General features: G+C 59.0%; 54 protein-coding genes and 1 tRNA gene (1 of these 55 cut by a window edge). 34 read left to right on the top strand and 21 right to left on the bottom strand.

The features are described 5' to 3' along the window. The 5 genes from dgt to G5533_RS17575 form a co-directional block, all read left to right on the top strand. Positions 1-189: the end of a dGTPase gene (gene dgt / locus G5533_RS17595; RefSeq protein WP_216952917.1), read on the top strand. The gene continues 1176 nt to the left of window position 1, outside the view; 189 of the gene's 1365 nt are visible here — the last part of the coding sequence; the start codon falls outside the window, past its left edge; it ends in the stop codon at positions 187-189. Positions 190-508: 319 nt separating this feature from the next. Continuing rightward, the gene (locus G5533_RS17590; RefSeq protein WP_441255148.1) at positions 509-712 is read left to right on the top strand and encodes a hypothetical protein; all 204 of its coding nucleotides are present in this window, start codon (positions 509-511) and stop codon (positions 710-712) included. Positions 713-933: 221 nt separating this feature from the next. Continuing rightward, positions 934-5184, top strand: coding sequence for an ATP-binding protein (locus tag G5533_RS17585; protein WP_227341981.1), 4251 nt, complete (start codon positions 934-936; stop codon positions 5182-5184). Further along, entirely contained in the window at positions 5165-6376 is a 1212-nt protein-coding gene (locus G5533_RS17580; protein ID WP_227341982.1) for an EAL domain-containing response regulator, read from the top strand. Before G5533_RS17585 ends, G5533_RS17580 begins: the two co-directional genes overlap by 20 nt. A 39-nt stretch (positions 6377-6415) precedes the next feature. After that, on the top strand, positions 6416-8392 hold the full coding sequence (locus G5533_RS17575; protein WP_421249903.1) for a HAMP domain-containing methyl-accepting chemotaxis protein: 1977 nt from the start codon (positions 6416-6418) through the stop codon (positions 8390-8392). Positions 8393-8451: 59 nt separating this feature from the next. Here G5533_RS17575 and rfaH read toward each other — a convergent pair whose 3' ends face one another. The 4 genes from rfaH to metN form a co-directional block, all read right to left on the bottom strand. Further along, positions 8452-8952, bottom strand: a complete 501-nt coding sequence (rfaH, locus tag G5533_RS17570; RefSeq protein ID WP_058057235.1) for a transcription/translation regulatory transformer protein RfaH — start codon at positions 8950-8952, stop codon at positions 8452-8454. Between the two features lie 96 nt (positions 8953-9048). Next, complete coding sequence (metQ, locus tag G5533_RS17565) at positions 9049-9849, bottom strand: methionine ABC transporter substrate-binding lipoprotein MetQ (protein ID WP_115521668.1); 801 nt, start codon at positions 9847-9849, stop codon at positions 9049-9051. 25 nt (positions 9850-9874) lie between these two features. After that, the gene (locus tag G5533_RS17560; RefSeq protein WP_005339070.1) at positions 9875-10528 is read right to left on the bottom strand and encodes a methionine ABC transporter permease; all 654 of its coding nucleotides are present in this window, start codon (positions 10526-10528) and stop codon (positions 9875-9877) included. Further along, complete coding sequence (metN, locus tag G5533_RS17555; RefSeq protein ID WP_005341087.1) at positions 10509-11552, bottom strand: methionine ABC transporter ATP-binding protein MetN; 1044 nt, start codon at positions 11550-11552, stop codon at positions 10509-10511. Before metN ends, G5533_RS17560 begins: the two co-directional genes overlap by 20 nt. Positions 11553-12057: 505 nt before the next feature. Between metN and G5533_RS17550 the strand changes: the two genes are divergently transcribed. Further along, positions 12058-12513: a hypothetical protein gene (locus tag G5533_RS17550; RefSeq protein ID WP_441255147.1), complete on the top strand. Its 456-nt coding sequence runs from the start codon at positions 12058-12060 to the stop codon at positions 12511-12513. 100 nt (positions 12514-12613) lie between these two features. Here G5533_RS17550 and ppgK read toward each other — a convergent pair whose 3' ends face one another. Together ppgK and queG are read right to left on the bottom strand one after the other, a co-directional pair. Next, positions 12614-13357, bottom strand: coding sequence for a polyphosphate--glucose phosphotransferase (gene ppgK, locus G5533_RS17545; protein WP_421251363.1), 744 nt, complete (start codon positions 13355-13357; stop codon positions 12614-12616). Between the two features lie 109 nt (positions 13358-13466). Then, positions 13467-14621 carry a tRNA epoxyqueuosine(34) reductase QueG gene (gene queG / locus G5533_RS17540; RefSeq protein ID WP_421212543.1) on the bottom strand — a complete coding sequence of 385 codons (1155 nt, stop codon included), beginning with the start codon at positions 14619-14621 and terminating at the stop codon, positions 13467-13469. A gap of 60 nt (positions 14622-14681) precedes the next feature. Here queG and G5533_RS17535 point away from each other — a divergent pair, with 60 nt between their 5' ends. The 11 genes from G5533_RS17535 (at position 14682) to G5533_RS17485 (ending at position 25528) form a co-directional block, all read left to right on the top strand. Next, positions 14682-16193, top strand: coding sequence for an NAD(P)H-hydrate dehydratase (locus G5533_RS17535; protein ID WP_421255698.1), 1512 nt, complete (start codon positions 14682-14684; stop codon positions 16191-16193). Between the two features lie 10 nt (positions 16194-16203). Next, positions 16204-16677, top strand: coding sequence for a tRNA (adenosine(37)-N6)-threonylcarbamoyltransferase complex ATPase subunit type 1 TsaE (gene tsaE, locus G5533_RS17530; protein WP_005339056.1), 474 nt, complete (start codon positions 16204-16206; stop codon positions 16675-16677). A gap of 23 nt (positions 16678-16700) precedes the next feature. Beyond that, positions 16701-18392 carry an N-acetylmuramoyl-L-alanine amidase gene (locus tag G5533_RS17525; RefSeq protein WP_421255720.1) on the top strand — a complete coding sequence of 564 codons (1692 nt, stop codon included), beginning with the start codon at positions 16701-16703 and terminating at the stop codon, positions 18390-18392. Positions 18393-18405: 13 nt separating this feature from the next. Then, on the top strand, positions 18406-18567 hold the full coding sequence (locus G5533_RS17520; RefSeq protein ID WP_323913175.1) for a hypothetical protein: 162 nt from the start codon (positions 18406-18408) through the stop codon (positions 18565-18567). A 108-nt stretch (positions 18568-18675) separates the two neighbouring features. Next, complete coding sequence (gene mutL, locus G5533_RS17515; protein WP_421255697.1) at positions 18676-20544, top strand: DNA mismatch repair endonuclease MutL; 1869 nt, start codon at positions 18676-18678, stop codon at positions 20542-20544. Beyond that, positions 20534-21463, top strand: coding sequence for a tRNA (adenosine(37)-N6)-dimethylallyltransferase MiaA (miaA, locus tag G5533_RS17510; RefSeq protein ID WP_421206022.1), 930 nt, complete (start codon positions 20534-20536; stop codon positions 21461-21463). The genes mutL and miaA overlap by 11 nt, the downstream gene beginning before the upstream one ends. 72 nt (positions 21464-21535) lie before the next feature. Then, positions 21536-21799: an RNA chaperone Hfq gene (gene hfq, locus G5533_RS17505; RefSeq protein ID WP_005339045.1), complete on the top strand. Its 264-nt coding sequence runs from the start codon at positions 21536-21538 to the stop codon at positions 21797-21799. Between the two features lie 63 nt (positions 21800-21862). Beyond that, positions 21863-23149, top strand: a complete 1287-nt coding sequence (gene hflX, locus G5533_RS17500; protein WP_421172861.1) for a ribosome rescue GTPase HflX — start codon at positions 21863-21865, stop codon at positions 23147-23149. A 48-nt stretch (positions 23150-23197) separates the two neighbouring features. Beyond that, on the top strand, positions 23198-24346 hold the full coding sequence (hflK, locus tag G5533_RS17495; RefSeq protein ID WP_319919773.1) for an FtsH protease activity modulator HflK: 1149 nt from the start codon (positions 23198-23200) through the stop codon (positions 24344-24346). 3 nt (positions 24347-24349) lie between these two features. After that, positions 24350-25234 (top strand): protease modulator HflC, encoded by an 885-nt coding sequence (gene hflC / locus G5533_RS17490; protein WP_319919774.1) that lies wholly within the window; start codon positions 24350-24352, stop codon positions 25232-25234. Between the two features lie 105 nt (positions 25235-25339). Continuing rightward, a complete protein-coding gene (locus G5533_RS17485; protein ID WP_005339036.1) occupies positions 25340-25528 on the top strand; it encodes a DUF2065 domain-containing protein in 189 nt (62 codons plus the stop codon). 80 nt (positions 25529-25608) lie between these two features. On the opposite strand, the gene ispB is transcribed toward G5533_RS17485, so the two are convergent. After that, entirely contained in the window at positions 25609-26580 is a 972-nt protein-coding gene (gene ispB, locus G5533_RS17480; protein WP_319919775.1) for an octaprenyl diphosphate synthase, read from the bottom strand. A 242-nt stretch (positions 26581-26822) separates the two neighbouring features. Here ispB and rplU point away from each other — a divergent pair, with 242 nt between their 5' ends. The 4 genes from rplU to G5533_RS17460 all read left to right on the top strand — a co-directional run bounded on the left by rplU (position 26823) and on the right by G5533_RS17460 (position 30545). Beyond that, on the top strand, positions 26823-27134 hold the full coding sequence (gene rplU / locus G5533_RS17475; protein ID WP_005304210.1) for a 50S ribosomal protein L21: 312 nt from the start codon (positions 26823-26825) through the stop codon (positions 27132-27134). 17 nt (positions 27135-27151) lie between these two features. After that, positions 27152-27409, top strand: coding sequence for a 50S ribosomal protein L27 (gene rpmA / locus G5533_RS17470; RefSeq protein ID WP_005304202.1), 258 nt, complete (start codon positions 27152-27154; stop codon positions 27407-27409). 190 nt (positions 27410-27599) lie between these two features. Further along, entirely contained in the window at positions 27600-28802 is a 1203-nt protein-coding gene (gene cgtA / locus G5533_RS17465; protein WP_441255145.1) for an Obg family GTPase CgtA, read from the top strand. Between the two features lie 372 nt (positions 28803-29174). Next, on the top strand, positions 29175-30545 hold the full coding sequence (locus tag G5533_RS17460; RefSeq protein ID WP_441255144.1) for a YjiH family protein: 1371 nt from the start codon (positions 29175-29177) through the stop codon (positions 30543-30545). A gap of 84 nt (positions 30546-30629) precedes the next feature. Here G5533_RS17460 and G5533_RS17455 read toward each other — a convergent pair whose 3' ends face one another. Both G5533_RS17455 and G5533_RS17450 read right to left on the bottom strand, forming a co-directional pair. Then, positions 30630-30968 (bottom strand): hypothetical protein, encoded by a 339-nt coding sequence (locus tag G5533_RS17455; RefSeq protein WP_206900447.1) that lies wholly within the window; start codon positions 30966-30968, stop codon positions 30630-30632. Positions 30969-31099: 131 nt separating this feature from the next. Further along, a complete protein-coding gene (locus G5533_RS17450) occupies positions 31100-33991 on the bottom strand; it encodes an HD domain-containing phosphohydrolase (RefSeq protein ID WP_441255143.1) in 2892 nt (963 codons plus the stop codon). A 210-nt stretch (positions 33992-34201) separates the two neighbouring features. Between G5533_RS17450 and G5533_RS17445 the strand changes: the two genes are divergently transcribed. From G5533_RS17445 to G5533_RS17435, 3 genes are all read left to right on the top strand, one after another. After that, the gene (locus G5533_RS17445; protein WP_421206018.1) at positions 34202-35191 is read left to right on the top strand and encodes a luciferase-like monooxygenase; all 990 of its coding nucleotides are present in this window, start codon (positions 34202-34204) and stop codon (positions 35189-35191) included. A gap of 3 nt (positions 35192-35194) precedes the next feature. After that, the gene (locus G5533_RS17440; RefSeq protein WP_335844178.1) at positions 35195-35641 is read left to right on the top strand and encodes a bleomycin resistance protein; all 447 of its coding nucleotides are present in this window, start codon (positions 35195-35197) and stop codon (positions 35639-35641) included. 123 nt (positions 35642-35764) lie between these two features. Beyond that, positions 35765-36265, top strand: coding sequence for a 2TM domain-containing protein (locus tag G5533_RS17435; protein WP_421251597.1), 501 nt, complete (start codon positions 35765-35767; stop codon positions 36263-36265). 119 nt (positions 36266-36384) lie between these two features. Here the strand turns inward: G5533_RS17435 and G5533_RS17430 are convergent, their stop codons facing one another. Genes G5533_RS17430 through lptD form a run of 6 tightly spaced genes read right to left on the bottom strand, consistent with a single transcriptional unit; the run spans position 36385 to position 43167 of the window. Next, the gene (locus G5533_RS17430; RefSeq protein WP_201987516.1) at positions 36385-37206 is read right to left on the bottom strand and encodes a symmetrical bis(5'-nucleosyl)-tetraphosphatase; all 822 of its coding nucleotides are present in this window, start codon (positions 37204-37206) and stop codon (positions 36385-36387) included. 6 nt (positions 37207-37212) lie between these two features. Next, positions 37213-37575, bottom strand: a complete 363-nt coding sequence (apaG, locus tag G5533_RS17425; protein ID WP_201987518.1) for a Co2+/Mg2+ efflux protein ApaG — start codon at positions 37573-37575, stop codon at positions 37213-37215. A 4-nt stretch (positions 37576-37579) separates the two neighbouring features. After that, complete coding sequence (gene rsmA, locus G5533_RS17420; RefSeq protein WP_005339016.1) at positions 37580-38392, bottom strand: 16S rRNA (adenine(1518)-N(6)/adenine(1519)-N(6))-dimethyltransferase RsmA; 813 nt, start codon at positions 38390-38392, stop codon at positions 37580-37582. Next, a complete protein-coding gene (pdxA, locus tag G5533_RS17415; protein WP_227341997.1) occupies positions 38382-39377 on the bottom strand; it encodes a 4-hydroxythreonine-4-phosphate dehydrogenase PdxA in 996 nt (331 codons plus the stop codon). Before pdxA ends, rsmA begins: the two co-directional genes overlap by 11 nt. Beyond that, complete coding sequence (gene surA, locus G5533_RS17410) at positions 39377-40675, bottom strand: peptidylprolyl isomerase SurA (protein WP_266135378.1); 1299 nt, start codon at positions 40673-40675, stop codon at positions 39377-39379. The genes pdxA and surA overlap by 1 nt, the downstream gene beginning before the upstream one ends. A 26-nt stretch (positions 40676-40701) precedes the next feature. After that, positions 40702-43167, bottom strand: a complete 2466-nt coding sequence (gene lptD, locus G5533_RS17405) for an LPS assembly protein LptD (protein WP_227341998.1) — start codon at positions 43165-43167, stop codon at positions 40702-40704. 174 nt (positions 43168-43341) lie between these two features. Here lptD and G5533_RS17400 point away from each other — a divergent pair, with 174 nt between their 5' ends. From G5533_RS17400 to djlA, 3 genes are read left to right on the top strand one after another with little or no spacing between them, the layout of a single operon-like run. After that, on the top strand, positions 43342-44352 hold the full coding sequence (locus tag G5533_RS17400) for an aminoglycoside phosphotransferase family protein (protein ID WP_441255141.1): 1011 nt from the start codon (positions 43342-43344) through the stop codon (positions 44350-44352). After that, entirely contained in the window at positions 44349-45017 is a 669-nt protein-coding gene (murU, locus tag G5533_RS17395) for an N-acetylmuramate alpha-1-phosphate uridylyltransferase MurU (RefSeq protein ID WP_441255140.1), read from the top strand. The genes G5533_RS17400 and murU overlap by 4 nt, the downstream gene beginning before the upstream one ends. A gap of 19 nt (positions 45018-45036) precedes the next feature. Then, entirely contained in the window at positions 45037-45870 is an 834-nt protein-coding gene (djlA, locus tag G5533_RS17390; RefSeq protein ID WP_120414852.1) for a co-chaperone DjlA, read from the top strand. Between the two features lie 81 nt (positions 45871-45951). Here the strand turns inward: djlA and G5533_RS17385 are convergent, their stop codons facing one another. Then, positions 45952-47403, bottom strand: coding sequence for an aminoacyl-histidine dipeptidase (locus tag G5533_RS17385; protein ID WP_124930147.1), 1452 nt, complete (start codon positions 47401-47403; stop codon positions 45952-45954). A gap of 947 nt (positions 47404-48350) precedes the next feature. On the opposite strand from G5533_RS17385, the gene gpt reads away from it, so the two are divergent. From gpt to G5533_RS17360, 5 genes are all read left to right on the top strand, one after another. Continuing rightward, the gene (gene gpt, locus G5533_RS17380) at positions 48351-48818 is read left to right on the top strand and encodes a xanthine phosphoribosyltransferase (protein WP_005339007.1); all 468 of its coding nucleotides are present in this window, start codon (positions 48351-48353) and stop codon (positions 48816-48818) included. 172 nt (positions 48819-48990) lie between these two features. Beyond that, the gene (gene frsA / locus G5533_RS17375; protein ID WP_216952943.1) at positions 48991-50259 is read left to right on the top strand and encodes an esterase FrsA; all 1269 of its coding nucleotides are present in this window, start codon (positions 48991-48993) and stop codon (positions 50257-50259) included. Positions 50260-50318: 59 nt separating this feature from the next. Continuing rightward, positions 50319-50711, top strand: coding sequence for a sigma factor-binding protein Crl (gene crl, locus G5533_RS17370; protein WP_441255139.1), 393 nt, complete (start codon positions 50319-50321; stop codon positions 50709-50711). 144 nt (positions 50712-50855) lie between these two features. Continuing rightward, positions 50856-51959, top strand: coding sequence for a glutamate 5-kinase (gene proB, locus G5533_RS17365; RefSeq protein WP_005358365.1), 1104 nt, complete (start codon positions 50856-50858; stop codon positions 51957-51959). Continuing rightward, a complete protein-coding gene (locus tag G5533_RS17360; protein ID WP_441255164.1) occupies positions 51959-53248 on the top strand; it encodes a glutamate-5-semialdehyde dehydrogenase in 1290 nt (429 codons plus the stop codon). Before proB ends, G5533_RS17360 begins: the two co-directional genes overlap by 1 nt. A gap of 86 nt (positions 53249-53334) precedes the next feature. Here G5533_RS17360 and G5533_RS17355 read toward each other — a convergent pair whose 3' ends face one another. From G5533_RS17355 to rsgA, 5 genes are read right to left on the bottom strand one after another with little or no spacing between them, the layout of a single operon-like run. Then, complete coding sequence (locus tag G5533_RS17355; RefSeq protein WP_441255138.1) at positions 53335-53724, bottom strand: hypothetical protein; 390 nt, start codon at positions 53722-53724, stop codon at positions 53335-53337. A 2-nt stretch (positions 53725-53726) separates the two neighbouring features. Next, positions 53727-53990 carry a DUF2960 domain-containing protein gene (locus G5533_RS17350; RefSeq protein ID WP_441255137.1) on the bottom strand — a complete coding sequence of 88 codons (264 nt, stop codon included), beginning with the start codon at positions 53988-53990 and terminating at the stop codon, positions 53727-53729. Further along, the gene (locus G5533_RS17345) at positions 53980-54249 is read right to left on the bottom strand and encodes a VF530 family DNA-binding protein (RefSeq protein WP_374884553.1); all 270 of its coding nucleotides are present in this window, start codon (positions 54247-54249) and stop codon (positions 53980-53982) included. Before G5533_RS17345 ends, G5533_RS17350 begins: the two co-directional genes overlap by 11 nt. Next, a complete protein-coding gene (gene asd / locus G5533_RS17340; protein WP_043822943.1) occupies positions 54246-55118 on the bottom strand; it encodes an archaetidylserine decarboxylase in 873 nt (290 codons plus the stop codon). Before asd ends, G5533_RS17345 begins: the two co-directional genes overlap by 4 nt. A 28-nt stretch (positions 55119-55146) precedes the next feature. Next, complete coding sequence (rsgA, locus tag G5533_RS17335; RefSeq protein ID WP_041202348.1) at positions 55147-56181, bottom strand: small ribosomal subunit biogenesis GTPase RsgA; 1035 nt, start codon at positions 56179-56181, stop codon at positions 55147-55149. 91 nt (positions 56182-56272) lie between these two features. Here rsgA and orn point away from each other — a divergent pair, with 91 nt between their 5' ends. Both orn and G5533_RS17325 read left to right on the top strand, forming a co-directional pair. After that, complete coding sequence (orn, locus tag G5533_RS17330; protein ID WP_101531078.1) at positions 56273-56818, top strand: oligoribonuclease; 546 nt, start codon at positions 56273-56275, stop codon at positions 56816-56818. A 178-nt stretch (positions 56819-56996) separates the two neighbouring features. Next, positions 56997-57069 (top strand) — tRNA-Gly (locus tag G5533_RS17325). The last annotated feature ends 1 nt before the right edge of the window (position 57070 follow it).

Here is a 57070-nt window from a genome sequence, read left to right as displayed (position 1 = left end):
CGTCTCTATCACCGCCTCTCGGCCCGCCATCTCAAGGCCTATCGATTGGCGATCGCCACCCCGGATCAGCGTTTTGCCTGCCAGAACGAGCAGGAGTGGTATTACCGGGTGCGGTTGCTGCTCGATTATGTCAGCGGCATGACGGATACCTATGTACTGGAAGAGTACCGGCTACTCTCGGGGATCTGATGTGCTGGCATCGTTGCCAGACGGACAGCATAAAATGCCGTAAAAACGTTTAAAAAGGAGCCGCAAGAGGCTTGTTTTAAATTCGGATATTTTTTAGACTTCTGCAACCTGTTCAACTTTTACTCGGTAAGGAGATGAAAATGCAACATCTGATGCTCAATTTTGCATTCTCTCGCGGCACTGCGTGCGGCGTGAAATCTCGTGCTCTTTTACCGCGTGGCGTAAACAGGTAACCCCTGTCTTTTTATCACCCGCGGTTCGTCCCGCAGGGTGATATCCACTTTCTCCGGGAGAACCGCATGTTCAACTGGAGAATGTCATGTCTATCGAACTGATTTTACTGCGTGGTGTCGAGTCTTTGGTTCAAAAACGGATCGCCTGGGTTGAGCGTCGCCTCGCCGTGGTCAGTCTGTCACCTGCCCTGCTGAAAGATATTGGTCTGGAAGGGTTTGAGGGACAGATCGCCCATATCCGCGAAAGCGAGTATCAAACCGGCTTTCGGCTCGGGAATCGAATAACCTGATCCATAGGGGAGGGTAAACGCTCTCCCCGTGGTGATGTGGCAGGCGTAATGCCTGCCATTTTTGTGTTTGCAGGTTGATTTTTTATTCACTTTTCTGTGCCCCGGCACTATCCTCTCTGCCCCGTTTGTGACAGATGCGTATGTTTTCTCGCCTTGTTCCGCCAGGATCGGCAAGATTAGATATGGTGGCCTATCTGTTTTACTCATCAGGACAAGACTTCATGTCACTCTTTCGTCAGCTTTTTCTCCCCCTGTTGCTGCTGTTTTCCGGCCTGCCTGCTGTTGCTGTTCCCCAGTTGGAAAAGGCAGTGGCGGACCACCAGAGTGCGGCTGATGAAGAGTTGGTGGTCGGGGTGCCCCGTGGTGGTTATCCTCCGTTCCTCTATGAACTGCCCAATCAGCGCTATGCCGGTCCGCTCAAGGAGCTGGCCTCGCGTATTGCGGCAGAAATGGGGGTCTCCCTGCGCTATGTCTCCTACAACTCCTATGTGGATGCCCGTGGTGCGCTGAACAGACGCCAAGTTGATGCCTTGATCGGGGTCGAGCTCGATGCGCTCGAGCTGGAGGGGATGAATCATATTGGCTATCTGGGCTCCTACGCCCGCGCCATCTTGATGCGCCATCCGGATCAACGTTTGACCCTGGAACAGGCGCGCAAGCTTCGCTGGGTCTGTATTCGCGGTTTTGGCAGTTGCAATGAGCTAGCGCGACTGGGGATGCCTCATGTGACCGAGCTGGAGAGCCGTGACGAGGCGACCTATATGGTCAAACTGGGGGCGGCCGATGCTTATCTGGCTCTGGGGCCGATCATTGCCATGGAGATGGAGCGGTTGCCTGAGTCGATGGGGATTGTGATCCCGGACTGGATCCCCGGTAGTGCATTGACCATTGCAACCAGTACCCATGACCCGGCGCTGACGGATCGCATCTGGCAGGCCTACCAGCGGATCCCGGTGGCTGATGCCCGGTTGCGGCTGAATCAGGAAGACAGCCGTTTCAAGGCGGGTTTGTTGCTGGAACCAGACGAGGTAGCCTGGTTAAAGAAGAAGAGCAAGGTGGTCAGGTTTGCCGTTGCGCCGTCGTTTGCCGGTATCAGCGAGATTGATGACGAAGGGGTGTTGCACGGCTATGCGGCAGATTTGATGAAGTTGTTGAGTCTGCGCTCGGGGATCCGCTTTGAACTTGAGCCGACCAGCACCTGGCAAGAGTCTCTGGCTCTGCTGAAACAGCACAAGGTGGATCTGATCCCCCTGATGACACCGCTCAGGGATCGCGAGGCATTTGCCTCCTTCAGCTCCTCCTACCTTAAATTCGACAGCTATGTGGTATCCCGGCGCGGCGCACGCCCGTTGAAGTCGCTGGCGGAGCTGAAAGGGCGCCTGATTGGTGGCGTGACCGGTTCTTATGAGGCTTCTCTTATCAGCGCCCATGGTGGCAACGTCATTGAAGTGGGCAAGGATACCGAGCTGCTTACCCTGCTTGATACGGGGAAAGCCGAGTATGTGCTGTTGACCATGACCAATCTGGGGCAGCAGGCCATGAAGGGCTTCAACGAAAAGTATCAGGTGGTGCTGAGCTCCCCCGAGTTTTCCGTGCCCATCAGCATGGCCGTTGATATCAGGCAGCCCGAGCTGCTGCGGATCATGGACAAGCTGTTGCTGACCATCACGGATGAGGAGTGGCAACTGCTGGAGCGGCGCTGGCTCAATGTTTCGGTAAATGTCGAATCCGATTACAGCCAGTTCTACAAGTGGCTGGCGCTGGGCGGAGTGGCCTTGTTGACCTGCGGTCTGCTGGTGATGTTCTGGGCCCGCAGCCTGCGTCGCCAGATTGCGCAGCGGAAAATCGCAGAGAGCAAACTCAACGAACAGTTGCTGTTTGTACAGACCCTGCTCAACTCATTGCCGACCATGGTGGCATTGCGCGACAGCGAGCAGCGTATAACCCTCTGCAACCGGGCTTATCGCGATGCCTTTCTCGTTGATGTCAATGGCGAGGCGCTTGACGACCTGCAAAGCATCCCCGAGCCCCTGCGTGCGAGCGTGCTGGAAGAGGAGCGCAGGATATGGCAAAGCGGCCAGGAGCTGGAGGGGGCCGGCAATAGCTTGCGTGCCGATGGCACCCCTTTTCATGTTATCTATGCCAAGCGCCCTTACCGGGACCCCGATGGCAACATGCGGGGTGTGCTGACAGTGCTGACCGATGTCAGCCGTATCAAGGAAGCCGAGGAGCGTGCTCGTCAGGCTGAAACTCGCCTGACCCAGATCACCGACAGCATGCCCGGCGTAGTCTACCAGTATCTGTGGCTGGGGCCGGGCAAGGGACGCTTTCTTTATGCCTCTCAGGGGGCCAACGAGATCCTGGGGGTATCTCATCAGGATTTATTTAACGCTGAATCGGGTGGTGAGGTATTTGGCTTTACCGAACAGGCCCTGCAGGAGTTTGTCAGCAAGGTGGCCAACCATGCCGAGACCCTGGCCCCCCTCGATCTGGAGGTCAAGGTGGAGCGCCCTGACGGGGATCGCTATCTGCAGGTACGCGGCAATTTTGTCCGTCAGGAGCAGCAGGCGCTGATACTCAACGGGGTGATTCAGGACATCACGGCCCTCAAGCAGCAGGAGCATGAGCTGCGCGAGGCACGTGCTTATGCCGAGCAGGCGATGCAGGCGCGCAGCCGCTTTCTGGCCACCATGAGCCACGAGTTACGCACCCCCATCTCCGGCATGCACGGCATGCTCGAGTTGTTGCAAATGAGCGAGCTCAACGACGATCAACGTTACATGGTGCGTAATGTGGTCACCTCGACCAACAACCTGCTCTATCTGGTCAACGACATACTCGATTTCTCCAAGATCGAGGCGGGTCAGTTGCAACTGCATTGTCAGGTCAGCCGGTTGCAGACGGTGATCTGCGATGCGATCCGTGGCCACGCTACCCTGGCCCATAGCAAGGGGCTCAACGTGACGCTGGAGTGGGGCCAGCATGTACCTGATTGGGCCGATATCGACGGGGTACGGGTCGGTCAGGTGATCTCCAATCTGCTCAACAATGCGGTAAAGTTCACCGAACAGGGGGAGGTCTCCATCCGGGTCAGCTACCTGCGCGATCAGCTTGCTATCAGTATCCGCGATACCGGTATCGGGATTGCCGAGGAGAAACAGGCATTGTTGTTCACTCCGTTTGAGCAGGTGGAGTCCGACATCAATCGCCGCTTTGGTGGTACCGGGCTGGGGCTGGCAATCTGTGATCAGCTGGTGCGCAAAATGGGGGGCGAACTCACCCTGACCAGCAAGGCGGGAGAGGGATCCCGTTTCCGCTTTACCGTGCCGCTGACCAACCCTCAATGGGATGCGCCCCCGCTGGCTGGCACCGAATGGTGGTTTTTCAGCGCCGATGCCAGCCTCGAGGCGGCCATGCGGCGGTTGGGCGCCAAGCTAAGGCATCTGGATGCCAGCCAGCTCAACCGCTCACTGGAAGGGTTGCTGCTGGCTGATCAGCTGTGGTTGGAGCAGGCCCTCGGCGGTGAGTGGCAGGGATGGTTGCAGCATGTCTCATTGAGAGGGATCATAGCGTCACCGAACGAGGCCCTTCGCGGCCGGATCGGCGGTCAGTTGTGGTGGCGATTGGGGCTCTCTCCTCTCTACCCGGATCTGCTGCTGGAGAGTTGTCTCGAACTGCTGCAGGAACGGGTCGCCCCGGTTCTGCCTGCGCTGGCCGACAAGCTGGGAGGACGGGTGCTGGTGGCCGATGATCATCCGGTCAATCGCGCCCTGCTGGCACGACAACTGGCTATCCTCGGAATTGAATCCCAGGTAGTGGAAGATGGCGAGAAGGCGTTGCGGGCCTGGCAGGGGCAGCCATTCTCCCTGTTGCTGACCGATTGCCACATGCCGGTGATGGACGGCTATGCCCTGACCAAGGCGCTGCGGGCTGCGGGCGTGACGGCGCCCATTATTGGGGTGACAGCGGATACCTCGGAAGAGGCCCATGCCCGTATGGTGGAAGCGGGAATGAGTGACATGCTGTTCAAGCCCTACCCGCTGGATACCCTGCGCCAGCTGCTGGCACACTGGCTCGCTGAGTCGGTACCGGCGGGCGGTACAGCGGTGACGGCGGTCGATGATGTGCTGGCCGTTCAGGCTGAACGCTGGTTGACCCTGTTTGGCGATGAGCCGACGGCGCGGGCGATGGCGGCGGAATATCTCGACTCCAATCGTCAGGATGGGGCTCATATGATGGCTGCGCTGGCTTGCCATGATTTCAACGTACTGGTAGAAACTGCCCACCGGATCAAGGGGGCAGCCCGCATGGTCGGGCTGCAGGAGCTGGCCACACAGGCTGCCAGGCTGGAGTCGGCTGCCAGATTGAAGCAGCTTGAGGAACTGGATGAGCTGACCGGCAAGGTGCAGCTATTGATGACGGCGATCGCCCACGACATTGGATTATGGCTCGATGAAAAAAGCACAACATGAGTTGGTCATTATGGTCGTGGAAGACCATGGATTTCAGCGCAAGGCGCTGCTGCACCAGGTCCGCAGCCTGGGTTACCAGAATCTGCTGGAGGCGGCCGATGGTGCCGAGGCGCTGGTGCTGAGCCAGCAACACGCCGTCGATATCCTGTTTTGCGACCTGCGGATGCCGGGCATGGATGGCATGGCGCTGCTGCGCCGCCTGTCATTGGGCGGTTTTCGCGGGGGGATTATCCTCTCCAGCGCCCTTGAAGACGATGTGGTGGAGGCCGTGTTGCGGATGAGTGCCGCCTATGGCTTGCAGGTGCTCGGCCGCATAGAGAAACCCTCTACCCAGCAGCAGCTCAAGCTGCTGATCGATGCCTGGTCACCCCGGGAGGAGCCTGCAAGGGAGGAGGAGGGGCACAGGATCGGCCTGGATGAGTTGTGCAGTGCACTCGAGCAGGATCAGTTGCTGCCCTGGTATCAGCCCAAGGTGAGCTTTGCCTCCGGCGAGTGGGTCGGGATGGAGGCGCTGGCCCGCTGGCAGCACCCGGAGTACGGCCTGATCTCTCCGGGGCGTTTTATTCCACTGGCGGAGCGCAACGGACTGATCGATCAGTTGACTGAAGTGATCATCGGCAAATCCCTGAGTGATGGTCACTTGTGGGAAGAGACCGGACTCTCGCTCAATCTGTCGATGAACCTCTCCACTACCTCGCTGATCGAGGGCGATCTGTGCAACTCCCTGATCAATCAGTGTCAACGCTGGAGCATCAACCCCGAGCTTATCACCCTGGAGGTGACCGAGAGCGCCTTTGTACAGGATCTGGGCAAGTCGCTGGAGGTGCTGACCCGGCTGCGGATGCACGGCTTTGGCCTCGCCATTGATGACTTCGGTACCGGCTACTCCTCCATGCAGCAACTGGCGCTGCTGCCCTTTACCGAACTGAAGCTGGATCGCTCCTTTGTCGACCGCTGTTTTGAAGACCCATCCCGTCTGGCCATTATCGAGTCCAGTATCGAGCTGGCGCGCAAGTTGGGCCTCAAGTCGGTGGCTGAAGGGGTAGAGGATGAGCAGACCTGGCGGTTGCTGGCAAAGTTGGGCTGCGATGTTTGTCAGGGGTTCTTCTCTGCCAGACCGATGCCACGCAGCGAGTTGCAAGAGTGGCACCGGGCTTGGCAAGATAGATTGCCTACACTGATATCTATCTGATTCTGTTGGCTGGATCCCTCCGTTTGAACAAGGATGTTCATGAAAATCTCAAGCAAGTTGCTGCTCAGCTTCGGTTTTATCAACCTGCTGATCCTGCTCTCCTCCGCGCTGGTCTATTACCGGCTGACCCAGATCAATCAGGCCCAACACACTCTGTTGGAGCAGGCGCTGCCCGCTCTGCAGCGGGATGAGGCGAGCCAGAAAGCACTGGTGGCCACCGTTTCTGCCCTGCGTGGCTATCTGATCCTCGGCAAGGATCCGGCTCAGGCTTCCCGCCTCAAGCTGGAGTGGGAGTCGGCCTGGCAGGCCATCGCCCATCAGGCCTTCAGCCCGGCGCTCGCCAAGTCTCTCGAGACCTTCAAAAGCCATCAGGAGAAGGTGTGGACCATAGCCCAGAGTGAAGAGAATCTGCCCGCTCACACCCTGATGCTGCAGGAGGCGGGGCCGGTGGCGGAGGCTGCGCTCGATCAGCTGCAATCCTTTGCCAATGAGGAGGTGGCGACCTCGCAGGATCAGCTCGCGGGCGATCGCCGCATGCTGCTCAAGCAGGTGGGAGATGCCTACAACAGCCTCGCCAATTCCCTCTCTGCCCTGAGGGATTTTCTCATCTCAGGCGATCCCGAATACCGCAGCAAGTATCAGGATTACTACCAGTTTCACCAGCAGCGGGTGGCTGAGGTGAAGCAGCAAGCCGCGCTCTTTACCGATACCCAGCAGAGCCTCTGGCAGCTGTTTGAAGAGATGGCGACCCCCTTCTCCGAGCTGGTGGGGCAGGTGATCGAGAAGCGCCAGGCGCCGGATTGGGATCAGGCCAACTACCTGATGGCCACCGACATCGAGCCGATGCAGTCCAGCCTCAGCGAGCAGTTGGTCCAGCAGGTGAATAAAACCCGCGCCGAGGTGGATCAGATTTCGGCGCAGATGACCGGAGCCGGGAGGGCCATCAACCAGACACTACTGTTGGCTACCTGCAGCGCCATCGTGCTTGGCATGCTGGTCGCCTGGCTCTTTAGCCGTCGTCTGACCCGTGACATTGCCTGTTTGGTGACCCGGGCGGGGCAGGTTGCGGATGGCCGGCTGGCGGCCGAGCCCTTGCCAATCACAGGGCAGGATGAGTTGGGAGAATTGACTGGTTCCATCAACCGGATGTCTGCCCAGTTACATCATCTGGTCGGGGAGTTGCAGGGCGCAGTGGGGCAGGTCGAAGAGGCCTGTCTCGATGTGGGCAGCACTACCAGAGCCATAGTGGCGGATCTGACGGAGCAGGATCAGCGGGTCGATGCGGTGGCGGCGGCTATCGATCAGATGTCGGTGAGTGCCCGTGATGTGGCTGGCAACATTGCCGGTGTGGCGGATAGTGCCCAGCAGGTGCAGCAGCAGACCCGTCAGGGAGAGGCTGCGCTGGCGCGAATGAGCGATACCATGCAGCAGATTGCCGCCATGATTGGGCAGGCCAACGAGGCCATGGGGCTGCTGGAGCATCAGAGTGAACAGGTGGGGCAGATCACCGAGGTGATCGCCACCATTGCGGAGCAGACCAATCTGCTGGCACTCAATGCGGCGATAGAAGCGGCACGGGCAGGCGAGCAGGGGCGCGGTTTTGCGGTGGTTGCCGATGAGGTACGTCAGCTGGCGACCCGCACCCATCAATCAACCGCCGAGATCAGCCAGACTATTGCGGCCATCTCCCAGCAGACTCGCCAGACGGTGAGTACCGTCAGCAGCGGTACCCGGTTGGTGGAGCAGGGGCGGGATGCTGTTGGATTGGTGACCGATACCCTGAGTGCCATGAACCAGCTGGTTCAGTCGCTGTCGGGCCAGCTGGAGGCCATTTCGGTGGCAACCGAGCAGCAGTCGCGGGTGGCCGCCGAGGTATCCGGGACGGTCGACGACATTGCCGCGCTCAGTCGGCAATCCTGTCAGCGTAGCCAGCAGGGGGAGGAGATCGTAGCCAGACTGGCTGGCGATACCGGCAAGCTGAAGGCGGTCATCGCCCGCTTTGATCTTGATGCATGAGATGGCGGGAGCATCCCGCCATTGCTATTGCCATTCACCGGGCCGTCTGGCCCGTGGGTTTAGTCCAGACGCCTGAAGGTGTGGTTGTCGAAGCTGCTGGTGGTCTCCCGGTTGAGCAGGCTGACCAGCAAAATCGCCCGTTTCTCTCCATCCGGCTCCATATAGATGGCTTCGAAGCCGGCAAGCGGCCCCTCTTCAATCAGCACCTTGTCGCCCGAGCAGGGCAGGTTAGCGTAGCTGGCTCTCGCCTCATCGCTGTCATCGCGACTCATCAGCTGATAGACCAGCTTGCTGCTGATGGGGGTCCATTCACTGCCAAAGTGGATGATCCGGCTGATGCCGCGGGTCGATTTCAGGGTGACCGGTGTCACCTCTTCCAGATCGACAAAGATAAACAGGTAGTTGGGGAACATGGGTTCCCGTACCGGAACTCGCTTGCCCCGGCGCAGCTTCTCGATCTCCACCATGGGGTAATAGGATTCGATACCCTGGGCATCGAGGTGGGCGCGGGCGCGGGCCTCTTCTTTTGGCTTGCAGTAGGCCAGATACCATTTTTTCATGTTATGAGTATGTTCGTGTTGCCGTGCTCGCGGATATGATAGCGGCGCCAATAAAAAAGGCCACGCATTGCGTGGCCTTTTTTGCCGAGTGAGCAATTACCAACCTTTTACCAGGCCACCTTTGAACAGCTCGAGACCTTTCTTGTAAACATCATCGGTCTGGAAAGCTTGTACGAACTGTTTGACCTTCTCGTCATCCTTGTTGTTGTCGCGGGCGACGATCAGGTTGACGTACGGGGACTCTTTGTCTTCAACAAACAGGCCGTTTTCAGTCGGGGTCAAACCAATCTGACCGGCGAAGGTGTTGTTGATGATAGCGAGATCCACATCTTCCAGCGAACGGGGCAGCTGTGCAGCTTCCAGTTCCACAATCTTGAAGTTGCGCGGGTTGCTGGCGATATCCAGTACGGTGGCTTCCAGACCGGCACCATCTTTCAGGGTGATCAGACCCTGCTTGGCCAGCAGGATCAGGGAGCGACCCAGGTTGGTCGGATCGTTCGGTACCGCGATCTGGGCGCCATCTTGCAGCTCGCTCAGCGCCTTGACCTTCTTGGAGTAACCGGCGATCGGGTAGACGAAGGTGTTGCCAACCGGCACCAGCTTGAAGCCGCGATCACGCACCTGCGCATCCAGATAGGGTTTGTGCTGGAAGGCGTTGACGTCGATGCTGCCATCGTTCAGCGCCACGTTCGGGGTGACGTAGTCGGAGAAGTTGACGATCTGAACGTCCAGACCGTATTTCTCTTTGGCCACCTTGGCAGCCACTTCAACCAGTTCGGTCTCGGGGCCGGCAATAGCGCCCACTTTCAGAACCTTGCTCTCTTCTTTTTGACCGCAACCGGCCAGAACCAGACCAGCCAGCAGGGCAGCCGCAACGGATTTGATGCCAAATTTCATAAAACCTCCTGTCAGAAATCGACGATTAACGATGATCACATTTGTTGACCAGGCGCTCACCCGCGCTCTGGATAAGTTGAACCAGTACTACCAGGATAACTACGGTCACCAGCATGACGGTCGGGTCAAAGCGCTGATAACCATAACGAATACCCACATCCCCCAGACCACCGCCACCGATAGCTCCGGCCATGGCCGAGTAGTTCACCAGCGTGACGAGGGTAATGGTGACACTGTTGAGGATGCCGGGCAGAGCCTCGGGCAGCAGCACCTTGGTGATAATTTGCAACGGCTTGGCGCCCATCGCCTTGGCCGCTTCCAGCAGGCCGTCCGGCACCTCCATCAGGGCCCCTTCCACCAGACGGGCAATGAAAGGGATGCAACCGACGGTCAGCGGCACGATGGCGGCGATGGTGCCGATACTGGTGCCGACAATCAGCCGGGTCAGCGGAATGATGGCGACCAGCAGGATGATAAAGGGCACCGAGCGACCCACGTTGACCACCATGCCCAGAGTACGGTTGAGCAAGGGGTTGGCCAGGATCTGGCCCGCCTTGGTCACATGAAGGGCCACGCCGAGCGGCAGACCCAGCAGGCAGCCGAACAGAGCGGAGGCAAACACCATGATAAGGGTGTCGCCCAGGGCCGTGATGAGCAGATTAATCATGGCTTCGGACATAACCCATTACCTCCAGCTGAATGTGGTTGTCGATGAGGAACTGCTGGGTTGCCTCGCACTGGGCTTCATCCCCGAACAGCTCGGCCAGCAGGAAACCGAATTTGACGCCACCTGCGTATTCGATGTCTGCGCTCAGAATGCTGATATCGATATTGAAACGGCGGCTCGCCTCGGAGATCAGCGGTGTATCGACCGTGCTGCCGGTAAAGCCGAGCTTCACCAGCGGGTAGCTGCCCGGCACCCGCTCCGCACTCATCCGATCCTGATACTCCTGCGGTACCTCCAGATGGATGGTGGAGTGGATGAAATCCCGCGCCAGCTGGGTCTTGGCATTGCTGAAGAACCAGGCCACTTCGCCCTGTTCGATCAGACGGCCGTCGCTGATGATGGCCACTTCGTCACAGATCCCCTTCACCACATCCATCTCGTGGGTGATGAGCAGGATGGTGAGCCCCAGCTTGACGTTGATCTCCTTGAGCAGGGTCAGGATCGAGCGGGTGGTCTGCGGGTCGAGGGCCGAGGTGGCCTCGTCGCAGAGCAGTACCTTGGGGGCCGGAGCCAGTGCGCGGGCAATGGCGACGCGCTGTTTCTGACCGCCGGAAAGCTCGGACGGATAGGCTTGGGCACGGGCTTCCAGCCCGACCAGCGCCAGCAGCTCGGCAACCCGTTGCTGGATCTTCTCTTTGCTCCAGCCTGCCAACTCCAGCGGAAAGGCGATGTTGGCAAACACGGTGCGGGAGGCAAGCAGGTTGAAGTGCTGGAAAATCATCCCGATCTGGCGGCGAGCCTGGGTCAGATCCCGTTCGCTCAGGGCGACCAGATCCTGGCCATCAACGATGACTTGGCCCTCTGTCGGGCGCTCCAGCAGGTTGACACAACGAATGAGGGTACTCTTGCCGGCACCTGAGGCACCGATCACCCCGAAAATTTTGCCTTGGGGTACATGCAGACTCACATCACGCAGGGCGTGCACGGCGTCACTGCCTGTACCGTAGACTTTGTTGAGACCGATCAACTTAATCATGGATTCTTCCGTGCTAACAGCCTTAAAGCACAGGGCGCTACAGGCGGGGAAATTGGGCAGAGGTTCCACTGGGTTACTCTGTCATCATGGAGGATGATGCTAAGATGTCTGGATGGCCATGTCAACGCATGTTTTTACGTCTAGACGTCTAAAAAAGTGATAAGGATTTCTGTCAGGCGGATAACGATCAGGATGGTATTGTTGCTCTTCCAGATCCTGTTTCGTCCCTGCGGCACATTACCGAATTAAAGATGGTTTATGCCGGGTAAATGCTGGTTTTATTAGTGTGCCAGCTTGTTTCTGTTCACATCGGCTATCGAGCCTGATGCTCCTCCATCGTTACACAAATTGCTGCACAAATCGTTCCCTATTCGTGACCGGATCACCTGATCGCCATTTTGTCGGCGTCAACCTTGATGCAGCGCAAGGGGGGCACGGATAGGGATTGGGTCGGTGGCGCCGGTTTTTTATACTGATGATGTCGACAAGCATGGAGGGCAGTGCGATGAGATTCCAACAGATCAAAGAGTTGCTGCACTATCTTGAGCAGGTTCACCACCAGCTCGGACTCTGTTACGGGCGTTTGATCAGTCAGGTGGACAGCGAACGCAGCCGGATGTTGCTGGTCTATCTGCAAGGGCGTGAGGATGCGGCCAGTGCCCATCTGCACGAATATGCCGCTCAGCTGGGAGAGGCGGTCAGGGAGACTTGGCTGAACCAGAGTTTCAGCGAGGATATGCTGCCTGCCATTACCGGTTGCGAGCTGCCAGCCTCAGCTCAAACCGGGGAGATCCTTGCGCTGGTTTGTCGCTGGGAGGAGCAGCTGGTCGGTGAGTTGGGTCATCTGGCTCGGGAGTGTCCGACGCCTGCTATTGCAACCATGCTCGACAATCTGGCTGCGTTGGAACAGACGCGCCTGCACCGCTTGGTGCATGGGGTTCATCGGCTTGATGATATGTAGGAAACCGGAAGGATTGGTACGCAGATAAAAAGAAGGGCTCGGCAGTAATGCCGGGCCCTTCTTTTATAGGAGGGTTATAAGGGACTGTGTTGCTGGGCAATCAGCCCTGATGCCGTTCGGCTGCGTAGAGAGCGGCTCCGATAATCCCTGCCTGATTGAGGCTGGCCGCTGGAATCAGCGGTGCCCGGGTCTCGATGCGATCGACAAATTTATCCAGCTTGGCGGCGCTGCCGCCCCCCAGAATGAAGAGGTCGGGGGAGAAGAGAAACTCGAGGCGGGCCAGATACTTGTTGAAGCGCTTGCCCCAGCGGTTCCAGGAGAGATCTTCCCGTTTGCGCACCGCATCGGAGCAGTAGTGCTCGGCGACCATTCCTTCCAGCATCAGGTGACCCAGCTCGGTGTTGGGCAGCAGATGGCCGTTGACGAAGATGGCGGTGCCGATACCGGTGCCGACCGTGATGAGGATGATGACCCCCTTGCGATCTTTACCTGCGCCAAAGCGCATCTCGGCCAGACCCGCTGCATCGGCATCGTTCAGCACATAGCAGGGTTTGCCGGTGACATCGGCAAACAGATGTTCGGCATCGGTCTCAATCCAGCTCTTGTCGATGTTGGCGGCACTCTTGGCAACCCCGTTGTGGATGGTGGCTGGAAAACCGCAGCCCACCGGCCCTTTCCAGTCGAAGTGTTCGACCAGTGCCTTGAGGGTATGGGCGATGGCGGCCGGGGTGGCCGGTTGCGGTGTGGCAATGCGATGACGCTCGCCGATCAGTTCGCCTGTTTCGGTGTCGACCAGGCAACCCTTGATCCCCGAGCCTCCAATATCCACTCCCAACATTTGCATCTGTAATGTCCTTTTAGTGTGCCGACCATGTTGTCTTGATCGCAGTGTTGATCACGACGGGTCGGCAGAGCATGAAAAAAGTGCTGCAATCCGGCAAGGGGCAGATCACTTATGCGTGATCCGGCAAACCTTTTTCGATGCAGCGGATCAGCAAACGGGTTTTCTTGTTCTCCTCATCCTGACGCAGTGCCAGAGTGGCCAGCGCCCATTCGATATGTTCGGCCACCATAGGCTCGGCGGTGGTCAGTCCCAGTTGCAGGGCGGCGATTACCTCGGGGGTCGCCGGGCCGTTGCCAAGGGCTACCGCCAGATTGCGGCGCCAGCGTTGATAGCCGATGCGGCGGATCGGGCTCCCCTCGGTCTGTTTGAGGAACTCGGCCTCGCTCCAGCACCACAGGTCCAGCAGGGGCGGGCGATGCAGGCTGGGGCGGGGGCTGAAATCGGGTTCCGGGCTGGCATCGGCATAGCGATTCCAGGGGCAGATAAGCTGGCAGTCGTCACAGCCATAGATGCGGTTGCCCATCAAGGGCCTGAACTCTTCCGGAATAGGGCCATCGTTCTCGATGGTGAGATAGGAGATGCAGCGGCGGCCATCTACCACATAGGGGGCGACAATGGCGCCGGTCGGGCAGATGTTGATGCAGGCGACGCACTTGCCACACAGCTCCTTCTCCACTGGCTGGTCGAGCGGCAGCGGCAGGTTGATCAACAGCTCACCGAGAAAGAAGAAGGAGCCAGCCGATTCGTTGAGCAGCAGTGAGTGTTTGCCAACCCAGCCGAGGCCCGCCTTGGCCGCCAGTGGCCGCTCGAGGATGGGGGCGGAGTCGACGAAGGGGCGCCACTCACCCAAGGTCTCTTCAGTGCCTTGAAACAGCTCGGCGCAGCGCGCTTCGATGCGATCACCCAGCTGTTTGAGCCGGTTGCGCAGCACCTTGTGGTAGTCGCGACCGAGAGCATAGCGGCTGATATAGCCGAGAGTCGGATCGCGCAGGGTAGCGGCGAAGCCCGCCTCGAACGGTAGGTAGTTCATCCGCACCGACAACACCCGCATCGTGCCCGGCAACAGCTCGTGGGGGCGCGCGCGCATCATGCCGTGGCGCGCCATGTAATCCATGCTGCCGTGATAGCCCGCATCCAGCCAGGCCTGCAATCTCGGCTCTTCGATACGCAGATCGGTGTCGGTGATGCCCGCCTGGTCAAAACCTAGCTCCCGTGCCCAGAGCTTGATATCGTGGGCCAGCTGGTGGAAGTCAGGTGCGCTCATGCGGCTTGGCCTGGCCGGTGTTTGCTGGCGTGGGTCGATTGATAAGAGGCGGGAGCCGTCATGGTAGAGATCATCAGGGGCGCGTTGGGCACAAAAGAGGGGAGCAGTTTACCACAGGGGTTGTGGCAGACTGAACAGATCCGCGCACTGGAGCGCAACTGGGCCGCGCGTGAGGGGCAACCTCTCTATGCCCTGATGGAGCGAGCCGGTGCCGCGCTGCGCACCTATGCCACCCTGCATTGGCCCGACAGTCGCTGCTGGTGGATTTTCGTCGGCCCCGGTAATAACGGCGGTGATGGCTATGTGCTGGCCCGCCTTGCCCGCCAGATTGGCATCGAGGTGGTGGTGATTGCCGCCAGAGCACCCGACCAGCTGAAGGGGGATGCCAGACGGGCCGCCGATGAGTGGCTGGCGGCCGGTGGCCGGGTCTGGCTGGCCGAGCAGTTTGATAAGGACCAGCACACCACCCCGGATCTGGTGGTCGACGCCCTGCTTGGCACCGGCGTCAACACGTCCCTCTCGCCACTACTGACAAAGATCGTCGCAACAATCAATGGCTTGGCTGTGCCCGTGCTGGCGGTGGATCTCCCCTCCGGCCTCAACGGCGATACCGGCCGTGCCATGGGGGCCGTGGTGCAGGCCACTCGCACCCTCACCTTTATCGGTATCAAGCAGGGAATGCTCACCGGCGACGGGGTGGATTGTGTCGGCCAGCTCGACTGTGATCCCCTAGGCGTGACGCCTGATGAAGCTATGCTGCCCGCCGCCTGGCGTATCGATTATCCACTGCTCAGCGCGCAGCTGACCCCGCGCCCGCGCGCTTCCCACAAGGGTTCTTATGGCAAGGTACTGCTGGTGGGGGGCAATCGCGGCATGCAGGGGGCCATCGTGTTGGCGGCCCGCGCCTGCCTGCGGGCGGGGGCTGGGCTGGTGCGGGTGTGTCAGCATCCGGAGCATCCGCCGGTCAGTCTTTATCAACCCGAACTAATGAGTCTTATCACCGCTGATAACGAGGGATGGGCGTCGGTGCGGGTCATTGGCCCCGGGCTCGGTCAGGATGATTGGGGAAGGGGGCAAATTGCCCGTTATCTCACCGATCGGTTGCCATTGGTTTTGGACGCCGATGGATTGAATTGGCTGGCGCAATCTCCCCGCCATCAGGATAATTGGGTGCTCACGCCCCATCCCGGCGAAGCAGCGCGCCTGCTGGGATGCTCCATTGCCGAGATTGAAACCGACCGGTTTGCCGCCGTGCAGGCACTGCAGCGGCGTTATGGCGGTGTGGTTTTGTTAAAAGGGGCGGGAACACTTATTTATGACGGCGAGCGGGTCGCTCTCTGTTGTGAAGGCAATCCCGGCATGGCAAGTGGCGGCATGGGCGATCTGTTATCTGGTATAATCGCCGCCCTTTTGGCCCAGGGCTGGTCTGCCACCATGGCAAGCTGGCTGGGCGCCGTGATCCACGGCGAGGCTGCAGATCAGGCCGCCGCTGACGGCGAGCGGGGCATGCTGGCGTCAGACTTGCTGCCGCTGATCCGCAAACTGGTTAATCCCGACACCATTACAAGTTAAAAAGAAGAACATGGCAAAACAGTTGATGATGACACTGCCGGACGAGGCAGCAACCGTGGCACTTGGTGGCCGTCTGGCACAGGCCTGCCAGCAGGCGACTACAGTGTTTTTGCATGGCACGCTTGGCGCCGGTAAAACCACCCTTACCCGCGGCTGGGTGCAGGGCCTTGGCCATCAGGGCAAGGTAAAAAGCCCGACTTACACCCTGGTCGAGCCCTACGAACTCGATGGCTGGCAGGTCTACCATTTCGATCTCTATCGCCTGGCTGATCCGGAAGAGCTGGAATTCATGGGCATTCGGGACTATTTTGCCGCCAATACTCTCTGTCTGGTGGAGTGGTCCGAGAAGGGCGAGGGCTGGTTACCGGCCCCAGACCTGGAAATTACCCTCACCTATGTAGGCGAGCAGCGCGAGGTTCTGATAGAGGCTCGCACTGCTATTGGCGAAGCCATTCTGGAACGGTTGTCATCTACGTGCGCTTGATCCTTGTTATTGCTCTCTCCTTGATGGCGCTCCCCTCCTGGGCAAATCAGCTCAAGAGTGTGCGAATCTGGCCATCACCGGATAATACCCGGGTGGTGCTCGATATGAGCAGTGCCCCCAACTACAACTACTTCACCCTGGCTGGCCCCGATAGATTGGTGATCGATCTGAAAGGGGCGAGCAACGCTGCCAATCTGGCCCGGGTCGAGAACAACAGCGAGCTGGTGCGCAAGATACGTGAGAGCACTCCGCTGGAGAAGGGTGGCCTGCGGCTGGTACTGGATCTCAGCTCCGCCATCACGCCGGTGGTCTTTCCGCTGGCACCAGCCGGGCCTTATGGTCACCGTCTGGTGATCGATCTACCTTATGAAGAGAAGCGGTCGGCTGCTGCGGTACAAGCCACACCAGTGGGTGGCAAGGGCAAGGGGGTGGTGATTGCCATCGACCCAGGCCACGGTGGGGAAGACCCGGGCTCCATCGGTCCACGTCGTACCTATGAGAAGCGAGTGACGCTGGCGGTCTCCCAGAAGCTGGCCGCGCTGATCGACCGCGAGCCGGGGATGCGCGCCGTGCTGACCCGTCGTGGCGACTATTTCGTCGACCTCAACAAGCGTTCCGAGATTGCCCGCAAGGCCAAGGCGGATCTGCTGGTGTCGGTCCATGCGGACAGCTTCCATAACTCCACTCCGCGTGGCGCCTCTGTCTGGGTCCTCTCGACCAACCGTGCCAACCGCGAGATGGGAAGCTGGCTGGAGAAGCAGGAGAAGCAGGGTGAGCTGCTGGGCGGGGTTGGCAAGGTATTGGCGGAATCCGATCCCAACCCCTATCTGGCGCAGACCTTCCTCGACCTCTCAATGGACAAGTCCCGTGCCGAAGGCTACGACGTCAGCCGTCAGATCCTGCGCTCGTTGGGCAAGGTTGCCCGACTGCACAAGAAGGCGCCGGAGCATGCCAGTCTGGCTGTGCTGAAGGCGCCGGATATTCCCTCGGTGCTGGTCGAAACCGGCTTTATCTCCAACCATGCGGAAGAGAAGCTGCTGGCCACCTCAAGCTATCAGGATCAGCTGGCCCGCGCCATTTTCGAGGGGATCCGCAACTATTACCGCGCCCACCCGACCAAGGGGGCCATGCTGACCGGCAAGGGACAGGCGAGCAGGCCTGCTGCGACCACTCGCTCTGCACCGGTAGCTTCGCAGCCGGTGAGCCAGCCCAAGCCGGTGCAGTCGCAGCCGGTGGTGACCAACAAGATGCCGGCTACAGTGCGTGACGGCGCTACTGCGACCGGTTCAGGTGCCGGTGTGATCAAGCCCTATTCTGAGGCTGCGCAAGATTCTGGTGCGCCGGTTAGCAATGTGGGCGACTATGACAAATCTCGGATGCTCCGCCATGTGGTCAAACGTGGCGAGAGTCTCTCTCGCCTTGCCGAGAAGCATGGAGTGAGTCAATCCACTTTGGTAGAGATCAACCAGCTGCGCAGCCGGGATATTCAGATTGGTCAGACCATCTATATTCCCCAGCAGGGGCAGAGCCGCGCTGCCGCCCCCGTTCGCAGTGATGACAAGTCGCAGATGATCCGCCATGTGGTCAAGCGGGGGGAGAGTCTCTCCCGCCTTGCCGAGAAGCATGGGGTGAGTCAGGCGCGACTGGTAGAGATCAACAAGCTCAAATCGCGGAATATTCAGGTAGGGCAGGTACTCTACATTCCGCAAAACTGACGCGCGGGAGCGGGTGATACCGCTCTCGCTGTTAGCCAATACCATCAGCAAGATTGAAATTCAGGAGCAAGTGATGCCGATCCGTATATTACCCCCTATCCTGGCCAACCAGATTCCGGTTGGTGGAGAGGTGGTGGAACGGCTCTCTATCCGCAAGATTGAAATTCAGGAGTAAGTGATGCCGATCCGTATATTGCCCCCTATATTGGCCAACCAGATTCCGGTTGGTGGAGAGGTGGTGGAACGGCTCCCTATCCGCAAGATTGAAATTCAGGAGTAAATGATGCCGATCCGTATTTTGCCACCCATTCTGGCCAACCAGATTGCAGCCGGAGAGGTGGTGGAGCGGCCCTCTTCTGTGGTGAAAGAGCTGGTGGAGAACAGCCTGGATGCGGGGGCCGACCGGGTCGAGATCGACATCGACAAGGGGGGCGCCAAGCTGATCCGCATCCGTGACAACGGCTGCGGTGTCGCCAAAGATGAGCTGGTACTTGCGCTGTCGCGTCATGCAACCTCCAAGGTGGCCACGCTGGATGATCTGGAAGGGATCAACAGCCTCGGTTTTCGTGGCGAGGCGCTCGCCTCCATCAGCTCTGTCTCCCGTCTCACCTTCACCTCCCGCACCGCCGAGCAGTCCGAAGCCTGGCAAGCCCAGGCGGAAGGGCGCGAGATGAGCGTCACCATCAAGCCTGCGGCCCATCCGGTGGGCACCACGGTGGAGGTGGTGGATCTCTTCTTTAATACACCCGCGCGGCGCAAATTCATGCGCAGCGAAAAGACCGAGTTTGCCCATATTGACGAGCTGGTGCGCCGCATCGCGCTCTCCCGCTTCGATGCCACCCTGATCCTGCGCCACAATGGCAAGGTGGTGCGCCAGTACAAGGCCGCCAATACCGTGCCGGAGCAGGAGCGACGTCTCGCCGCCGTTTGCGGCACCCCCTTCATGCACCATGCGCTGGCGGTAGAGAGCGAGCATAGCGACGTGCGTCTGTGGGGCTGGCTGGCAACCCCGGAGGGGGCAAGACCGCAGAACGACCTGCAATACACCTACGTCAACGGTCGGATGATGCGTGACAAGCTCATCAATCATGCCATTCGTCAGGCCTATGACGAGCTGCTGCCCGCTGACCGTTTTGCAGCCTATGTGCTCTATATCGAGCTGGATCCCCGTCAGGTGGATGTCAACGTCCACCCGGCCAAGCATGAGGTACGGTTTCATCAGGCGCGGTTGATCCACGACTTTATTTTTCAGGCGCTGTTTACTGCGCTGCGTCGCGAAGGGGTCAGCGCCGCTCATCAGGACACTCCGCTGGCCGAAACCCTGGTCGAGCTGCCGGTCAGCCCGCAGATTGAATATCCCGGTCAGGCTCCGCGTACCGAGTGGTACGGTGCCGAGCACAGCTACCGGGCACCTGCACAGGTGCGGGAAGGGAACGGTGGTGGTGCAGGCCGAGCCAGCAACTATCAACCGCCCGAGCCGCCAAGCCGGGAGGCGATGCGCGGCATGGGCGCTCTGCTCACTACGCTTCCTATCGCAGCTGAGGCTGCTCCTGCGCAGCCCACTGATCCAGTGCCGTCACCCAAACAGGGGGGATGTCGTGCCCTGACACTGGTGGAGCAGGCCTACCTGTTGATCGAGCGGGATAATCAGCTGGCGCTGCTCTCGCTGGTACGCGCCGAGCGGGTACTGCTGCGCCACTGGCTGCTGGAGACCTGGGGCCAGGGACTGGCTGCCCAGCCGCTGTTGCTGCCGGTCTCCTTCAAATTGCCGAAGAATTTGATCGCGCTGGTGACCGAGCAGGAACGTTTGCTGAAACGGATGGGGCTGGAGTTGAAAAGCGGGGGGCGCGACACCATGATCCTGACTCGGGTGCCGGCTCTGCTGCGCCAGACCGATCTGGTGCGTCTGTTACCCGAATTGCTGCAAATTATCGAGGGCGGATCTGACAGTGATGCTGGTCAGCAGGCTGAAGTATTATGCCAATGGCTGGTGGAGCAGGGGATAAGCCGCGAGAAGATATACGATTTTTCAACTGCCAGTCGTCTGCTGACGGAACTTGTAGCCGCTCACGCTGACCAACTGACAGATATTCGCATGGTACGCCCGCTTTCATTGGCGACCGTGCTGGAGGAGTTTGAACATGGCGAGTGACTTGCCGACCGCAATTTTTCTGATGGGGCCGACGGCCTCCGGCAAGACGGATCTCGCCATTGAATTGTGCCAGGTATTGCCTTGCGACATCATCAGCGTCGATTCGGCGCTGATCTATCGCGGCATGGATATCGGTACGGCCAAGCCGACCGCCGATGAACTGGCACAGGCCCCGCACCGGCTGATCGACATTCTCGATCCCGCAGTGAGCTATTCGGCTGCCGATTTTTGCAAGGATGCCCTGCGGGAGATGAAAGAGATCGCCGACCGTGGCCGCATTCCGCTGCTGGTGGGCGGCACCATGCTCTATTTCAAGGCGTTGCTGGAGGGATTGTCCCCATTACCCTCCGCCGATCCCGCCGTTCGTGCCGGGATTGAGGAAGAGGCTGCCCGCCTCGGTTGGCAGGCGCTGCACGATGAGCTGGTGCGCATCGACCCGGTGGCCGGGGCGCGGATCCACCCCAATGACCCGCAGCGACTCTCTCGGGCACTGGAGGTCTACCGTATCAGCGGCAAGACCCTTACCGAGCTGACGCAGGTGCAGGGGGAGGGCTTGCCCTATCGGGTGCTGCAGTTTGCCATCGCCCCGAGCGAACGCGCCGTGCTGCATCAGCGGATCGAACTGCGCTTTGACAAGATGCTGCAAGGCGGCTTTGAACAGGAGGTTCGTGCGCTGATGGCGCGCGGCGATCTGCACCCGGATCTTCCCTCCATTCGCTGTGTGGGTTATCGCCAAATGTGGGACTACCTGTGCGGTGAAGTGGGGTATGATGAGATGCGTTATCGTGGCATTGTTGCCACACGCCAATTGGCAAAACGACAGATGACCTGGTTGCGCGGCTGGCCCGATGTGACCTGGTTGGAATCTGGTGAGTCTGGCAATCTCGACCGCGTGCTTGCTCGCGCTGGTGCGGCTTGACACTCCCTGTATAATCAGGTTGTTATATTGATATTCGGTGTTTAAAAACAACAAACTATAAGGAAAAGAAAAATGGCTAAGGGGCAATCTCTCCAAGACCCGTTTTTGAATGCGCTGCGCCGTGAGCGGATTCCTGTTTCTATCTATTTGGTGAACGGCATCAAACTGCAAGGTCAGATCGAGTCTTTTGACCAGTTTGTTATCCTGCTGAAAAACACCGTGAGCCAGATGGTTTACAAGCATGCCATCTCGACTGTCGTACCGGCCCGTGCCGTCAATCATCATCAGCCCACTCCGGGTGGCGCGGCTGATGAACAGGGTGATGCCGAGGCGTGATATCCCTGGGCGAGTCGACTCGCCAACTCAGATTCATCATGATTCCTGTTAAGGAGCAAGCGCTTGTTTGACCGTTATGAAGCTGGCGAACAGGCCGTTCTGGTGCATGTCAACTTCAGTGATGAGGGTGAGCGGGAGGATCTGGAAGAGCTCAAGATGTTGGTGAGCTCGGCCGGAGTCAATGCGCTGGCGGTCATCACCACCAGTCGCAGTGCGCCCAGTGCCAAATTTTTTGTCGGCAGCGGCAAGGCTGAAGAGATCGCGTCCCAGGTCCAGATGCTGGATGCGGATGTGGTGATCTTCAACCATGCCCTGACTCCTGCCCAGGAACGAAATCTGGAACGTCTGTTCCAGTGCCGGGTGGTGGACAGAACCGGTCTGATCCTCGACATCTTCGCCCAGCGCGCCCGAACCCATGAAGGTAAACTGCAGGTCGAACTGGCCCAGTTACGCCACCTTTCCACTCGCCTGGTGCGAGGCTGGACCCACCTTGAGCGTCAAAAGGGCGGGATCGGTCTGCGTGGTCCGGGTGAAACCCAGCTTGAAACTGACCGACGTCTGCTGCGGGAACGCATCAAGGCGATTTTGCGCCGGCTCGACAAGGTAGCCAAGCAGCGGGAGCAGGGACGTCGTGCCCGCAACCGCAACGAAGTACCGACAGTTTCTCTGGTTGGTTACACAAACGCCGGAAAATCCACTTTGTTCAACCAACTTACAGCTGCCAGCGTGTATGCTGCCGACCAGTTGTTCGCAACACTGGACCCGACCCTGCGAAAACTGGTGATCCGGGATGTGGGTGATGTGATTTTGGCTGACACGGTTGGATTTATTCGGCACTTGCCTCATGATCTGGTCGCGGCTTTCAAAGCGACCCTGCAGGAGACCCGCGAAGCGGATCTGCTGCTGCATGTGGTGGACTGTGCCGATGAGCAGATGCAGGAGAATATCGACTCCGTGCAGCAGGTGCTGGCCGAAATTGAAGCTGACGACAGGCCTCAGCTGATGATCTGCAACAAGATCGACAAGCTGGCGGATCGTCCTGCTGGTCTGGAGCGAGATGACGAGGGGCGCCCATTGCGCGTCTGGCTGTCGGCTCAGACTGGTGAAGGTTGTGAGCATCTGTTTACGGCGCTGACTGAACTGCTGGCCGGCTCCATGGTGCACCACACCCTGCAGTTGCCACCCTCGGCAGCAAGATTGCGCAGTGCGCTTTATCAGTTGAAGGGCATTGAGCAGGAAGGCTTTAGCGAGGAGGGAGATTTCGTGCTGGAAGTCCGCTTGCAAGTGGCCGACTGGAACCGCCTCGTAAAGCAGGAAGGTGAGAGTTTACAACGCTTTATCAGACATTGATGTTCTGATAGAGGTGATATCCATCCGCAAGTATTAATGGAGACGCTGATGGCTTGGAATGAGCCTGGTAACAACGGCAAAGACCGTGACCCTTGGGGGAACAACGGCAAGAATCAGGGGCCCCCTGATCTGGACGAAATGCTGCGCAAGATGAGCCGTCGCTTCGGGGGCCTGTTTGGTGGTGGCACATCCGGTGGTGATGTCGGTCGCTTTGGTATCTCCATCGCACTGGTGATCGCTGTGGTGGTGTGGGTTGTCAGCGGCTTCTACACCATTCGTGAAGCTGAACGTGGTGCAGTGCTGCGGTTTGGCAAGTTTTCCCATATTGTCGAGCCGGGTCTGCGCTGGAATCCCACCTTTATCGACAAGGTGATCCCTGTGGATGTCGAGTCCGTGCGCTCGCTGCCTGCTTCCGGTTTCATGCTGACTCAGGATGAAAACGTGGTGCGGGTCGAGATGGACGTGCAGTACCGTGTCGTCAACCCCGAGCAGTATCTGTTTAGCGTAACGAATGCTGACGAGAGCCTGAGTCAGGCCACCGACAGTGCCCTGCGTTATGTTGTGGGCCACACCAAGATGGACGACGTGCTGACCACCGGTCGTGAGAAGGTGCGTCAGGAGACCTGGCAGGTGATCGATGGCATCATCGAGCCTTACCAGATGGGTCTGCAGATCGTCGACGTCAACTTCTTGCCGGCTCGTCCGCCGGAAGAGGTGAAGGATGCGTTTGATGACGCCATTGCCGCTCAGGAAGATGAGCAACGCTTCATCCGCGAGGCCGAAGCCTATGCCCGTGAAGTCGAGCCGAAGGCCCGTGGTCAGGTCAAGCGTCTGGAGCAGGAGGCGGAAGCCTACAAGTCCCAGATTGTGCTGAAAGCCCAGGGTGAAGTGGCCCGCTTCAACGAGCTGCTGCCCCAGTATCAAGCTGCGCCCGATCTGACACGCAATCGTATCTACCTGGAGACCATGGAAGAGCTCTATCAGCAGGCCAATAAAGTGGTGGTCGACATGCCGGCTGGCAACAACAGCATGATCTATCTGCCGCTCGACAAGTTGGCTGGCAAGCAGGCGAGCGTCCAGCAGGGGCGTCCAGCTGCTGCGCCGACCATCGAGTCCACGCCAGCTTCCAACGAGGGCGCCAACTCCACTCCGACGCCGCTGCGTAGCGGTGACCGCTTCAGCTCAGGGAGAAACTGATAGATGAAAAAGCTAGCTATTGGTGCAATCGCTGTCGCGGCCATGGTCTGCTTCTCCTCTGTCTTTATCGTTGATGAAGGCCAGAAGGGGATTGTGGTGCAGTTCGGCAAGGTGAAGCGGGTTGACTCCGGTGAACCCCGCCTCTATGAACCGGGCCTGCACTTCAAGGTGCCGCTCATCGACCAGGTTCGCAAAATGGATGCACGCATCCAGACCATCGACAGCCAGGCTGACCGTTTTGTCACCTCCGAGAAGAAAGACCTGATCATCGATTCCTATGTGAAATGGAAGATCGAGGACTTCTCCAAGTACTACTTGGCAACCGGTGGTGGCAACAAGTTGCAGGCCGAGGATCTGCTCAAGCGCAAAATCAACAACGGTCTGCGCTCCGAGATCGGTAATCGTACCATCAAGGATATCGTCTCCGGTGAACGCAGTACCGTGATGGAAGATGCTCTGATGAAGATGGCGCGCTCCTCCGAGCTCGGCATCAAGGTGGTGGATGTGCGGATCAAGCAGATCAACCTGCCGGTGGAAGTGTCCAACTCCATTTACCAGCGGATGCGGGCCGAGCGTACTGCCGTGGCCCGTGAGCATCGCTCCCAGGGGCGTGAGCAGGCCGAGATCCTGCGGGCCGATATCGATCGCAAAGTGACCGTGATGATCGCTGATGCAGAGAGTAACGCTCGTCAACTGCGCGGTGAAGGGGATGCGGAAGCCGCCAAAATCTATGCTGACAGCTACAAGAAAGACCCCGAGTTTTTCAGCTTCGTGCGCAGTATGGAGGCCTATCGCAAGAGCTTCGCCGGTGGCAATGACCTGATGGTGCTCAAGCCGGATAGCGAGTTTTTCCGTTACTTCAAGTCTCCTGAAGGCACCAAGCAGTAATCGCCACGAGGTCACATTCAAAGGGTCTGCATTGTCAGACCCTTTTGTTTTTGGTGCCAATGCCAGCCGTTGACCCGAGGGGCTGGTTGCATTGAAGGAGGTCGGATGCTGACATCCATGCTGATGGGGTTGGGATTGCTGTTGTTGTTCGAGGGGCTAGGCCCGTTGTTGATGCCCAGGGCATGGCAGCAGATGTTACGGCTGCTGAGCGATCAGCCACCGGAGCAGTTGCGCCGTATCGGCGGCTCGTTAGTGGTTGCGGGTAGCGTAATCCTCTGGATGCTGAGTCGCTGAGTCTGGCGCAACGCACTGTCCAGCAGATAGCGGACAATAAAAAAGAGGCCGAAGGCCTCTTTTTCATGCATGTCGTTTACTCAGGCACTGCGCTGTACGGCCATGTGGGCCAGTGTTTCCAGCGCCTGTTTGTGCGGGGAGTCCGGCAGGATGGCGAGGGCGGCAATGGCCTTGTCGGCCTCTTCCCGGGCCCGCATGCGGGAGTACTCCAGCGCGCCGGTACGGTCGAGAATCCCGAGGATCTGCTCAAGATGTTCCATACCGTTGCGGTGCTCGATGGCATCGCGCACCAGCTGGCGTTCTTCCGGCGTGCCCACATCCATGGCACGCAGCAGCGGCAGGGTTGGTTTGCCTTCGGCCAGATCGTCGCCGACGTTCTTGCCCATCTCTTCGCTCTGGGAGCAGTAGTCCATCACGTCATCAATGATCTGGAACGCGGTGCCCAGATACTTGCCGTAATCGGTCATGGCCTGTTCGACGGGCTCGGGCTGATGGGTCAGCACGGCGGCGAGTCGGGTAGCGGCCTCGAACAGCTTGGCGGTCTTGCAGTAGATGACCGTCATGTAGCTCTCTTCGGTGGTATCCGGGTCGTTGCAGTTCATCAGCTGCAACACTTCCCCTTCGGCGATGGTGTTGGTTGCATCCGAGAGGATCTCCATCACCCGCAGGTTGGAGAGTTCGGCCATCATCTGGAAGGAGCGGCTATAGAGGTAGTCACCGACCAGCACGCTGGCAGCATTGCCAAACATGGCGTTGGCGGTCTCCCGGCCGCGGCGCAGGTCGGATTCGTCGACCACGTCGTCGTGCAGCAGGGTAGAGGTGTGAATGAATTCGATGATGGCGGCCAGTTTCAGGTGATCCTCACCCTCATAGCCCAGCGCACGCGCAGCCATCACGGTCAGCATGGGGCGCATCCGTTTCCCGCCGGCGCTGACAATGTAGAAACCCAGCTGATTAATCAGACTAACGTCGGACTGGAGTCGGGCCAGGATCAGTTCATTGACCGCCGTCATGTCGGCGGCACAGAGCGCACGGATAGTCTGTTGGTCCATAAGTCTCGTAACGTGACAGCAGCAATAACTGCGATTTTAGTAATGGCAGGGATTCTACACGATTTCACAATGGGTTACAGTTAGGCGTTTATCCACGGCGGCAGATATGCGCACAAAATAAACTTTTTGCTAAATTGGCCTTGCCTGAGCAGATCGATTTGCGTAGAATGCCCGCCCATTGTTATAGGTTTTTGCGCATGTCTAGCCTTGAGCAAAAGACATGCCTTTACGGAGTTAATCAAATGTACGCGGTATTCCAAAGCGGCGGAAAACAACACCGTGTGGCCGAAGGTCAAATCGTTCGTCTGGAAAAGCTGAACGTTGAGACTGGCGCTACCATCGACTTCAACGAAGTGCTGATGGTTGCTGCAGGCGACACTTTTAAAGTAGGTGCTCCTTTCGTTGAAGGTGGCAAGGTTGTAGCTGAAGTTGTGGCTCACGGCCGTGGCGAGAAAGTGACTATCGTCAAGTTCCGTCGTCGTAAGCACCACCGTAAGCAAGCGGGCCACCGTCAGTGGTTCACTGAAGTCAAAATCACTGGCATCAGCGCTTAATTAGAGGAGTCCGATAGATGGCACACAAAAAAGCTGGCGGTTCATCCCGCAACGGTCGCGATTCTGAAGCTAAACGCCTGGGCGTGAAGCGTTTCGGCGGCGAAACAGTTCTGGCTGGCAGCATCATCGTTCGTCAGCGCGGTACCAAGTTCCACGCTGGTGAGAACGTTGGTCTGGGCAAGGACCACACCCTGTTCGCTACCGCGAACGGCAAGGTGCAGTTCGAAGTTAAAGGTCCGCTGAATCGTAAGTACGTTAGCATCGTTGCTGAGTAATTACGGACCGCAAGGATCCGAAGCCCCGCCAACAGGCGGGGCTTTTGTTTTTCCGAAATAATGACGAAAAAACGGAACGCAGATGACCCGGGTACCGAGATTGCCCGGAGAGGCAAGATGCGTATCGCCCGCAGGGGTCTGTACCACTATAATTGCGTATCGGTTTTTCGAATTAAGGTGACGGTTACCTATGAAGTTTGTTGATGAAGTCCAGATTCGAGTCGATGCCGGTGACGGTGGTAACGGTTGTGTAAGTTTTCGCCGTGAAAAATATATTCCCAACGGTGGTCCGGATGGTGGTGACGGTGGTGACGGTGGTGACGTCTATCTGGTTGCCGATGAGAACCTCAACACCCTGATCGACTACCGTTTTGAGCGTTTCCATGCTGCCGAGCGTGGCGAGAATGGCCAGAGTGCCAACTGTACCGGTCGTCGTGGCAAGGACAAGATCCTGCGCGTGCCGGTCGGTACCCGTGCAACCGATGACGATACCGGCGAGTTGCTGGGCGACTTGACTCACCACGAGCAGAAGTTGCTGGTTGCCAAGGGCGGTTTCCACGGTTTGGGCAATACCCGCTTCAAGAGTTCGGTCAACCGGGCTCCACGCCAGAAGAGCAACGGCACACCGGGCGAAGTGCGTACCCTGAAGCTGGAGCTGCTGTTGCTGGCTGACGTCGGTATGCTGGGTCTGCCCAACGCCGGTAAATCTACCTTTATTCGCGCTGTTTCTGCCGCCCGCCCGAAAGTCGCTGATTATCCCTTTACCACCCTGGTGCCGAACCTCGGTGTGGTGCGTGGTGAGAACTCCCGCTCCTTCGTGATCGCCGATATTCCGGGCCTGATTGAGGGGGCAGCCGAAGGCGCAGGTCTTGGTATCCGTTTCCTCAAGCACCTCGAACGCTGCCGCGTGTTGATCCATCTGGTGGATATTTGCCCCATTGATGGCTCCGATCCGGCTGAAAATGCCGTGACCATCGTGCGTGAGCTGGAGAAGTACAGCCCGGAACTGGCTGGCAAGCCGCGCTGGCTGGTGTTCAACAAGATGGATCTGATCCTGGAAGAAGAGGCTCAGGAAGTGATGGATCGCGTGAAAGCCGCCCTCAACCACGAAGGGCCGGTCTACGCCATCACTGCCATCAGCAAGGAAGGGACCAAGAAGGTCTGCTACGACATCCTGGATCTGCTGGATACCATGCCCCGTCAGCTGGAGCAGGATGCCAAAGATGCGATCGAGAAAGTGGAGTTCAAGTGGGACGACTACCACAAGAACCAGCTGGCTAAAGCCGAAGCGGAAGCGCTTGCCGCCTCCATGGCCTTTGACGAAAGTCTCGACGATGATGATTGGGATGACGAAGATGATGATGGTGTGGAAGTGATCTACGTCCGTGACTGATACCCTTGTCTGTCCATTTCATTGATAACCGGAGCCTGAACAGGCTCCGGTTTTTTTATGCCTGTCGAGTAGTGGCTCATTAGGTATGTTTGTGATGCCACTTATTGCCTGCCGTTGATAACTGTTTATACTGCCCATCAAAATTAACAGTAATGAAACAATCATCTGGCGATGTCGATTGAATCGATATGCGTTTCTGTATCTGATTGTTTTGATGGAAGGTTTACCTGTAAAAATTTTTATGCGCAGATTTATGCATTATGGGCTTGTTTGTGCATTTTTTTGGAGTATTCTTGCGCCCGTTTTGCCGGTTAATGCATGAATACGCAGGTAGGCCGGGCTATGGAAAAGTAACATTAGGGCAGTCTTATCATGCTGGAAAAGAGTCTTGAAGCATCTGCGGTTAATACCCGCCGTAACTTGTTGATGTTTCTAATACCGTCACTGATCGGTATCTTGCTGTTCATGACGCCGGTCGTCTATGACGGTAACGTCACCATCCCGGTGGCCGTGCTGGCCAAGCTGGTACAGCGCGTTTTTGCCGATTATCTGGTCGCCATGGTCAGTGCGGTGATCACCACCACCATGCTGATGACGGTGATTGCCTGGCTGTTCAAGCCAGCGATTCTGGTGCGTCGTCCTTTCCTCAACAGTTTGTTCAATGTCTCCCCTTTCTGGGCCTGCGTGCGGGTATTGGGCGGTATCTTCGTGCTGCTGACCTTCTTCCAGGTGGGGCCAGAGGTGCTTTACTCCGGCGCAACCGGTGGACTGGTGCTCAACGATCTGCTGCCGGTGCTGTTTTCGGTCTTCATTTTTGCTGGCCTGTTGCTGCCGTTGCTGCTCGATTTCGGGCTGCTGGAATTTGTCGGCACCATGATGACCCGCATCATGCGTCCGGTGTTCCGGTTGCCGGGTCGCTCCGCAGTGGACTGCTTTGCCTCCTGGCTGGGGGATGGCAGCGTCGGTATCCTGCTGACCAGCAAGCAGTACGAAGGGAAGTTCTATACCCAGCGTGAAGCCGCGGTGATTGGCACCACCTTCTCTGCCGTCTCCATCACCTTCTGTCTGGTGGTGATCTCCCAGGTGAAGCTGGAGCACATGTTCGTCCCCTTCTACCTGACCGTCTGTCTGGCGGGGGTGGTTGCCGCCATCGTGGTGCCGCGTCTGCCACCGCTCTGCTGGAAGAAGGACATCTATGCCGATGGCACTCCCCTGTGCCGCAAGCAGGAAGCAGTGCCGCACCAGCACAGCGTGATGAGCTATGGTTTCGAGCGTGCCCTCACCAAGGCTGACAGCATGACTGATCTCGGCGCCGTCGCACGGGAAGGGGTGAAGAATGCACTGGATATGGTGTTTGGCGTGCTGCCGGTGGTGATGGCGATCGGTACCTGTGCCCTGATGCTGGCCGAGCACACCCCTATCTTCAACTGGCTTGGCGCCCCGTTTGTCCCCTTGCTGGAGCTGCTGCAACTGCCGGAGGCGGAAGCCGCTTCCAAGACCATCATGGTCGGTTTTGCCGACATGTTCATTCCGGCGGTGCTGGCCTCGACCATCGAGAGTGACATGACCCGCTTCGTGATTGCCGCCATGTCGGTAACCCAGCTGATCTATATGTCGGAAGTGGGCGCCCTGCTGCTGGGCAGCAAGATCCCGGTCAAGCTGTGGGAGCTGTTCGTTATCTTCCTGCTGCGCACTCTGGTTACCTTGCCGGTGATTGCCGGGGGGGCACACCTGCTGTTCTAAGGGCGCAGCGCAGTGAAAAACGGTCAACCTCGGTTGACCGTTTTCTTTTTCGTAGTGACGGAAGAGAGTCCCCCTTCGGTTGGCTCAGCCTGTAGTGACGGGACACTGGATGGTCAGCGAGTGGATTGTGTTGGCGATGCGATAGGGCTTGGCTGCTTTGTAGACCTTCTTCTCGTCGTCATAGCTTCCCCCCAGATACTGGGTGCTGTATAGCGTCTGCTGGCGGCGATCTGTCTCCTTGTAGCCCTGCGGGCAGGTCTGGTTGGCCTGCTGAAAGCAGGCCGTCATGCTGCTGCATTCGATGTAGAAGCCGCGCTGGCTGGGATCGGCAAGGTGCACAGGGGTGACGGTAGGGGCGGGGGGAGACAACAGGGCGCAACCGGAGAGCGTCAGTGCGCCCAGCAGAACGAGATGTTTTGACATAGATAACCTGAACAGTGTGGTGTGACAACGTGTGAGGGGGAGTCTATTGCTCCCCCTTCGCTATAGGGGCACCGTTATAACCAGCCCGGGGCGTTCAGGCCAGCCCGCAAATGTAAGAAGATATGACCCAGCTAGGCCTGTGCGGCTAGCAGTGCGGTTTCATCCACCTGATCCAGTTGGGCGGTCTCGAGGAAGCGTCTGGCGTAATCGCGCCAGATACCGCTGCTGACAAACAGAACGAACAGATCCGGGTCGATATGCTGTTCACGTACCATGCTCTGCATGATGGCAAGAGCCTGGGAGACCGTCTTGCCAGATTTGTAGGGGCGATCACTGGCGGTCAGAGCCTCGAAAATATCGGCGATAGCCATGATGCGGGCCGGTACGCTCATCTGTGATCCGGTCAGCTGGCGTGGGTAACCCTTGCCATCCATCCGCTCGTGATGGCCGCCGGCAATCTCCGGCACGCAGCGCAGATGACGGGGGAAGGGGAGGTGCTCCAGCATGCGTATGGTCTGGATGATGTGCTCGTTGATCTTGTAGCGCTCCTCCTCGGTGAGGGTTCCCCTGCTGATGGCAAGGTTGTATCTCTCCCCCCGGTTGTAGAGATGGTGCGGTACCTTGACCTTGAAGCCCCAGGGATTGTGCTCGTCGAACCGATCTCCATCCGGACGAGGCACAAGGTGCCAGCACTTGTCGGCCAGCAGTGGCTCGAGGCAGGGCAACTCGGGAGATGGTTCTTTCTGACGCAGCTTGATCTCCTCCCGGCTGATGCCGAGCCGATCGTCCAGGGTGCGCAGCCAGGTGCGGCTGGCGATGGCGTCGAGCCGTTCAATCTTCTCGGGGGCCATCCACTCGCCACCCAGATTGCACTCGGCGATGAAGGCAAACTCCTGATCCAGCTCGGCCCAGCGCGGGGCTGCCTCTTCCCGGCAGGCACTTCTGATCTCTGATGACAAGCGGGCAGCGAGGCTCTCGATATAGACATCCCGCTTGAGTACTTCAAAACGAGTGCGGATCTCGTGGATCCGGTCGTAGAGGGTCTCCAGTTTGGTGGCCTTGTCGACCACGAACTCCGGGGTGGTCACCTTACCACAGTCATGTAGCCAGCTGGCGATATGGATGGCTTCCCACTCCTCCTCGTTGAGAGTGAAATCGGCAAAGGGGCCCTGTCGCTGGGCGCAGGCCGCCTCGGTCAGCATCCGGGTCAGCTCCGGCACCCGCTGGCAGTGACCGCCGGTGTAGGGGCTCTTGGCGTCGATGGCGCCGGCCATCAGCTCGATAAAGGATTCGAGCAGCTGTTTCTGCTCTTCCAGCAAGCGCTGGTTCTCGATGGCGGAGGCGGAAGTGCCCGCCAGCGCTTCGATGAGGCTGATGCGCGATGCCAGCTCCTGTTCGCTGCAGCGTGGCAGGATCAGCAGGAGGTATCCGATCAGCTCCTGACGATGGCCGCAGAGCGGCTCAGCCACCAGCTGGCATGGGTCGGGAAAGGAACCCCAACTGTCCAGGTGTTGCCTCCATGTCGCCTCATCCAGGCTGAGGGAGATGCGCTGGGAAGTGGCCATGCCGGATAGCAATGGTTGTGGCCAGGGAACCTGCCCAAGGGGCAGCTCGGTTTGCTGCCAGCGGGCCTGGACCGGCTGCATCTTTTGCTGTTGGGCCAGGTAGAGGCTCCCCCCTTTTGCCTGTACCGCGGCGATGGTTTCATGCAGGATGCGGCTTAGCAGGGAGTCGAAGCGGTGCTCTGCAGCCAGTGCTCTACCCATGTTCATGAAGTTGCCGAGGGTTTGGCGCATGCCGGACATGGTGCGGGCAAGGTCATCTATCTCCCGGATGGCCGATTCTGGAACCTGCCCCTCGCCAAAGTCGAAACGCTGGATCCGCTCGGCCTCGCGGGTCAGGGCCAGCAGCGGGGTAGCGGTACGGCGGGAGACCATCCAGATCACTGGCAGCAGCAACAACAGGCTGGTCAGCGCCCATGCCATATTGATCAGTGCTTCATTGCGTGCCTGCTGATAGAGCAGATCTGCCGAGACCAGCAGGGCGATGTAAAAAGGGGTGTCCTTGCCGAGGGGGGAGATATTGACCAGCCACTCTTGTTTTTCCCCTGTGGTCAGGGTCAGCTCCCGGGGAGAACCATCCAGCAGCACAGGCGTCCTCTCTAGCCTAGTTTTCAGCTCGGCCATGACTGGGCTGCCCAGAGCCGTGATCGCTGGCAGCTGGGTTAGCTGATCATAGGCTGGCAGATGTACAGGATCGGCCGCCAGTAGGGTCGCGGAGCGATCGAACAACACTACCTGGCTTTGGAGCGGCAACTGCAGCTCGCCAATCAAGGCCGAGAGCCCTTCGACACTGGCATCCAGCCCGATCACGGCGCGTTGGCTATGGCTGGTGACAGCCAGCGTCATGCCCGGCTCCCTGGTGGTAAAAAAGAGATAGGGGGTGGTGGCGACAATCTTTGATGAACCGCGAGCCAGCCGGTACCAGTCGCGGCTGCGGGGATCGAATCGATAATCCGCCATGGCTCGCCGCCCCAAAAGTTGCAGCTGCTCATCAAAATAGAGGAACTCTCCCCGCCCGCTACTCAGGCTCTGAATCAGCAACTGGCTGCCTTCAGGCACAGCCTGCAACTGGGCCCGGGCCCGTTCCGTGAGTTTTCGTACCAGAAAGAAATCGCCACTCTCATAGCCGATGTAGACGGCACCATAGCTGTCGCGATTGGCCAAGATCTCTGCCAACTGCGGCAGATACTCCAGTCGGCTTGCCAGATCGCTCATGTCGGCCAGTCGGCTGCTGGCTAGCAGGCTGAGGGACATGCGGGCTGGCTGCTCGTTCAATTGCAGAGCGAGGGCCAGCTGTTCCCGGTACTGTTTGAAGTTGTGGCGCTCATGTTCCAGCATCTGGCGAGAGCCCTGCTGGAACTGCAGCAGAATCAGCAGCATGCCCAGCACACTGAACAGCAGGGTAAATAGGGTGGCAATGTGAACATAGAAGGGCTTGCGCCCGGATCTGGCAGTGATCATGGACATTTCCTTGTCACAGTGATGCTTGCGGAGACGATCTGTCAGCAGTGTGTCAATACGATAACAGAAATGACAATACTGGCCTGATATCTGTGCTTTTCCATGGTTGCCCACTGCCAGGCAGAGCTTGGCAGGAGATAGTGATTCATTCAGGTATCCCGTGCTACATTGCCTCACTTGTTACTGGTCTGTAAATCCATGGAGTGACTCATGCCTGCCATCCCCTATTCCGTGCTCGATCTGGTGCCTGTTGCCGAAGGTTCCGTACCTGCCGAGTCATTTCGCCGTTCGCGGGATCTAGCCCGCCATGCCGAGGGCTGGGGTTACCAGCGCTACTGGCTGGCCGAACACCACAACATGCCGGGCATTGCCAGTGCCGCCACCTCGGTGCTGATCGGCCATCTGGCCGAAGCCACCACAACTCTGCGGATCGGGGCGGGTGGCATCATGCTGCCGAACCACTCGCCACTGGTGATTGCCGAGCAGTTTGGCACTTTGGCTTCTCTCTATCCCGACCGCATCGATTTGGGCCTTGGTCGCGCCCCCGGGACCGACCAGCGCACCATGCGGGCGCTGCGGCGAATGCGCAGCAGCGAGGTGGATGATTTTCCGGCCGATGTGCGCGAGCTGATGAGCTACTTTGGCGACGAGATCGGCGCGGTGCAGGCGGTGCCCGGCCAGGGGCTGCATCTACCCATCTGGCTGCTGGGCTCCAGCCTCTACAGCGCGCAACTTGCAGCTGCGATGGGCTTGCCGTTCGGGTTTGCCTCCCATTTCGCGCCCGCCATGTTGCTGCAGGCGCTGGAAATCTACCGCAGCCAGTATCGTCCCTCTGCGCGCTGGCCCAAGCCCCATGCGGTGGTCTGCATCAACATGATCGCCGCCGACAGCGAGCGGGAGGCCCGTTTCCAGTTCACTACCGTGCAGCAGCAGTTCTTGCGCCTTCATCGCGGTGATGCGGGCAAGCTGCCCGCGCCGGTCGTCCAGCTTGGCGACGAGTGGGCACCCCGGGAGCTGATGGCGATGGAGCAGACCCTGGCTCGCTCGCTAGTGGGCGATCCGGAGCAGATCCGCCATGGCCTCAAGGCGCTGCTGGCGGAAACCCGTGCCGATGAGCTGATGTTCAATGGCCCCATCGTCGATCATCAGGCCCGGCTGCGCTCCTTTGAAATTGCCGCCGAGCTGATGCAGAGCCTGTAAGCCATGACGAACCCTACTGTCGCGGTGGATGGGCCGTATTGGAATCCCATGGTACCGGAGCTGTCGGTTACCGATCTGGCTCGATCTCTGGTTTTCTATACCGGTTTGTTGGGCTTCTCGGTCCGCTATCGGCGCGATGACCCTCCTTTTGCTTATCTTGAGCAGCAACAGATACAGCTGATGCTGGAGCAGGTACATCCGGCGGGTTGGCAGGTCGGGGCGCTGGAGCCACCGTTCGGTCGGGGGATCAATCTGCAGATGGAGCTGACCGAGATCCAGCCGCTACTCGACCGCTTGCAGGCCGCCGGGATTGCACTTTTCCGGCAGCCCACTGAAGTCTGGTATCCAGTGGGCGAGATGCTGGCCGGGCAGCGCGAATTTTTGCTGCAGGATCCCGATGGTTATCTGTTACGGTTTGTGCAATATCTGGGGGAACGAGCGGCTGACTGACAAGATCAAAATCTTAACCATCTGATTTTAAAGGACTGTCAGATGTATGTCGGCTATCTGTCGTGTCACCTTTCGCGGCGCAAGCCCTATGCTGGCCCTGTCAATTACCACAAGGAGTTCGAGATGATCGTCAGGAAGTTGAGATTGCAACGGGGTTGGTCTCAGGATCAGTTGGCAACGTTGACTGGTTTGAGTGTCCGCACTATCCAGCGGATCGAGCAGGGGCAGCAACCCGGACTGGAATCTCTCAAGGCCCTGGCCGCCGTCTTTGAACTCGATGTGGCTCAACTGGATGGATCAGAGCAACAGGAGCGCGAGATGAGAGGAAGTGACACTATGGGTCAGGATGCGGTCCAGGTATCGGCAGAGGAGCGGGCGGCAATGCGCTATGTGGAGGGGCTCAAGGGCTTCTATCACCATGTCGCCAGCTATCTGCTGGTGATTGGCGGGTTGTTTGTCATCAACTATCTGAGCAACCCGGGGTATATCTGGGCCTGGTGGCCGGCACTGGGGTGGGGATTGGGACTGGCGTCCCATGCCATTCGGATATTCGAGCCTTTCAAACTGTTTGGCCCGGAGTGGGAGCGGCGCCAGATCGAGAAGCGGCTGGGGCGCAAGTTGTAACTTCATTCGCCGGAAAACAGGGCACACAAAATAGTAAGCCCGGCAGATTGCCGGGCTTTGTTATTGGAGCGGGTTGTGGCAATCGGTGCAACTGCGACCGCCTGATTGCTGCGTACTCCCTAGCTGGCGTGAACCGGGCAGGGGGTGGCGATCAGAGCATCATCCTCGTAGCGCCACAGGGTGAGGCTGTTGCCCCAGACGCAGCCGGTATCCAGACCCTTGATATCGCTTTTTCCGGTGTTGCCCATCAGGGCTGCCCAGTGGCCGAACACCAGAATGGGGTCATCCACATGGTGTTCACGCTGCTCGAACCAGGGGCGCAGCCCCGGGGTCGACTCCTTGGGCCCCTTCTTGCATTTGAAGTCGAGCCGGCCATCAAAGTAGCAGAAGCGCATCCGGGTGAAGGTGTTGATGATGTAGCGGTAGCGGTCAATCCCGACCAGATCATCTTTCCAGCCATCGGGTTGGTCGCCATACATGTTGTGCAGCAGCCACTGGTACTGATCGCCGCGCAACAGGCTCTCTACCTCGCGGGCACAGTTGCGGGCGGTGCGGGCATCCCACGCCGGGGAGATACCGGCATGCACCATCATGATGGGCAGATCCGGATGCTCCGCCAGCAGCGGGCGGTGGCGCAGCCACTCCAGCAGTTCATCCCGATCCGGCGCATCCATCAGGCTCTGCAGCTTGTCCTTCTTCTTGAGTGGGGCAACGCCATTGGCGACCGCCAGCAGGTGCAGGTCGTGGTTGCCGAGCACGGTGACGGCGCGGTTGCCCAGCCCTTTGACAAAACGCAGGGTATTGAGGGAGTCCGGGCCGCGGGCGACCAGATCGCCGCAGAGCCAGAGCACGTCTTGGTCGGGATCGAACGCGGCAAGATCCAGCAGACGGCGCAAGTCGTCGTAACAGCCCTGGATGTCACCGACAAAACAGTTCGCCATGAAACCTCAGTTGATAATATTGGGGATGGCCAGCGTGAAGGGGGCGATAGGCGCCTCGAACTGCTGACCAGAGCCATCTTGCAGGGTATAGCTCCCTTCCATCACCCCGAGCGGGGTCGCCAGCGGCACGCCGCTCTGGTAGCGGTAGGTTTCCCCTTCGGCAATGACGGGTTGCTCCCCGACCACGCCTGGGCCTGCCACTTCCAGCATCTTGCCATTGGCATCGGTGATGAGCCAGCGCCGGTGCAGCAGTTGCACTGGGCCGGGCCCCAGATTCTCAATCTCGATCAGATAGTGAAACTGGTAAGGGTCTTTGGATCCCGCCACATACAGGGGGTATGGGCGGATCTCGATGTGCGGGAGTGCCACAGGATCAGGCCTGTTGCTGATCCGCCAGCCAGTTGGCGATCATGACAAACTGCTCGAGGGAGAGATTCTCCGGGCGCAGGTTGCCATCGATACCAAGCTCGGTCAGCTGGGCGTCGGTGATGAAGTTGGAGAAGCTGTTGCGGATGGTCTTGCGACGCTGGCCAAAGCCCTCGGTACAGACGCGATTCAGACAGCGAATGTCTTTCGCGACTATGGTCGGATTCTTGTGCGGGATCAGGCGAACTACGGCCGAGTCCACCTTTGGCGCCGGTTTGAAGGCGCCCGGGCCCACTTCCAGTACCGGCACCACCTGGCAGTAGTACTGGGTCATCACGCTCAGGCGGCCATAAGCCTTGCTGCCCGGGCCTGCGGCCAGACGCAACACCACTTCCTTTTGCAGCATGAAGTGCATGTCCTCTACCCGATCAGCGAACTCGCACAGGTGGAAGATGAGCGGGGTGGAGATGTTGTAGGGCAGGTTGCCGAAGATGCGCAGCGGCCCCTTGCCTTCACCCATCAGGGTGCCGAAGTCGAAACGCATGGCATCCGCTTCGATGACGGTCAACTTGTCTTTGAGGGTCGGGTGCTCGCGCAGGCGAGCTGCCAGGTCCCGGTCAAGCTCGACCACGGTCATTTTGTCCATCTGGGCGGCGACTGGCTCGGTCAGCGCGGCCAGACCCGGACCGATCTCCACCAGATTCTGACCCGGCTGCGGGTTGATGGCGGCGACGATCTGATCGATCACATACCGGTCGTGCAAGAAGTTCTGACCGAAACGCTTACGGGCCGTGTGGCCCATGTGCACCTTACTGCTCATATCTTTTTTTCTCTACCATCTTGATGGCGTGGTTAATCGCGGTGACAAGGCTGCCCGGATCGGCCAGGCCCTTGCCTGCCAGATCCAGCGCGGTGCCGTGATCCACCGAAGTGCGGATGAAGGGAAGCCCCAGGGTGATATTGACCGAACTGCCGAAGCCCTTGTATTTGAGCACAGGCAGCCCCTGGTCGTGGTACATGGCGAGTACCGCATCCGCATCCTTGAGGTATTTCTCCTGGAACAGGGTGTCGGCCGGCAATGGGCCGACCAGATCGATCCCTTCCTGGCGCAGGGTGACCAGGGCGGGTTCGATCACGTCAATCTCTTCACGTCCGAGATGGCCACCTTCCCCGGCGTGGGGGTTGAGGCCGCAGACGTAAATACGGGGTTTGGCGATACCAAACTTGGTGGCGAGATCCTCGTTGAGGATCCGGATCACCTTGCCGAGGCGATCTTCGGTGATGGCCATCGCTACATAGGCCAGCGGAATATGGGTAGTCGCCAGTGCGACCCGCAGCCCCTCGGTTGCCAGCATCATTACCACATCGGCAGTGTTGGATTGTTGGGCAAAGAACTCGGTGTGGCCGCTGAACGAGACCCCGGCCTGGTTGATGATCCCCTTGTGCACCGGCCCGGTCACCACGGCGGCAAATTCGCCGCTCATGTTGCCATCGCAGGCACGCTGCAGGGTCGCTAGCACATAGGCGCCATTGCCTTCGTTCAGCTCGCCCGGCACCACGGGGGCGCCGAGGGTGACCGGACAGACGGTCAGGGTGCCCGCCCGCTGCGGATGAGCAGGGGCGGTTGCGTCATAGGGCTCAAGCTCGATGCTGAGCCCCTGCAGGGTTGCCCGCTCGCGCAGCAGCGCCGGATCGGCGATCACCACCAACTGGTGGGGCCAATCCTGCTGGGCAATCTGCAGCACCAGATCCGGGCCGATCCCGGCCGGTTCGCCCGGGGTAACGGCAAGGCGACGGCAGCTCATCAGCTCGCAGATCCTTCGACACGGATGTAAGCCTCATCACGCAGCTCGTCCAACCAGGCCTGGGACTCTTCCACGAAGCGGCGATTGTAGATCAGCTGATAGGCACGCTGTTCCAGAGCCTTGTCAGTGGCATCCTGGCTGCGACGATCTTCCACTTGGACGATGTGCCAGCCGTGGCTGGTGCGGAAGGGGGCGCTGATCTGGCCTGGTTGCAGTCGGTTAACCATGTCGCGAAACTCTGGTACATAGACGTTGGGATCAGACCAGCCCAGTTCGCCACCCTGCACCGCAGAGCCCGGATCTTCGGAATACTTCTCCGCCATGCTGGCGAAGCTTGCCTTGCCGCTCTTGATGTCGTGCAGAATGCCGTCCAGCATCCCCTTGGCTTTCTCTTCGCTCAGGATGATGGAGGGCTTGATCAGGATGTGACGGGCCTTCACCTCGGTCTGCATCACTTGCTGCTGACCCTTGGTGTCGAACACCTTGACGATGTGCAGACCGGCGCCGGAGCGCAGCGGGCCCACGATATCGCCCTTCTTGGTACCCTGTACCGCTTCGGCCATCAGGGTCGGCATCTCTTGCGGGCTCATCCAGCCCCAGTCACCCCCTTCCAGCGCCTTGGGGCCGTTACTCTCGGCAATGGCCAGTTTGCGGAAGTCGGCACCCTGCTTGAGGGCGGCCAGAATGTGCTCGATCTTGCTCTTGGCGGCATCCAGCTGGGCGGCGGTGGGGTTGTCCGGCAGGGCAATCTGGATATGGCCGACGTGGTATTCGTTCTGCTGTTGACCCTGTTTCTTCAGGATCTCCACCACCTGCTTCACCTCCTGCTCGGAGATGTTGATACGGCGGCGCACCTGATTGCGGCGCACCTCGTTCATCAGGATCTCGCGGCGAACCTCTTCCCGATACTGGGCATAGGTCATCCCTTCACGGGCGAGCTGGGCGCGCAGCTGATCCAGGGTCATCTTGTTGTCGGCGGCGATGCCCTGAATAGCCTGTTCCAGCTGGGTATCACTGATCTTCAGCCCCTGGCGATCCGCCAGTTGCAACTGCAGGCTCTCCTGGATCAGACGGTCGAGTGCCTGTTTGCGCAGAGTGGCATCGTCAGGCAGAGACTGGCCGCTCTCCTGGGCGGAGAGTTTTACCTTGTTGACCAGTGCGTCCTGTTGACTGGACAGCACTACGTCCTTGTTGACCACGGCCAGCACTTTGTCCATCAGCTCGGGCGCAGCCAGTGCGGCCTGGCTCATGGCGCCGAACATTCCCGCGGTCAGCAGGGCAATCAGGGTCTTTTTCATATCCATCTCTCAAGGCTGGACCAGCATCATTGCTGGTCTTTCAGATTAAACGGGCGAACATAGGGCAACAGCTCGGTATCCAGTGTGACACTGCGGCCACCGGTACCCACGCTGCCAAGTCCCTTCATTTCAAACTGCAGACCAATGACTTTTTCCGAAGTGGGCTTCAGAGTGATGTTGTCCGGCTGGTTGTGCCACTCCAGGCTCATGTTGATGCTCCAGCAGCAGGAGTCGTATTTGACACCGATCTTGCGGTCAATGTTCACATCCTGCTTGATATCGCGATAGTAACCGCCATACATCTGCCACTGATCGGCGATCGGCGCCATCATCACCAGACCAGCCTGGCTGAGGTCTTCGGCCAGAGCAGGATTGCTCGGGTAGCGATAATCCCGGTTGCCGTCCTGGATATAGCGGTAGTTGACCTGGGTGGTCAGCTTGCCGGTCCGGTATTCGACTGCACCGTTGCCGGCAGTAAATTCCCCCTCGGAGGTATCGTACTGGGTGCCGGCATGGGCGAACCACTCATCGGTGATCCGGGCATCCCCCTCGAACGAGAGCAGGGAGCGGGCGTTGGTGTTTTCCTGATCGGACGGGTAGAGGCGCACCTTGGGTGGTGTCATCTCGAAGGCCTGGGCTACCGCCAGACGTAACCGCTCGTCCCCCACATTGTCATAGACCCGGCTGGTCAGGCCAACGGTGACCCGGTTGGCATCGCTGATGCGGTCGAGACCGGCGTAGCGGCGATCGCTGAACAGGCTGTAGTAGTCCTGACGGGTGGTGGTGGAGTCGTAAATCCCTATTTCGTCCTGATTCTTGTAAGGGATATAGAGGTACTGGAACTCAGGCTCCAGGGTCTGAGTGCCCTTGCCATCATACCAGTCTACCGGACGATCGAAGTTGACGCCCCCCTTGAGGCGGAAGGACGGCAAGGTGCGGGTAATGGTGCCGTCTTTCAGGGTCAGCTGCTGGCTATCTGCGTCTGTAAATTTACTGCGATCCTGGCTAATCAGGTCTTTGGGGATCTCCTGGTTGTAGGAGGTAAACATCAGTTTGTACTGGCTTATAAGGTAGTAACCCGGCGCATCGACCAGGGGGATGGTCAGGGTGGGAGCCAGATGCAGACGGGTAGCGGTATAACGCTCACCGGCCTGCTGGGCAGTGGCGCTGCCGCTGTCATAGCCAAACTTGGTCAGCTCGCTGTTCCAGGCCAGATCGAACCATTTCCCCTGCTGGAAGTAGTTGTAGTTGATGCGTGGCAGCATCTCGTGGGGCAGCAGCGCGTAGGGACTCAGGATCTGATAGCGACGCACCTCGGAGGTGAGGTTCCAGTTCTGCTGGTAGTAACCGGCGGTAAAGGATTGCTGCAACTGGCTGTCGACCTGGGTGCCCACTTGCGGGCTGAAGTCGTTAAAGTAGTTGTAATCCTTGTCCCGTACCTGGGTGTAGTCGATGCCTAAACGCAGGGAGCCATCCATCAGGGTGGATCCGTGACGAATATTCATCAGGTAACGATGACCATCTGAGAGGTACGGAGTCCCTGTCGACGGGTTGGTAAAGCTCGGGTTGCCAGCATCATACTGCTTGTCATCCCTGAGGCTTTCAAAATAGAGGGTACCGGTATGGGCTGGGTCCGGCATGTAGCGAAACTCTACCTGTTCCATCAGGCCGCGTTTGTCCATAAAGCGGGAGGTGATGGTGGCATCGTAGTTGGGGGCAATGTTCCAGTAGAAGGGCTGGGTGATCTCCATGCCGTTGCCGGAACTCTGTTTGTAACCCGGGTAGAGCAGACCTGTCTTCCGTTCATCCTTGATGGGGAAGTTGATATAGGGGAAGTAGAACACCGGGTAGTCATAGAGCCAGAGGCTGGCGTTCCAGGCTTCGCCGAACACCTCTTTCTGGTCGATGTCGATGCTGCCCGCCTTGAGGGTCCACACTTCCTGACCGGGGGGGCAGGTAGTGTACTGGGCTCCCTCCATGGTGATGTTCTGGTTGTTGTTGGTCATCACCACGCGTTTGGCAAAGCCGCGCACCGGTGAGCCATGCACCTGATACTTGCCCTCCTCCAGCTCGGAGTTTTTGGTATCCAGGTTGGATTTGAGGGTCTTGTCGCTGGTGACGGTCACCTGACCGTCGTTGTAATAGATGTTGCCGATGGCGATGACATCCCGGCTCTTCTGATCGAGCTGTGCATAATCGGAGTCAAACTTGCGAACACCCTGACGAACCTTGACGTCCCCTTCATAGACGGCGGTGCCGCCCTGTTTGGCCTCGAGACGGTCAGCATCAACCTCGACCGGCTGCGCATTGGCATCCTGATCCGATGAAGGCTTTTCTATCTTGGGAACATAGTCATAGCAGAGACTATCAAGAATGCCGGTGGCTGGCGGCGCTTCGAACGGGGCCGCCTGCACCATCATAGGGGTGAGTGCGGGGGCCAGGCTGATAGTCAGGGCGATGGGATAGCGGTACCCCAGTGTCCATTTGGTCATGTGAAAGACTCGTGCAATCCGTGATAGATACGGTTGATCCAAGGCATGCATTTTACGACAGGTTTCATCGAGTTGACATTGCATGTCATTGCTTTATGTTAGCCGGCAATGATAAAGCATTATTGCGGCCAGGGCTAACAGCCAAGTGCTGCTTTCCACCTTGGTCCTCTACTTATGCACGATCGCGATTCCCTGCTATTGCAGTGGGCACGCCGTATTTCCGGTGATGCCAATCTTCAGTTGACCCTCATTTCCGGTGATGCCAGCTTCCGTCGCTACTATCGCGGTGGTGGTCTGGTTTGGGTGGATGCCAATCCGAAAACCGAAAAAAATCATGAGTTTGTTCGTAACGCGGCGGCCTTGCAGGCGCGTCAGCTGTTGGCGCCAGAGGTCAAGGCGGTGGACTACGAACAGGGTCTGCTGGCGGTGAGTGACCTGGGCGATACTCAGCTGATCAGCTGCCTGAACGAACACAACGTACTGGCCTGGTATGGCAAGGCGATTGATTTGCTGCCCCGCCTGGGGGCGGTTGAACTGGCGCTTGAACCCTTCGATGCGGCTTTTATGGCGCGGGAGAACAGCATTTTCCCCGAGTGGCTGCTGGGTCATTATCTGCAACTGACTCTGAGCCATGAAGAGCAGCAACTGCTGGACGAGACCTTTGCCTGCCTCACCGCCTGCAATCTGGCCCAGCCGCAGGGGATGATGCATAGAGATTTCCACAGTCGCAACCTGATGGTGTGTGGCGGGGATACCCCCGAGAGCAGCCGGCTGGCCATCATCGATTTTCAGGACATGGTCATCGGGCCCCTGAGCTATGACCTGGTCTCCCTGCTGAAAGATTGCTACGTGCGCTGGCCGGACGAGGTGATCGATGAAGGGATGCGCCACGGCTTTGCCACCCTGCAACAGGCGGGGCTGCTTGGCGAGCTCGATTATGCCAGTTTCCGTCGTGATGCCGACCTGACCGGCATGCAGCGCCACCTCAAAGCTGCCGGAATCTTTACCCGGCTCTATCATCGCGACGGCAAGTCCGGCTATCTCAAGGATATTCCCCGCACCCTCGGCTACGTAGTGGATGTCTGTCGCACTCACGGTAGCGCCTATCCGGTATTGGCCCGTTTTGGTCAGTGGCTGGAGCAGGTGGTGTTGCCGGGGATCGCCAATGCAGGGGTAAAACCATGAAGGCGATGATCCTGGCCGCTGGCCGTGGCGAGCGGATGCGCCCGCTGACCGACCTGCAGCCCAAGCCACTGTTGGCGGTGGGGGGAAAACCGCTCATCGTTCATCACATCGAAAAACTCAAAGCCGCTGGCGTGACCGAGTTGGTCATCAACCACGCCTGGCTTGGCCACAAGCTGGTTGAGAGCCTGGGTGATGGCCGTGCGCTTGGCGTGACCATCCACTGGTCAGCCGAGGAGAGCGCGCTGGAGACCGCGGGCGGCATAGTGCAGGCGCTGCCGCTGCTGGGCGCAGAACCTTTTCTGGTCATCAACGGCGATACCTGGCTCGATCTCGATTATCACACTCTGGTCAGCCAGCCCCTTGGCGATGATCTGGCCCACCTCTGGCTGGTGCCCAATCCGCCCCAGCACCCGAGCGGGGACTTTGCCCTGCAAGGGGGGCGAGTCATGGATACGCCAGCGTTTACCTTCAGCGGGGTCGGACTATATGATCCGGCGGCCTTTGCCGGTCTCGCGGGCGGCGCCCGCAAGCTGGCGCCCCTGCTCCGTGACTGGATGGCGCAAGGGCGGGTAGGCGGCAGCCTGCTCGCTGGCGAGTGGCGCGATATCGGCACGGTCGATCGACTGCGCGAGCTGGATGACCAGCTCCAGGCCCGCACTCATTAACTTCAAGAGGTCTTGAACCATGCGTATTTGGGGTAAGGTGCTGGGCGCCTTCTTCGGTTTTCTGCTCGGCAATATTATCGGCGCCCTGATTGGCCTCTGGATAGGCCACCGTTTCGACCGTGGCATGGGGCTGCAGGGGGCGTTTCGTCGCGGCCCTAGTCAGGCGCAGCAAGCCGTTTTCTTCCACGCCACCTTCTCGGTGATGGGTCACATCGCCAAGTCGAGCGGTCAGGTGACCGAACAGGAAATCCGGGTTGCCTCCAACCTGATGGATCGGATGCGGCTGGCGGGCGAACAGCGTGCCCGTGCGCAGGAGTCGTTTCGTCTCGGTAAAGAGGCCGATTTTCCGCTGCGTGAGACCCTGGCCGAGTTCCGCCGTGCCAGTCTGGGGCAGCGCGATATTCTGCGCTTCTTCCTCGAAGTGCAGTTGCAGGCGGCCTTTGCCGACGGGCGGGTAGAGGAGGGCGAGCGCGCCATTCTGCACACCATTGCCGACGAACTGGGCTTCAGCCGCATCGAGCTGGCTCGCATTCTGGCAATGGCCGAGGCGCAGATGAACTTCTTCAATCAGGCTCATGGCCAGTATCAGGGGGGCCATTCCGGTGGTCAGCAGTATCGGCAGGCGGCACCCTCTGCGGATCGGCTCAAGAATGCCTACCAGTTGCTGGGAGTGAGCGAGAGCGACAGCGATCAGGATATCAAGCGCGCCTACCGCAAGGAGATGAGCAAACATCACCCGGACAAGCTGGCCGCCAAAGGGTTGCCGCCGGAGATGATGGAGATGGCCAAGGAGAAGACCCAGGAGATCCAGCAAGCCTGGGAGTGGATCCGCGAGGCCCGCGGCATCCGTTAAGCGCCAAAATCTGGCTGTAACAGACAATAAAAAGCCCCGCAGCAGTGCGGGGCTTTGTTTTGTTGTTTTATCCGGGCTGGCTTACTTGGCCGGAATCGCTTCCAGTACGTGCACCAGCAGTTGCCAGAAACGCTCGACCGCCGGGATATGTACCTTCTCGTCAGGGGAGTGGGCACCGCGGATGGTCGGGCCGAAGGAGACCATGTCCCACTCCGGATAGGCGCTCTTGAACAGACCGCACTCGAGACCTGCGTGGATCACCATGACGTTGGGCATGGTGCCAAACAGGGTCTGGTAGCTGTTGCGTACCAGCGCCATGACGGGGGAGTCCACATTCGGCGCCCAACCCGGATAGGCACCGGTGAATTCGCAGCTGGCGCCTGCCAGGGTGAACAGGGAGCGGGTCATCTGCTCGATGCTCTCGCGGCCGGAGTCAATCAGGGAGCGGATCAGGCACTGGACGTACACTTCGCCATCCTGAGTCTTGATGACCCCCAGGTTAGTCGAGGTTTCGGTCACGCCGGGCATGGCATCGCTCATGCGCATCACGCCGTTCGGGCAGGCCATCAGGGCATCCAGCAGGCGCTGCTGCAGGGAGACGCTCATCAGCTTGGCCGGTTTGGCGGCGCTGTTGACCAGCACGGTCAGGTTTGGCTCGGTGGCGGCCAGTTCGGTCTGGTAGATCCCGGTGTAGCGGTCAACCAGCGCTTTGAACTCGTTCACGCTGGCAGCAGGCACCAGCAGGGTGGCACGGGCTTCGCGCGGGATGGCGTTGCGCAGGGTGCCGCCGTGGATCTCGGCCAGACGAACACCCAGCGGCTCGGCTGCTTTGAGCAGACGTACCAGCAGCTTGTTGGCGTTGCCACGGCCGCGATGGATATCGCAACCGGAGTGGCCGCCACGCAGCCCTTTCACGGCCAGTTCGAACGCTTCACCTTCAGCAGCATCAACCAGCTCGAGCGGGAAGCGGATATTGGCATCCACACCGCCAGCGCAGCCCATATAGACCTCGCCATCCTCTTCGGAGTCGGTGTTGAGCAGAATTTCGCCCTCCAGCCAGCCCGCTTCCAGACCGAAGGCGCCGGTCATGCCGGTCTCTTCGTCTGTGGTCAGCAGCACTTCCAGCGGGCCGTGCTTGATGGTCTTGTCAGCCAGCACAGCCAGGCAACCGGCCATACCTATGCCGTTGTCGGCACCCAGGGTGGTGCCGCGGGCCGTGACCCACTCGCCATCGACATAGGCATCGATGGGATCGGTCGCGAAGTCGTGTTTGGTGTCGGCGTTGGCCTGCGGCACCATGTCGATGTGGGCCTGCAGTACCACGGCTTTGCGGTTTTCCATCCCCGGGGTGGCCGGTTTCTTGATGATGATGTTGCCGACCTTGTCCTGCTTGACCGCCAGACCTTCCCCTTGAGCCCATTGGATGATCCAGGCGCTCAGTTTGGCTTCATGTTTGGAAGGGTGGGGGATGGAGCAGATCTGTTCGAAGAAATGCCAAATCAGTTTGGGAGAGAGAGAGCTAAGCTGTGCCACGTCGGGACTCCTTACCAGCACGGAATTAACAGGGCCCCATCAGCGGGCCGGGGAAGAGGATAACGATAATACAGTCAATCACACAAAAATGTGAGCAATCAGCGCAAATCGCAGGCAGCTTGTGCTGGCTGATGGCAACCAGGCAGTACGATCGTCAGGTTCGGACGACGCTGACCGATAGAAAAGAAAATGTGTGACCGGTCTCACAAAAATATTGAATTTAACGCACCGACTGGTAAATTAGCTACCGTGGTTCGCCACCCGTCAGGATGACGATGAAAGCCTCCAGGGAACCGAAGCAAAGCAAGTGCGCCTCCATGGAACCGAGTGTTCGTTCAAGGATTTGAGCCCGCATTAAAGGTACGTAACTTGTTAAGCAATCAGGAGTTTCAATATGCCAGGCAGCAACTCAACCTATTGGTTTGCCCCTTCTTTGTATACCCAGGGTTTCAGCTACCCTAACCCCTTCGTCACTCGTCGCTAAGACGAGCTGCCCAACCAGGCAGAGGCGAGAAAGCAGCAGGTGCGTGAGGTAAATCCTCCCCCTGCTATTTTTTTATCTGCGATTTGCCGCACAGTTCATTTGGACTCGGCAGCAGGGACGGCAGGTTAGTCGTTTGGCGCTCGAGATATGCCGAATGGAGAGGGTGATGCCGATTTTTCCTGTTTTTGGCATACGTTTGCCAGGCATTTTCTCTGCAAACGGTGCTATCATATCGGCCCAACAGCCTGTCCGCGGTTTGGACACATCATCTAACCGATCGCCGGATAAGCCCATCTTGCTTCCATTGTTATCAGATTTGCTGCCGAGGCTTAGCCCTGAGGCAGCCGAAGTGCAATCTGAATTCAGTCGGGCAAGGGCCGCCATTTACTGGCATCCGCAGGGAGAATTGCGGATGTTTTTATTTTAAGTGATTGTTTTTAAATAACTATTCGAGATCGATAACATGCCGAAAAAGTTCTATGTGTCGTGGGACAACCTGCAACGTGAAGCTCGCCGTCTGGCCCGTCGTCAGCTGCCTGTCAGCCAGTGGAAAGGTATCATCGCGGTCAGCCGTGGTGGTCTGGTGCCCGCAGCCCTGATGGCCCGTGAACTTGGCATTCGTAATGTGGAAACCCTCTGCATCTCCAGCTATGACCACGACAGCCAGCGCGAGTTGGTAGTCGTTAAAGCTGCCACCACCGCCGGTGACGGCGAAGGCTGGCTGGTGGTGGAAGATCTGGTAGACACCGGCACTACCGCCAAGGCGATCCGCGAGCTCTACCCGAAAGCCAAGTTCATCGCGATCTTCGCCAAGCCGATGGGCGAAGCGCTGCTGGACGATTTCGAAGTGGCAATCCCGCAGGATACCTGGATTGAACAGCCGTGGGATATGGCGCTGGAGTTCGCCACACCGATCTGCGACGAAAAGTAACGGGATCGGGATGTGACGTTCAGAGCGTCAATTGGCCGCACGCGGCAAGAATGGTTTCACAGGGCTCCTTGATGGAGCCCCTGTTTTTTGTGTATCAATCTGTTGCAGGGTGGCTGATGGGCAGTAAAAGTGGTTAAGATGAGCTATTGCCTGATATGAATGGGACACAATCTTGGACTTGAACGACGACCTCAATCTGACCGAAAAGCTGTTTACCCGGGTCAAGAAGGTGCTGGAAACTTCCGAGATCTCCAACTCCAGCCCGGCGGACATTGCCGAAGCAGAGTCAGACGAGATGTTTATCGACGGCTCCATGTCAAAGAGCTGGTATCGCCTGCTGCGCCGCCCCTCCTGGGCCTGGCAGGGGGCCGACCCGGTCGAGGTTGAGCAGACTCTGGCCCGCATCGCCATGGCGACCGGTGAACGCACCCATGACTGCTATCTCGATACCATCAAGGGCTATGTGCCTGGCAACTGGATCTATGAGTGGAGCCAGGTGGCTGGTAACTACTTCAAGCTTGGGCGCGAACTGCGTGAGCAGGGGGATGCAGCTGGCGCCTTGAAACAGCTGCTCAAGGCGGTGCGCTACTATTCCATCGCCAGCTACCCCCATCTCAAGGATGATGAACTGGCGGATCAGGCCCAGCTGCTTGGCAATATGGCCTATCGCGAGGCGGGCCGGTTGTTCAAGGTGCCGCTCAAAGAGATCCAGGTGCCCTTTCGCGGCAAGCATATTCAGGGTTATCTCCACCTGCCGACCACCGACAAACCGGTGCCTCTGGTGATCATCAGCGGGGGGATCGACTCTCTGCAGCTCGATTTCCTCAACTTCTATCTCAAGCGACTCGAGCCCAACGGCATCGGTATGCTCTCCCTCGACATGCCGGGCATCGGCTATGCCGAGCATTGGCCATTGGTACAGGATACCAGCCGCCTTCATCAGGCTGTGCTGCACTATCTCTCCGAAGTGGCCTGGGTCGATCATCAGCGTATCGCTATGGTCGGTATGCGATTGGCAGGCAATGTGGCGGCACGTCTGGCCTTTATCGAGCCATTCAAGCTCAAAACCGTGGTCTGTGTCGGGGCCGGGGTCAATCAGGTGTTTACCAATCAGGAGTTGTTTGCCAAGTGCCCGCGCATGATGCGGGACAGCCTGGCCAACCGGTTGGGCGCTGATGCGGCTCATTGGGATACCATGCGTACCAAGTGTCAGGTATTTTCACTGAAAACGCAGGGATTACTGGGGACTCGCACCTCTGTGCCGATATTGAGTATTGGACACAAACGAGATTTCATCTGTCCCGAGCAGGATGTACGGGCATTGGCGGCGGCCAGTCGTAACGGCAAGGCCATCGTCTTCGACAAGCAGCCCTTGCTTGAGGTGTATGACAAGGCGCTGGACGAAATCGTCGAGTGGCTGAAACAGCATCTATGTATCTGATGCGCTGAAGGACTGACGCCATCCCGAGGTGGCGCGGCTTGTTTAACAGGGAGGTTAACATGTCTGAAAGAGTGACCTACAAGCGACTGCTGAGACAGTTTGCTGCCATTGGCCCCTATTTGCGTGAGGATCTCTGTGAAGAGGGGCGTTACCGTTTCGACAGTCTTTCCGTTTGTGTCAGTGCCAAACCGGCGCCAGACAAGCGGGAGTTCTGGGGTTGGTGGCTGGTGCTGGAGCAGGAGGAGCATCTGTTCCGCTACCATTACCAGTTCGGATTGTACAATGCCGATGGCGAGTGGCTCGACAAGCCGATCCCCAAGAAGCACCAGGTCGAGGTGGAACGGACCCTCAACCGTTTCTACAAATTGATCAGTGACAAACTGGCCTCGCTCGAGTGTCAGCTAGTGCCTGCCGAACAGGTGACCAACGAGTTGAGTGTAACGGCTGCCTGAGCCTCTGATGCCCTGCGAGAGGTTGTGACGAGCTCGCAGGGAGACTCTTGCCCCATCCTTTCATCACCCTTTATGGAATTGCCTTGCAGGGCCCCATGGCCGTGGGTATAAAGATATTCCTTATTTTTTAGCCTTTATGCTCCCATGGAAAACAGAACCATAGTCGTCAAGTTGGGCACCAGCGTGCTCACAGGGGGGTCTTCCCAGCTCAATCGTGCCCATATGGTCGAGCTGGTCAGACAGTGTGCGGCCTTGCACCGTCACGGCCATCGGGTCGTGGTTGTCACATCAGGAGCTATCGCCGCCGGGCGTGAACATCTGGGTCACCCGCCACTGGCGCCAACCCTTCCCAACAAGCAGATGCTGGCGGCGGTTGGTCAGACCCAGCTTATTCGGGTATGGCAGGATCTGTTCAACCTCTACGGTCTGCATATCGGCCAGATGCTGCTGACCCGCGCCGATCTGGAAGATCGGGAGCGCTACCTCAACGCCCGCGACACCATGCGCACCTTGCTCGATCACCGCATTATTCCGGTCATCAACGAAAACGATGCGGTGGCGACCGCCGAGATCAAGGTAGGTGACAACGACAACCTCTCCGCACGGGCCGCCATTCTGGCGGATGCCGATCTGCTGATCCTGCTAACCGACCAGAAGGGGCTGTTTACTGCCGATCCGCGCACCAATCCCGACGCCCAGCTTATTGAAGAGGTGCAGACCATCGACGATACCCTGCGCTCGCTGGCGGGTGACAGTGTCAGCGGCCTCGGCACCGGTGGCATGGCTACCAAGCTGCAGGCCGCCGATGTGGCGCGTCGTGCCGGCGTCAACGTGGTGATCGCGACCGGCCAGATGCCGGAGGTGATCGGCCGTCTCGCCAAGGGCGAGCGGATTGGCACCCTGTTCCCGGCGCTGGCGTCCCCGCTGGAAGGGCGCAAGAGCTGGATCCTGGCAGGCCCGCCCCCTCACGGCGAAGTACATGTGGATCAGGGGGCTGTCGCCGCCATGAAGGAGAAAGGCTCCAGCCTGCTGCCCAAGGGGATCGTCGCGGTCAAGGGCGATTTCATTCGGGGCGATGTGGTGCGCATTCTTGATCCCAAGGGCGCCGAGCTGGCCCGCGGCATCTGCCGTTACGACCATCTGGAGCTGGAGAAGCTGCGCGGCGTTCACTCGGATCAGATTGAGCAGGTACTGGGCTATGGATATGGTTCAGTAGCCATCCATCGAGACGATATGGTGCTGCTCTAATCAGGGCGGCACGGCATGAACAAAAGGGAACCGAGATGAGTCTGGAGAAAATGGGGCAGGCGGCCCGTGAAGCCGCCTATCAGCTGGCTACCATCAGCACGGCGCAGAAGAACCGGGCGCTGGCCGCCATCGCCGACGAGCTGGAGGCGCGCAGTGAACAGATCCTCGCCGCCAATGCGAAAGATATCGCCGCCGGCCGTGAGGCGGGCTTGTCAGAGGCGATGCTGGATCGCCTGCTACTCAATCCGGCCCGGCTGGCCGGGATTGTGGCGGATGTGCGCAAGGTGATCACGCTGGATGATCCGGTCGGTGCTGAAATGGATAGCCGGGTGCTGGAAAATGGCCTGCGGCTCTCTCGTCGTCGGGTGCCCATCGGGGTTATCGGCGTCATCTACGAGGCGCGCCCCAACGTCACCATCGACATCGCCAGCCTCTGCCTCAAGACCGGCAACGCCAGCATACTGCGTGGCGGGCGTGAGACCTTCCACTCCAATCTGGAGCTGGTGCGGGTGATCCAGCATGCCTTGGCGGCCTCCGGTCTGCCCGAGGCGGCGGTGCAGTACATCGACAACCCGGATCGGGCGCTGGTCGGCGAGTTGCTGCGTCTCGACCGCTATGTGGACATGATCATTCCCCGCGGTGGTGCCGGTTTGCACAAGATGTGCAAGGAGAACAGCTCCATTCCAGTCATCATCGGCGGTTTCGGCATCAGCCACATCTTCGTCGACGAGAGTGCCGATCTGGTGCGCTCTCTGGCGGTTATCGACAACGCCAAGGTGCAGCGCCCCTCTGCCTGCAACGCCCTCGATACCCTGCTGGTACACGAGAAAGTCGCTTCGACTTTCCTGCCGCAGCTGGTCGCTCTGATGAACGAGCGCAAGGTGACGCTGGTGGCCGCGGCCAACGCCATGACGCAGCTGGCGGGTGCCGACAACCTGTGCGAGGCGGGGCCGGAGGATTTCGATACCGAGTGGCTGGGACTGACCCTGGGGGTCAAGCTGGTGGCGGATGTGAACGAAGCGCTGGCCCATATGCGCGAGCATAACGCCGGCCACTCCGATGCCATCCTGACCAACGATCTGGCCAACGCCGAGCGTTTCGTCAACGTGGCCGGTTCGGCGGCGGTCTACGTCAACGCTTCGACCCGTTTCACCGATGGCGGCCAGTTTGGTCTGGGCGCTGAAGTGGCGGTGTCGACCCAGATGCTGCACGCCCGTGGCCCCATGGGGCTGACCGAGCTCACCAGCTACAAGTGGGTGGGGCAGGCCGATTACCTTAGCCGCGCCTGATAACAGTCTGTTTCACATACAAAAATGCCGACCACTTGGGTCGGCATTTTATTTGGCGGATATCGGGAAGATATCAGGCGTTCGGGTTACTCCCCCTGATAGAGCACCTTGTCACCGGATTTGAGCACATAGCCCTTCCAGGGGAAGAGGGTGTAGCCGCTGCCCTGCCACGACCAGTTGCCCTCCGCACCTTGACGGGTCAGCAAGTGCTGCTCGCCGCTTGGTAGATGCAGTTCGGCTTGCGTCTGGTCGGTGTTGAACAGCACGAAGGCGCTGCTGGTCTGGCTGGCATCGGTTGGATTGAGCCGGATACCCTCTTCAAACAGGCGCACACATTTGCCAGTCAGTGCTGACCACTGATAGCCCGCACTGCCGATACAGCCGTGGCTGTCGCGATCGCTGCCAACCAGATGTTGTTCCGGTGTACTGCATGCCGCCAGCAGCAGAGAGGCGGCCATCAGGGTCAAGGTGCGCATGGTTACTCCTGATCCTCTTCGAGATTGTCCCGTTCGATGACGATGTTGGAGAATCCCAACTCTTTGAAGTAGTTCTCCTGATAATCCTTCACGCTCTTCTTGTCACGGCGACAAACCTGAGCCAGTTGGGCCTCCATAGCGTGAAAACTGGTGAGATCCAGCCCTTCGGCAGCCGCGATGGCGTCGTAGATGCTGCGGAACTTGTCGTTCGCGTAGCCGATCTCTTTGGCCTGTTTTTTATAGGTGTAGGTAATCTTAAAGGCCATCTTGCCCTTCCTTCTTCGATTTGGCTTGCTTGCGCTGGGCGTAGAGGTAGAGGCTTTCGACCTTCTCCCGAGCCCAGGGGGTCTTGCGCAAGAACTTCAGGCTGGACTTGATGCTGGGATTATCGGTGAAGCAGCGGATATTGATCTGCTGCCCCAGCTCTTCCCAGCCGTAGTATTCGACCAGCGCGGTGACGATGGCTTCCAGCGTCAGCCCGTGCAGCGGGTTGTTCTTCTGCGAGGCGTTCGGTTGCTCGCTCATGCCTGCTCCGCCAGCTTGGCAAAGGGCTGACCCATGCGGGTGGTGACACCGTTGGCCAAGTGAGGTTCGAAACCGGCCAGCATGCCCGGGCCAAACAGGCAGACCACGGTGCTGCCCAGCTTGAACAGGCCCATCTCGGCACCTTTTTGCAGGGTAATGGCCTCGTCGCCGCTGTAGTCCCAGCGCACCACCTTCTTCTCTTTGGTCGGCGCAATATTGCCGGCCCAGATGGTCTCGATGCTGGCCACGATAGTGGCACCGACCAGCACCAGCGCCATGGGGCCGTGCGGGGTGCGGAAGGTGGCCACCACCCGCTCGTTGCGGGCAAACAGGTTGGGCACGTTCTCGGCGGTGAGCGGGTTGACGGAGAAGAGATCCCCCGGCACGAACACCATGCTCTCCAGCACGCCGTCCAGCGGCATATGGATGCGGTGATAATCCTTGGGCGCCAGATAGATGGTGGCAAAGTCGCCATCCTTGAACGGCGCCACCAGATCCTCATAGCCGCCCAGCAGTTCGCGGGCGCTGTAGTCGTGGCCCTTGGCTTGGATGATGCGACCCTGCTGGATCGGACCGAGCTGGCTGACGGTGCCATCCACCGGCAGCGCCAGGGTCATGGCATCTTCTACCACGGGGCGGATACCGGGCTTGAGCTCGCGGGTGAAGAACTCGTTGAAGCTCTTGTAGTGGGCCGGGCTCTCGTGCAGCGCCTCGCTCATGTCGACCTTGTACTGCTTGATAAAAGCCTCGATCACCCTTGTGGTGATGTTGCCCGCTTCGGCGGCGGCAAACTTGCCGATCAGACGGGAGAGGGCGTGCTTGGGCAGACAGTATTGACCGGCAATTTTCAGGTTGTCAGTAATGCTCATGTTCATCATCAACGTAGGTTTATTAGGGTCACAGGCGCGCCTGTTGGCGACCGTGACGGGCTTCCTGCATGGTTTCCAGGATGCGGTGATAGTTGTGGAAGCGATCGGCACTGATAGCGCCCGCGTCGACCGCGGCGCGCAGGGCACAGCCGGGATCGTCCTTGTGGGTACAGTCGCGGAACTTGCAGCCACCCAGATAGTCGCGAAACTCGACGAAGCACCAGGTGATGCGGTCGGCTTCCAGATGCCAGAGGGCGAACTCGCGGATCCCGGGGGAGTCGATGAGATCGCCACCGCTCGGGAAGTGGTAGAGCCGCGCCGTGGTGGTGGTGTGCTGGCCGAGCCCCGAGTTTTCGGAGATCTCGCCGGTCAGTACATCCAGTCCCGGCATCAGGGCGTTGGTGAGCGACGACTTGCCCACCCCGGACTGGCCGACGAAGATGCTGATCTTGTCGGTCAGTGCGGCTTTCAGCTCATCGAGCCCTTCGCCGCTCTCGCAGCTCACCAGCAGCACTTCGTAATTGAGTTTGCGATAGGTTTCGAGCTGGCTCTCGATGCGCGCTCTGGCGGCATCATCGAGCATGTCGACCTTGTTCAGCACGATGAGGGGGCGGATCTCCACATCCTCGGCGGCCACCAGATAGCGGTCGACGATGTTGGTGGAGAACTCGGGCATCACCGCCGAGACGATGATGATCTGGTCGATGTTGGCGGCGATAGGTTTGACCCCGTCGTAGAAGTCCGGCCGGGTCAGTACCGAGTGGCGCGGATGCACCGCCTCGATGACGCCCGCTGTCGCGGCATTGAGGCCGGGACGCCACACTACCTTGTCGCCACAGACCAGACTGCTGATGCTGCTGCGCCGCAGGTTGCTGCGGTGGATGGTGCCATCGACCGCTTCCACGTCTGCATGCTGACCAAAACGGCTGATCACCACCCCTTCGATGGCGGGGCCAAACAGGGTGTCATCCACCACTGTGGTGTGATCTTTTTGCAGCCGCCGCTCGCGGTTGGCCTGGACGCGCCTTTGTTGACCCAGATTGAGTTTTGCTTTCTTTGCCACTCGATTCGCCAGTTTATGAACAGATCCAAAGCCAGTATGATACATGCAAATTGGCAAAATTCCGCCATTCCTCCCAATAGAGAGAGCAATCATGACAGTCAGCGCGCAGAACCTGGTATGGATCGACATGGAGATGACGGGTCTCGACCCCGAAGAGAACGTGGTACTGGAGATTGCCACCATAGTCACCGACAAGGATCTGAACGTACTGGCCGAAGGGCCGGTCATCGCCATTCATCAGAGTGATGAAGAGCTGGCCAAGATGGACGACTGGAACGTCAACACCCATACCAAGAGCGGTCTGGTGGCCCGGGTCAAGGCGAGCCAGCATGACGAGGCGAAAGCCGTTGCCGAGACCCTCGCGTTCATTCGCCAGTGGGTGCCGGAGCGCACCAGCCCGCTGTGCGGCAACAGCATCGGTCAGGATCGCCGCTTCATGGTCAAGCACATGGCTGATCTGGAAGCCTTCTTCCACTACCGCAACGTCGACGTCAGCACCATCAAGGAGCTGGTACGCCGCTGGCAGCCGGAGTTGCTGGATCAGTTCAAGAAGAGCGGCACCCACCAGGCGCTGGACGACATCCGCGAATCCATCGCCGAGCTGCAGTTCTATCGCAGCCACGTCTTCAAGATCTGATTCCCCGGCAAGGGTTTGTCATGCGCTGGCTGCTAAAATCGACAGTTCGGCCAGCTTTTGAGCGAACGCGCGCAACCAGACAAAAAAGCCCTTGCAATTGGAATGACTGCTCTTATAATTCGGCTCCCGTACAGTAGCGCAAGCAACCAAATGCTGTACGGCCTGTTTTAAGGTAGTTGCGGGAATAGCTCAGTTGGTAGAGCACGACCTTGCCAAGGTCGGGGTCGCGAGTTCGAGTCTCGTTTCCCGCTC

It is taken from the genome of Aeromonas sp. A600620, assembly GCF_029479985.1.
Taxonomy (GTDB): domain Bacteria; phylum Pseudomonadota; class Gammaproteobacteria; order Enterobacterales; family Aeromonadaceae; genus Aeromonas; species Aeromonas veronii_A.
Note: the sequence above shows the minus strand (reverse complement) of the source record. Positions and strands in the feature narration are given on the sequence as shown.

Coding starts and splice junctions, on each gene's coding strand:
- G5533_RS17535 (WP_421255698.1), top strand. CDS start 14,682: ATGGTAGAGATCATCAGGGGCGCGTTGGGCACAAAAGAGGGGAGCAGT.
- pdxA (WP_227341997.1), bottom strand. CDS start 39,377: ATGAGCTGCCGTCGCCTTGCCGTTACCCCGGGCGAACCGGCCGGGATC.
- orn (WP_101531078.1), top strand. CDS start 56,273: ATGACAGTCAGCGCGCAGAACCTGGTATGGATCGACATGGAGATGACG.
- hfq (WP_005339045.1), top strand. CDS start 21,536: ATGGCTAAGGGGCAATCTCTCCAAGACCCGTTTTTGAATGCGCTGCGC.
- G5533_RS17525 (WP_421255720.1), top strand. CDS start 16,701: ATGGCGCTCCCCTCCTGGGCAAATCAGCTCAAGAGTGTGCGAATCTGG.
- murU (WP_441255140.1), top strand. CDS start 44,349: ATGAAGGCGATGATCCTGGCCGCTGGCCGTGGCGAGCGGATGCGCCCG.
- proB (WP_005358365.1), top strand. CDS start 50,856: ATGGAAAACAGAACCATAGTCGTCAAGTTGGGCACCAGCGTGCTCACA.
- ppgK (WP_421251363.1), bottom strand. CDS start 13,357: ATGCAAATGTTGGGAGTGGATATTGGAGGCTCGGGGATCAAGGGTTGC.
- rpmA (WP_005304202.1), top strand. CDS start 27,152: ATGGCACACAAAAAAGCTGGCGGTTCATCCCGCAACGGTCGCGATTCT.
- queG (WP_421212543.1), bottom strand. CDS start 14,621: ATGAGCGCACCTGACTTCCACCAGCTGGCCCACGATATCAAGCTCTGG.
- lptD (WP_227341998.1), bottom strand. CDS start 43,167: ATGACCAAATGGACACTGGGGTACCGCTATCCCATCGCCCTGACTATC.
- G5533_RS17455 (WP_206900447.1), bottom strand. CDS start 30,968: ATGTCAAAACATCTCGTTCTGCTGGGCGCACTGACGCTCTCCGGTTGC.
- G5533_RS17580 (WP_227341982.1), top strand. CDS start 5,165: ATGAAAAAAGCACAACATGAGTTGGTCATTATGGTCGTGGAAGACCAT.
- G5533_RS17560 (WP_005339070.1), bottom strand. CDS start 10,528: ATGTCCGAAGCCATGATTAATCTGCTCATCACGGCCCTGGGCGACACC.
- gpt (WP_005339007.1), top strand. CDS start 48,351: ATGCCGAAAAAGTTCTATGTGTCGTGGGACAACCTGCAACGTGAAGCT.
- G5533_RS17485 (WP_005339036.1), top strand. CDS start 25,340: ATGCTGACATCCATGCTGATGGGGTTGGGATTGCTGTTGTTGTTCGAG.
- G5533_RS17590 (WP_441255148.1), top strand. CDS start 509: ATGTCTATCGAACTGATTTTACTGCGTGGTGTCGAGTCTTTGGTTCAA.
- G5533_RS17575 (WP_421249903.1), top strand. CDS start 6,416: ATGAAAATCTCAAGCAAGTTGCTGCTCAGCTTCGGTTTTATCAACCTG.
- ispB (WP_319919775.1), bottom strand. CDS start 26,580: ATGGACCAACAGACTATCCGTGCGCTCTGTGCCGCCGACATGACGGCG.
- G5533_RS17350 (WP_441255137.1), bottom strand. CDS start 53,990: ATGGCCTTTAAGATTACCTACACCTATAAAAAACAGGCCAAAGAGATC.
- G5533_RS17400 (WP_441255141.1), top strand. CDS start 43,342: ATGCACGATCGCGATTCCCTGCTATTGCAGTGGGCACGCCGTATTTCC.
- rsmA (WP_005339016.1), bottom strand. CDS start 38,392: ATGAGCAGTAAGGTGCACATGGGCCACACGGCCCGTAAGCGTTTCGGT.
- crl (WP_441255139.1), top strand. CDS start 50,319: ATGTCTGAAAGAGTGACCTACAAGCGACTGCTGAGACAGTTTGCTGCC.
- tsaE (WP_005339056.1), top strand. CDS start 16,204: ATGGCAAAACAGTTGATGATGACACTGCCGGACGAGGCAGCAACCGTG.
- hflK (WP_319919773.1), top strand. CDS start 23,198: ATGGCTTGGAATGAGCCTGGTAACAACGGCAAAGACCGTGACCCTTGG.
- G5533_RS17355 (WP_441255138.1), bottom strand. CDS start 53,724: ATGCGCACCTTGACCCTGATGGCCGCCTCTCTGCTGCTGGCGGCATGC.
- cgtA (WP_441255145.1), top strand. CDS start 27,600: ATGAAGTTTGTTGATGAAGTCCAGATTCGAGTCGATGCCGGTGACGGT.
- hflC (WP_319919774.1), top strand. CDS start 24,350: ATGAAAAAGCTAGCTATTGGTGCAATCGCTGTCGCGGCCATGGTCTGC.
- G5533_RS17345 (WP_374884553.1), bottom strand. CDS start 54,249: ATGAGCGAGCAACCGAACGCCTCGCAGAAGAACAACCCGCTGCACGGG.
- metN (WP_005341087.1), bottom strand. CDS start 11,552: ATGATTAAGTTGATCGGTCTCAACAAAGTCTACGGTACAGGCAGTGAC.
- rplU (WP_005304210.1), top strand. CDS start 26,823: ATGTACGCGGTATTCCAAAGCGGCGGAAAACAACACCGTGTGGCCGAA.
- mutL (WP_421255697.1), top strand. CDS start 18,676: ATGCCGATCCGTATTTTGCCACCCATTCTGGCCAACCAGATTGCAGCC.
- G5533_RS17430 (WP_201987516.1), bottom strand. CDS start 37,206: ATGGCGAACTGTTTTGTCGGTGACATCCAGGGCTGTTACGACGACTTG.
- G5533_RS17450 (WP_441255143.1), bottom strand. CDS start 33,991: ATGATCACTGCCAGATCCGGGCGCAAGCCCTTCTATGTTCACATTGCC.
- G5533_RS17440 (WP_335844178.1), top strand. CDS start 35,195: ATGACGAACCCTACTGTCGCGGTGGATGGGCCGTATTGGAATCCCATG.
- asd (WP_043822943.1), bottom strand. CDS start 55,118: ATGAGCATTACTGACAACCTGAAAATTGCCGGTCAATACTGTCTGCCC.
- G5533_RS17435 (WP_421251597.1), top strand. CDS start 35,765: ATGATCGTCAGGAAGTTGAGATTGCAACGGGGTTGGTCTCAGGATCAG.
- djlA (WP_120414852.1), top strand. CDS start 45,037: ATGCGTATTTGGGGTAAGGTGCTGGGCGCCTTCTTCGGTTTTCTGCTC.
- metQ (WP_115521668.1), bottom strand. CDS start 9,849: ATGAAATTTGGCATCAAATCCGTTGCGGCTGCCCTGCTGGCTGGTCTG.
- G5533_RS17585 (WP_227341981.1), top strand. CDS start 934: ATGTCACTCTTTCGTCAGCTTTTTCTCCCCCTGTTGCTGCTGTTTTCC.
- miaA (WP_421206022.1), top strand. CDS start 20,534: ATGGCGAGTGACTTGCCGACCGCAATTTTTCTGATGGGGCCGACGGCC.
- surA (WP_266135378.1), bottom strand. CDS start 40,675: ATGAAAAAGACCCTGATTGCCCTGCTGACCGCGGGAATGTTCGGCGCC.
- rfaH (WP_058057235.1), bottom strand. CDS start 8,952: ATGAAAAAATGGTATCTGGCCTACTGCAAGCCAAAAGAAGAGGCCCGC.
- G5533_RS17550 (WP_441255147.1), top strand. CDS start 12,058: ATGAGATTCCAACAGATCAAAGAGTTGCTGCACTATCTTGAGCAGGTT.
- G5533_RS17460 (WP_441255144.1), top strand. CDS start 29,175: ATGCTGGAAAAGAGTCTTGAAGCATCTGCGGTTAATACCCGCCGTAAC.
- G5533_RS17445 (WP_421206018.1), top strand. CDS start 34,202: ATGCCTGCCATCCCCTATTCCGTGCTCGATCTGGTGCCTGTTGCCGAA.